This is a genomic window from Pseudomonas sp. SBB6 (genome assembly GCF_024213215.1).
GTDB classification, from domain to species: Bacteria; Pseudomonadota; Gammaproteobacteria; order Pseudomonadales; family Pseudomonadaceae; genus Aquipseudomonas; species Aquipseudomonas donghuensis.
Genome location: NZ_JANAVH010000011.1, coordinates 112,774 through 168,421, shown reverse-complemented (window position 1 = coordinate 168,421; position 55,648 = coordinate 112,774). Strand labels below are relative to the sequence as shown.

50 protein-coding genes and 2 tRNA genes (2 of these 52 running past the window's edge) are annotated in these 55,648 nt (G+C 63.6%); 22 read left to right on the top strand and 30 right to left on the bottom strand.

All coding sequences use genetic code 11. The features are described from left to right. Both NLX68_RS20640 and rdgC read right to left on the bottom strand, forming a co-directional pair. Positions 1–844, bottom strand: partial view of a bile acid:sodium symporter family protein gene (locus NLX68_RS20640; protein WP_254285590.1) — the 5' portion only. 116 nt of this gene lie to the left of the window's left edge; only the first 844 of its 960 coding nucleotides appear in the window; the start codon lies at positions 842–844; its stop codon lies off the left edge, out of view. Between the two features lie 180 nt (positions 845–1,024). Then, positions 1,025–1,945, bottom strand: coding sequence for a recombination-associated protein RdgC (rdgC, locus tag NLX68_RS20635; RefSeq protein ID WP_010224252.1), 921 nt, complete (start codon positions 1,943–1,945; stop codon positions 1,025–1,027). Positions 1,946–2,104: 159 nt separating this feature from the next. Here rdgC and NLX68_RS20630 point away from each other — a divergent pair. The 3 genes from NLX68_RS20630 (at position 2,105) to NLX68_RS20620 (ending at position 4,123) form a co-directional block, all read left to right on the top strand. Then, positions 2,105–2,180 (top strand) — tRNA-Val (locus tag NLX68_RS20630). A 16-nt stretch (positions 2,181–2,196) separates the two neighbouring features. Further along, positions 2,197–2,273, top strand: a tRNA-Asp gene (locus NLX68_RS20625). Positions 2,274–2,431: 158 nt separating this feature from the next. Continuing rightward, the gene (locus NLX68_RS20620) at positions 2,432–4,123 is read left to right on the top strand and encodes a molecular chaperone HscC (RefSeq protein ID WP_254285589.1); all 1,692 of its coding nucleotides are present in this window, start codon (positions 2,432–2,434) and stop codon (positions 4,121–4,123) included. Here NLX68_RS20620 and NLX68_RS20615 read toward each other — a convergent pair. From NLX68_RS20615 to map, 3 genes are all read right to left on the bottom strand, one after another. Beyond that, positions 4,117–6,807, bottom strand: coding sequence for a DUF805 domain-containing protein (locus tag NLX68_RS20615; protein WP_254285588.1), 2,691 nt, complete (start codon positions 6,805–6,807; stop codon positions 4,117–4,119). The two genes, NLX68_RS20620 and NLX68_RS20615, sit on opposite strands and share 7 nt — an antisense overlap. Next, positions 6,804–7,502 (bottom strand): DUF1266 domain-containing protein, encoded by a 699-nt coding sequence (locus NLX68_RS20610; protein WP_254285587.1) that lies wholly within the window; start codon positions 7,500–7,502, stop codon positions 6,804–6,806. Before NLX68_RS20610 ends, NLX68_RS20615 begins: the two co-directional genes overlap by 4 nt. A gap of 99 nt (positions 7,503–7,601) precedes the next feature. Next, on the bottom strand, positions 7,602–8,390 hold the full coding sequence (map, locus tag NLX68_RS20605) for a type I methionyl aminopeptidase (protein WP_254285586.1): 789 nt from the start codon (positions 8,388–8,390) through the stop codon (positions 7,602–7,604). A gap of 296 nt (positions 8,391–8,686) precedes the next feature. Here map and NLX68_RS20600 point away from each other — a divergent pair, with 296 nt between their 5' ends. From NLX68_RS20600 to pcaQ, 4 genes are all read left to right on the top strand, one after another. Then, a complete protein-coding gene (locus NLX68_RS20600; protein WP_254285585.1) occupies positions 8,687–12,472 on the top strand; it encodes a bifunctional nitrate reductase/sulfite reductase flavoprotein subunit alpha in 3,786 nt (1,261 codons plus the stop codon). A gap of 275 nt (positions 12,473–12,747) precedes the next feature. After that, complete coding sequence (gene nirB / locus NLX68_RS20595; protein ID WP_254285584.1) at positions 12,748–15,306, top strand: nitrite reductase large subunit NirB; 2,559 nt, start codon at positions 12,748–12,750, stop codon at positions 15,304–15,306. Next, positions 15,306–15,671 carry a nitrite reductase small subunit NirD gene (gene nirD / locus NLX68_RS20590; RefSeq protein ID WP_254285583.1) on the top strand — a complete coding sequence of 122 codons (366 nt, stop codon included), beginning with the start codon at positions 15,306–15,308 and terminating at the stop codon, positions 15,669–15,671. Before nirB ends, nirD begins: the two co-directional genes overlap by 1 nt. Positions 15,672–15,797: 126 nt before the next feature. Then, positions 15,798–16,730 carry a pca operon transcription factor PcaQ gene (pcaQ, locus tag NLX68_RS20585; RefSeq protein WP_254285582.1) on the top strand — a complete coding sequence of 311 codons (933 nt, stop codon included), beginning with the start codon at positions 15,798–15,800 and terminating at the stop codon, positions 16,728–16,730. On the opposite strand, the gene NLX68_RS20580 is transcribed toward pcaQ, so the two are convergent. From NLX68_RS20580 to NLX68_RS20565, 4 genes are read right to left on the bottom strand one after another with little or no spacing between them, the layout of a single operon-like run. After that, a complete protein-coding gene (locus NLX68_RS20580; protein ID WP_254285581.1) occupies positions 16,721–18,070 on the bottom strand; it encodes a TolC family outer membrane protein in 1,350 nt (449 codons plus the stop codon). The genes pcaQ and NLX68_RS20580 overlap by 10 nt on opposite strands. 2 nt (positions 18,071–18,072) lie before the next feature. Next, positions 18,073–19,587, bottom strand: a complete 1,515-nt coding sequence (locus NLX68_RS20575; protein ID WP_254285580.1) for a DHA2 family efflux MFS transporter permease subunit — start codon at positions 19,585–19,587, stop codon at positions 18,073–18,075. Then, positions 19,584–20,645, bottom strand: a complete 1,062-nt coding sequence (locus tag NLX68_RS20570; RefSeq protein ID WP_254285579.1) for an HlyD family secretion protein — start codon at positions 20,643–20,645, stop codon at positions 19,584–19,586. The genes NLX68_RS20575 and NLX68_RS20570 overlap by 4 nt, the downstream gene beginning before the upstream one ends. Before the next feature lie 51 nt (positions 20,646–20,696). Next, complete coding sequence (locus NLX68_RS20565; protein WP_254285578.1) at positions 20,697–21,422, bottom strand: helix-turn-helix domain-containing protein; 726 nt, start codon at positions 21,420–21,422, stop codon at positions 20,697–20,699. A gap of 275 nt (positions 21,423–21,697) precedes the next feature. Between NLX68_RS20565 and NLX68_RS20560 the strand changes: the two genes are divergently transcribed. The 4 genes from NLX68_RS20560 to NLX68_RS20545 all read left to right on the top strand — a co-directional run bounded on the left by NLX68_RS20560 (position 21,698) and on the right by NLX68_RS20545 (position 23,955). Further along, positions 21,698–22,429, top strand: a complete 732-nt coding sequence (locus tag NLX68_RS20560) for an FKBP-type peptidyl-prolyl cis-trans isomerase (protein WP_254285577.1) — start codon at positions 21,698–21,700, stop codon at positions 22,427–22,429. Positions 22,430–22,709: 280 nt separating this feature from the next. Then, a complete protein-coding gene (locus NLX68_RS20555; protein WP_010224215.1) occupies positions 22,710–23,150 on the top strand; it encodes a YkvA family protein in 441 nt (146 codons plus the stop codon). 98 nt (positions 23,151–23,248) lie between these two features. Then, positions 23,249–23,587, top strand: a complete 339-nt coding sequence (locus NLX68_RS20550; protein WP_254285576.1) for a helix-turn-helix transcriptional regulator — start codon at positions 23,249–23,251, stop codon at positions 23,585–23,587. Then, positions 23,584–23,955, top strand: coding sequence for a hypothetical protein (locus tag NLX68_RS20545; protein ID WP_010224211.1), 372 nt, complete (start codon positions 23,584–23,586; stop codon positions 23,953–23,955). Before NLX68_RS20550 ends, NLX68_RS20545 begins: the two co-directional genes overlap by 4 nt. Here the strand turns inward: NLX68_RS20545 and NLX68_RS20540 are convergent. Together NLX68_RS20540 and NLX68_RS20535 are read right to left on the bottom strand one after the other, a co-directional pair. Beyond that, the gene (locus tag NLX68_RS20540) at positions 23,931–25,709 is read right to left on the bottom strand and encodes a bifunctional diguanylate cyclase/phosphodiesterase (protein WP_254285575.1); all 1,779 of its coding nucleotides are present in this window, start codon (positions 25,707–25,709) and stop codon (positions 23,931–23,933) included. The two genes, NLX68_RS20545 and NLX68_RS20540, sit on opposite strands and share 25 nt — an antisense overlap. 125 nt (positions 25,710–25,834) lie before the next feature. Then, on the bottom strand, positions 25,835–27,922 hold the full coding sequence (locus NLX68_RS20535) for a carboxy terminal-processing peptidase (RefSeq protein ID WP_254285574.1): 2,088 nt from the start codon (positions 27,920–27,922) through the stop codon (positions 25,835–25,837). Positions 27,923–28,062: 140 nt separating this feature from the next. Between NLX68_RS20535 and NLX68_RS20530 the strand changes: the two genes are divergently transcribed. Then, entirely contained in the window at positions 28,063–29,025 is a 963-nt protein-coding gene (locus NLX68_RS20530; protein ID WP_254285573.1) for a zinc-binding dehydrogenase, read from the top strand. 65 nt (positions 29,026–29,090) lie between these two features. Here the strand turns inward: NLX68_RS20530 and NLX68_RS20525 are convergent, their stop codons facing one another. From NLX68_RS20525 to NLX68_RS20500, 6 genes are all read right to left on the bottom strand, one after another. After that, positions 29,091–29,744 carry an HAD family phosphatase gene (locus NLX68_RS20525; protein ID WP_254285572.1) on the bottom strand — a complete coding sequence of 218 codons (654 nt, stop codon included), beginning with the start codon at positions 29,742–29,744 and terminating at the stop codon, positions 29,091–29,093. 25 nt (positions 29,745–29,769) lie between these two features. Further along, positions 29,770–30,759: an ABC transporter ATP-binding protein gene (locus tag NLX68_RS20520; RefSeq protein WP_254285571.1), complete on the bottom strand. Its 990-nt coding sequence runs from the start codon at positions 30,757–30,759 to the stop codon at positions 29,770–29,772. A gap of 1 nt (position 30,760) precedes the next feature. Then, complete coding sequence (locus NLX68_RS20515; RefSeq protein WP_038993990.1) at positions 30,761–31,558, bottom strand: ABC transporter permease; 798 nt, start codon at positions 31,556–31,558, stop codon at positions 30,761–30,763. After that, positions 31,545–32,387: an ABC transporter permease subunit gene (locus tag NLX68_RS20510; protein ID WP_254285570.1), complete on the bottom strand. Its 843-nt coding sequence runs from the start codon at positions 32,385–32,387 to the stop codon at positions 31,545–31,547. Before NLX68_RS20510 ends, NLX68_RS20515 begins: the two co-directional genes overlap by 14 nt. Then, positions 32,384–33,190: an alkaline phosphatase family protein gene (locus NLX68_RS20505; protein WP_010224202.1), complete on the bottom strand. Its 807-nt coding sequence runs from the start codon at positions 33,188–33,190 to the stop codon at positions 32,384–32,386. The genes NLX68_RS20510 and NLX68_RS20505 overlap by 4 nt, the downstream gene beginning before the upstream one ends. Positions 33,191–33,322: 132 nt before the next feature. Next, complete coding sequence (locus tag NLX68_RS20500) at positions 33,323–34,387, bottom strand: ABC transporter substrate-binding protein (protein WP_254285569.1); 1,065 nt, start codon at positions 34,385–34,387, stop codon at positions 33,323–33,325. 293 nt (positions 34,388–34,680) lie between these two features. Here NLX68_RS20500 and phnR point away from each other — a divergent pair, with 293 nt between their 5' ends. Beyond that, the gene (gene phnR, locus NLX68_RS20495) at positions 34,681–35,394 is read left to right on the top strand and encodes a phosphonate utilization transcriptional regulator PhnR (RefSeq protein WP_010224200.1); all 714 of its coding nucleotides are present in this window, start codon (positions 34,681–34,683) and stop codon (positions 35,392–35,394) included. On the opposite strand, the gene NLX68_RS20490 is transcribed toward phnR, so the two are convergent. The 7 genes from NLX68_RS20490 to minC all read right to left on the bottom strand — a co-directional run bounded on the left by NLX68_RS20490 (position 35,391) and on the right by minC (position 42,020). Further along, a complete protein-coding gene (locus NLX68_RS20490) occupies positions 35,391–37,550 on the bottom strand; it encodes a mechanosensitive ion channel domain-containing protein (protein ID WP_254285568.1) in 2,160 nt (719 codons plus the stop codon). The two genes, phnR and NLX68_RS20490, sit on opposite strands and share 4 nt — an antisense overlap. A 48-nt stretch (positions 37,551–37,598) precedes the next feature. After that, the gene (locus NLX68_RS20485; protein WP_010224196.1) at positions 37,599–37,763 is read right to left on the bottom strand and encodes a hypothetical protein; all 165 of its coding nucleotides are present in this window, start codon (positions 37,761–37,763) and stop codon (positions 37,599–37,601) included. A gap of 169 nt (positions 37,764–37,932) precedes the next feature. Then, the gene (locus tag NLX68_RS20480; protein WP_254285567.1) at positions 37,933–39,222 is read right to left on the bottom strand and encodes a M18 family aminopeptidase; all 1,290 of its coding nucleotides are present in this window, start codon (positions 39,220–39,222) and stop codon (positions 37,933–37,935) included. 137 nt (positions 39,223–39,359) lie between these two features. Then, a complete protein-coding gene (locus NLX68_RS20475) occupies positions 39,360–39,995 on the bottom strand; it encodes an RluA family pseudouridine synthase (protein WP_254285566.1) in 636 nt (211 codons plus the stop codon). A gap of 108 nt (positions 39,996–40,103) precedes the next feature. Beyond that, positions 40,104–40,358: a cell division topological specificity factor MinE gene (minE, locus tag NLX68_RS20470; RefSeq protein ID WP_010224188.1), complete on the bottom strand. Its 255-nt coding sequence runs from the start codon at positions 40,356–40,358 to the stop codon at positions 40,104–40,106. Between the two features lie 3 nt (positions 40,359–40,361). Then, on the bottom strand, positions 40,362–41,174 hold the full coding sequence (gene minD / locus NLX68_RS20465; protein ID WP_010224187.1) for a septum site-determining protein MinD: 813 nt from the start codon (positions 41,172–41,174) through the stop codon (positions 40,362–40,364). 96 nt (positions 41,175–41,270) lie between these two features. After that, positions 41,271–42,020 (bottom strand): septum site-determining protein MinC, encoded by a 750-nt coding sequence (gene minC / locus NLX68_RS20460; RefSeq protein WP_010224186.1) that lies wholly within the window; start codon positions 42,018–42,020, stop codon positions 41,271–41,273. A gap of 121 nt (positions 42,021–42,141) precedes the next feature. On the opposite strand from minC, the gene NLX68_RS20455 reads away from it, so the two are divergent. Next, positions 42,142–43,074: a lipid A biosynthesis lauroyl acyltransferase gene (locus tag NLX68_RS20455; protein WP_254285565.1), complete on the top strand. Its 933-nt coding sequence runs from the start codon at positions 42,142–42,144 to the stop codon at positions 43,072–43,074. A gap of 103 nt (positions 43,075–43,177) precedes the next feature. Then, complete coding sequence (locus NLX68_RS20450; RefSeq protein WP_254285564.1) at positions 43,178–44,338, top strand: patatin-like phospholipase family protein; 1,161 nt, start codon at positions 43,178–43,180, stop codon at positions 44,336–44,338. Between the two features lie 6 nt (positions 44,339–44,344). Here the strand turns inward: NLX68_RS20450 and NLX68_RS20445 are convergent, their stop codons facing one another. Next, complete coding sequence (locus NLX68_RS20445; RefSeq protein ID WP_254285563.1) at positions 44,345–45,148, bottom strand: VacJ family lipoprotein; 804 nt, start codon at positions 45,146–45,148, stop codon at positions 44,345–44,347. Continuing rightward, positions 45,141–46,439, bottom strand: a complete 1,299-nt coding sequence (locus NLX68_RS20440; protein ID WP_254285562.1) for a serine/threonine protein kinase — start codon at positions 46,437–46,439, stop codon at positions 45,141–45,143. The genes NLX68_RS20445 and NLX68_RS20440 overlap by 8 nt, the downstream gene beginning before the upstream one ends. A 241-nt stretch (positions 46,440–46,680) precedes the next feature. On the opposite strand from NLX68_RS20440, the gene NLX68_RS20435 reads away from it, so the two are divergent. Further along, positions 46,681–47,037 (top strand): hypothetical protein, encoded by a 357-nt coding sequence (locus NLX68_RS20435; protein WP_254285561.1) that lies wholly within the window; start codon positions 46,681–46,683, stop codon positions 47,035–47,037. Positions 47,038–47,103: 66 nt separating this feature from the next. Here NLX68_RS20435 and NLX68_RS20430 read toward each other — a convergent pair whose 3' ends face one another. Then, positions 47,104–48,660 carry a beta (1-6) glucans synthase gene (locus NLX68_RS20430; protein ID WP_254285560.1) on the bottom strand — a complete coding sequence of 519 codons (1,557 nt, stop codon included), beginning with the start codon at positions 48,658–48,660 and terminating at the stop codon, positions 47,104–47,106. A 224-nt stretch (positions 48,661–48,884) separates the two neighbouring features. On the opposite strand from NLX68_RS20430, the gene NLX68_RS20425 reads away from it, so the two are divergent. From NLX68_RS20425 to NLX68_RS20415, 3 genes are all read left to right on the top strand, one after another. After that, positions 48,885–49,733 (top strand): glycine betaine ABC transporter substrate-binding protein, encoded by an 849-nt coding sequence (locus NLX68_RS20425; RefSeq protein WP_010224175.1) that lies wholly within the window; start codon positions 48,885–48,887, stop codon positions 49,731–49,733. A gap of 192 nt (positions 49,734–49,925) precedes the next feature. After that, on the top strand, positions 49,926–50,237 hold the full coding sequence (locus NLX68_RS20420) for a DUF485 domain-containing protein (protein ID WP_010224173.1): 312 nt from the start codon (positions 49,926–49,928) through the stop codon (positions 50,235–50,237). Then, positions 50,234–51,892 (top strand): cation acetate symporter, encoded by a 1,659-nt coding sequence (locus NLX68_RS20415; protein WP_254285559.1) that lies wholly within the window; start codon positions 50,234–50,236, stop codon positions 51,890–51,892. Before NLX68_RS20420 ends, NLX68_RS20415 begins: the two co-directional genes overlap by 4 nt. A gap of 114 nt (positions 51,893–52,006) precedes the next feature. Here NLX68_RS20415 and NLX68_RS20410 read toward each other — a convergent pair whose 3' ends face one another. After that, entirely contained in the window at positions 52,007–52,159 is a 153-nt protein-coding gene (locus tag NLX68_RS20410; protein ID WP_116548768.1) for a DUF3309 family protein, read from the bottom strand. Positions 52,160–52,401: 242 nt separating this feature from the next. On the opposite strand from NLX68_RS20410, the gene NLX68_RS20405 reads away from it, so the two are divergent. The 3 genes from NLX68_RS20405 to csrA all read left to right on the top strand — a co-directional run bounded on the left by NLX68_RS20405 (position 52,402) and on the right by csrA (position 53,927). Next, positions 52,402–53,217, top strand: a complete 816-nt coding sequence (locus NLX68_RS20405; RefSeq protein WP_254285558.1) for an SDR family oxidoreductase — start codon at positions 52,402–52,404, stop codon at positions 53,215–53,217. Positions 53,218–53,270: 53 nt separating this feature from the next. Continuing rightward, positions 53,271–53,603, top strand: a complete 333-nt coding sequence (locus NLX68_RS20400) for a YnfA family protein (RefSeq protein WP_254285557.1) — start codon at positions 53,271–53,273, stop codon at positions 53,601–53,603. Positions 53,604–53,738: 135 nt separating this feature from the next. Further along, entirely contained in the window at positions 53,739–53,927 is a 189-nt protein-coding gene (gene csrA, locus NLX68_RS20395; RefSeq protein ID WP_010224165.1) for a carbon storage regulator CsrA, read from the top strand. 1 nt (position 53,928) lies between these two features. Here csrA and NLX68_RS20390 read toward each other — a convergent pair whose 3' ends face one another. Together NLX68_RS20390 and mnmC are read right to left on the bottom strand one after the other, a co-directional pair. Next, the gene (locus NLX68_RS20390) at positions 53,929–54,156 is read right to left on the bottom strand and encodes a YheU family protein (RefSeq protein WP_010224164.1); all 228 of its coding nucleotides are present in this window, start codon (positions 54,154–54,156) and stop codon (positions 53,929–53,931) included. Between the two features lie 131 nt (positions 54,157–54,287). Then, positions 54,288–55,648, bottom strand: the 3' portion of a protein-coding gene (mnmC, locus tag NLX68_RS20385; protein WP_254285556.1) for a bifunctional tRNA (5-methylaminomethyl-2-thiouridine)(34)-methyltransferase MnmD/FAD-dependent 5-carboxymethylaminomethyl-2-thiouridine(34) oxidoreductase MnmC. Its footprint extends 655 nt past the window's final position; only the last 1,361 of its 2,016 coding nucleotides appear in the window; its start codon lies beyond the right edge, outside the window — the gene reads right to left on this strand; the stop codon is at positions 54,288–54,290.

Below are 55,648 nucleotides of genomic sequence, written 5' to 3'. Positions count from 1 at the left end.
CCGCCAATGGCGAAAAGTGTGCACTGGCCAGGGCCGCGCCCAGCCCGGAATTCTGCATGCCGACTTCCAGCGCCAGCGACTTGCGCTGTGCCAACGGCAGCTTGAACAGCTTGCCGGTGATATAGCCAAGCATGAAGCCAAAGCCGTTGTGCAGCATGACCACCGCCATGATCAGTACGCCGGATTCGGCGATCTTCGCCTGGCTGGCGGCCACCACGGCGCAGACGATCATCACGATGCTGACCACCGACACCAGCGGTAGCACCTGCACCGCCAGTTGTACCCGCGCGCCCAATAGGCGTTGAGCCAGCACGCCAAGCACGATCGGCAGCATCACCAGTTGCAGGATCGACCAGAACATGTCGAGGAAAGACACTGGCAGCCAGGCCGAGGCCAGCAGCCAGATCAGCGCCGGGGTCAGCAGCGGGGCGAGCAGGGTGGTGACGGCGGCAATCGCCACGGCCAGGGCCAGGTCGCCCTTGGCCAGCCAGGCCATGACGTTGGATGAAGTGCCGCTGGGGCAGCAGCCCACCAGGATCACGCCCACGGCGATTTCCGCCGGCAGCTGGAACAACTGGCACAACAGCCAGGCCACGCCGGGCATGATCATGAAATGCGCGACCACGCCCAGGGCCACGCGCCAGGGCTGGCGGGCGACGGCGGCGAAGTCATCAAGTTTGAGGGTCAGGCCCATGCCGAACATGACCAGGCCGAGAAGCGGCACGATGGCGCTTTTAAGGCCGATGAACCACTGCGGTTGCAAGAAGGCCAGGATGGCGAACAACAGCACCCACCAGGCGAAGGTATTGCCGACGAAGCGGCTGAGGGCAGCGAGGGCACGCATGGCGCAGGTCCTTCTTATTATGTACAAATACTGTGGGAGCCAGCACGTCAAGTGTCGTCTGGAACACGACCGCTGCGCGCTCGATCGCTGGCAAAGCCAGCTCCCACCGGTTCGGCGTACACAGATCCATTGTGGGAGCCGGCCTTGCCGGCGATGAGGCCGGCAAGGTCGCTACACTACTCAGATCCCCTGTGGGATTTCTTCCCCACCCAACGCTTCGAACAGCGCCGGCAGGAACTCGCCAAAGGTCAGCATCATCAGGGTGAAGCTGGCATCGAGCTGGCCCAGGGCCTCGTCGCCGCCGTCTTCTTCGGCCTGGTCCTGCAGCAGCTCTTCAAAGCGCAGGCGCTTGATGACCATCTTGTCGTCGAGCACGAACGACAGTTTGTCCTGCCAGGCCAGCGACAGTTGCGTCACGACCTTGCCGGTGCCCAGGTGCAACTGGATCTCGTCACTGGTCAGGTCCTGGCGCTTGCAACGGACGATGCCGCCGTCTTCGTGGGTGTCGCGCAGCTCGCACTCGTCCAGCACGTAGAAGTCAGGCGCCGCTTGCTGGGTCTTGACCCAGTCGGTCATGGTCGCGCTCGGGGCGATCTTCACGGTCACCGGGCGCACCGGCAGCGAGCCGATGACTTCACGCAGGGTCGACAGCAGGTCTTCGGCACGCTTGGCGCTGGCCGAGTTGACCAGGATCAGGCCTTGCTTGGGGGCGATGGCGGCGAAGATCATCGAGCGACGAATAAAGGCGCGCGGCAGGAAGGCCTGGATGATCTCGTCCTTGATCTGGTCGCGCTCCTTCTTATAGACCTTGCGCATCTGCTCGGCTTCGATCTCGTCGATCTTCTCCTTGACCGCATCGCGCACCACGCTGCCCGGCAGAATACGTTCTTCTTTACGTGCGGCGATCAGCAGGAAGTCACCGCTGACATGCACCAGCGGTGCGTCTTCACCTTTACCGAACGGGGCGATGAAGCCATAAGTGGTCAACTCCTGGCTGGCGCATGGGCGAGCCGGCTTGCTGGCCAGAGCGGTTTCCAGTGCCTCGGGGTCGAACGGGATGTCCTGGGTCAGGCGGTAGGTCAGCAGGTTTTTGAACCACATGGGGTGAATCTCTCCTCAACACATAAGGAGGGCATTATTCTCCGAGCAGGCGCTTCAGGCCAAGTCCGCTAAGTCTTTGGAACGCCTGAAAATTTTTTTTAAAAAAGTGCTTGCCAGAGTGTGCGGTGCTCCGTAGAATGCGCGCCACACCGAGACGAAGGGTGATTAGCTCAGCCGGGAGAGCATCTGCCTTACAAGCAGAGGGTCGGCGGTTCGATCCCGTCATCACCCACCACTTCTCAGTGTATCGCGCAGCGGTAGTTCAGTCGGTTAGAATACCGGCCTGTCACGCCGGGGGTCGCGGGTTCGAGTCCCGTCCGCTGCGCCATATTTAGCTTCCAGGGCCCACTGAACACCCGGAAGCCACAAAGAAAGCGACCCTAGGGTCGCTTTTTTTGTTTCTGGAATTCGTCCAGAATCCACCAGTACGCTGGGACGCTACTGTTTTTCTCCGTGCCAGCCCCACTTCTGAGCAAGAGATCGAACATGCAGGATGCAAGCACTTCCCCGGCGCCAATGCTGGGTATCGACCTGGGTACCACCAACAGCCTGGTGGCGGTCTGGCAAGATGGCCGGGCACAACTGATTCCCAATGCCCTTGGCGACGTGCTCACCCCTTCGGTGGTCAGCCTCGACGAAGATGGCAGCATCCTGGTCGGCAAGGCTGCGCGCTCGCGCCTGACCACTCATCCGCAACGCACCGCAGCCGCCTTCAAACGCTTCATGGGCAGCGAAAAAAAGATCAATCTCGGTGACCAGACCTTCAGCCCCGAAGAACTGTCGGCGCTGGTGCTCGGTTCCCTCAAGGCCGATGCCGAAGCTTTTCTCGGCTGCCCGATCAGCGAAGCGGTGATTTCCGTGCCGGCTTACTTCAGCGACGAGCAGCGCAAGCGCACCAGCTTTGCCGCCGAGCTTGCCGGGCTGAAAGTCCAGCGCCTGATCAACGAACCGACGGCCGCGGCCATGGCTTACGGCCTGCACGAGCAGAAGTTCGAGCGCACGCTGATCTTCGATCTTGGCGGCGGCACGTTTGACGTCACGGTGCTGGAGTACGCACTACCGCTGATCGAGGTACACGCCTCGACCGGCGACAACTTCCTCGGCGGCGAAGACTTTACCGCCGCCTTGCTGCAGGCCTGCTTGCAGGACTGGCAACTCAAGCCTGCGATGCTTGCGCCCCAGGCCCTGGCCAGCCTTGCCGATGCCATCGAGCAGCTCAAGTGCAAACTGGGCGAGGGCGAGCAGCAATTGAGCTGGAACGGTGACGGCGTCAGCCGCCAGTGGTCGCTGGATGACACCCGTGCGCAGAAGATCTGGGCGCCTTTGCTGGCGCGGATTCGTGCGCCGATCGAGCAGGCCCTGCGCGATGCGCGCCTGCGCGCCAGCGACCTCGACAGCCTGGTGCTGGTCGGCGGTGCCACGCGCATGCCGGTGATCCAGCAGATGGTCTCGACCCTGTTCGGCCGCCTGCCTTACCGTCACCTCGACCCGGACACCATCGTTGCCCTCGGCGCCGCCACCCAGGCGGCGTGCAAGGCGCGCGATTCGGCGATCGAAGAGCTGATCCTCACTGATGTCTGCCCCTACACCCTGGGTATCGCCGCGGTGGATGGTGAATACCAGAGCGAGATCTTTGCGCCGATCATCGACCGCAATACCGTGATTCCGACTTCACGGATCAAGCCGTTCTATAGCACCCACATTGAACAGAAAATGATCAGCATCCGGGTCTATCAGGGCGAGCGACCGAGGGTCGAAGACAACATCTTTGTCGATTCCTTCAAGGTCCCGCTGACGCCAAACGGCAAGCTCCAGCGCCTGGACGTGCGTTTTAGCTACGACATCAACGGCCTGCTGGAAGTCGATGTCACCTTGCCGGGTACTGGTGAGCAGTTCAGCCACGTGATCGATCGCAGCCCTACCGGGCTGGATGAAGAAGCGCGCCAAGCCAGCCATGCGCGCCTTGCCGGGCTGAAGATCCACCCGCGCGACGCATTGCCCAACCGGACCTTGCTGGCCCGCCTGGAGCGCGCCTGGGCGCAGACCCTGGGCAATGACCGCGACCTGATCGGTGACTGGCTCAACGAGTTCAGCTCAGTACTGGCCGGCCAGCAATCGACAGAGATCGCCAACGCTCGCCAGCGCCTCATCGAGGCGCTGGACGAACTGCGTTACTGACCGTTGAGCCGCCGCAGGGCGGCTTGCAGGCCACTGTGCAGGCTGTCCTGTGGCTGATGGACGGGCGGTACACCGTAGCGGTTGGGCAGCGGTTCGCCTGGCAGTATCAGCAGCACCAACGGCAAGAAGTGCAGGAACGGGAGCAGCATCGCGAAGATGATCATCGTCGGGATGCCCCGGCCAATATCGTGCAGACGGCGCAAGGTGGCACTGCCGAGCAGGCCGAAGAACAGCAGGCCGAAGAAGGCCTGCCCGAGCGAGGTGCTGGCCGTCAGGGTGAGGATCGGCCCGAGCAAGACGCTGCCGACCACCTGTACGCCATAGCCCTTGCGACCCAGGCGGCTGCCCAGTTTCCATAGGTGCGAGGCCGGTACCGGCTGGCTGCCGGTGTTGGCCAGCAGCAGGCGCTCAGACCACGACAGCAATGCCGTCAGTGCTGCGCGGATGCCGGCGTCCATGCCCGGGTAATCCTTGCCGCGCTGCAGCTCCTTGAGCACCTTGGCCCGCGGTACCCCGGCGCTGCCGTAGCGTGCCAGGTTCTTGAGGGCGTCGAGCATGCTGTAGAACAGCGTGCTGTTGATCAGCTCGTCTTCTTCCAGCACCTTGCGTGGCGGGCGCACCGGTTCGCCCTTGATCAGGCCGCTGCGAAACGGTTCGAACCAGGCATCCGGGCAGGTCAGGGTGGAGATGCGCCGCAGCAGGCTGCCATGCTGTTCGGCGCTCAGGCTCGGGTCGTGATAGAGGATGCCGCACAGCACCATCATGCCCAGCACGTCATCGTCAAACGCGTGCGGGTCGTGCTCCAGGCAGGCATACAGTTGCAGGTTGCTGGGCAGCTTGGCGCTGTCCAGGGCTTGTTGCACGGTGAGCAGGCGCTGGCTGATAAAGTGCTGCAGCGGATCGTTGTCGTCCAGCCAGCCCAGCAGGCCATTGACGTTGCCTTGCTGGCTCTGCAGGCGTAGCAGCAACTGCTGCAACCCGGCGAACGGATGGCCAGGCGCATACGGTAGGCTTGCCAGCAGTTGCGTCGGCACCATCGCCAGCCAACGCTCGGGTTCATCGATCAGGGCGAGCATGAACAGGTTCTGCCGGTGCCAGGTCCACAGGCCGTCGTCGGCAGGCGGGCGCGGCAGCTCGATACCGGCCTCGGCCAGTTCCGCAAGCAGCTGTACGCCATAGGGCTCGGGCATCAGGTTGCCCGGCTTGATCAGCTCGGTGAGCTTGGGCAGGGTTGCGGCCGGGTAGCTGCGTACCCGCCGCAGCCAGTCGCGGGCCACCGACAGGCCGCTGCCTTCGCACAGCACCTCGGGCAGTTGCGGGTGCGCCGAAGGGCTGTTGATGAAGGCGGTCAGGGCCAGGGCCAGCGGCGACTGGTTGAGCCAGCGCAACTGTTGCTCGGCCTGGTACTTGAAGCCTTCGAGGATCAGGATCTCCAGCGGATCATCGCCCAGCGGTTCGTCCAGGATCTGCCGCAGCAGGCCGCTGTCACCGCGGGTCAGGGCCCAGGCGTGGCGGTACAGGCGCTGCAACTGACGGTCCGGTTGATCGTCGAGCAGCCAGGCCAGCAGCGGCAGTTCATCTTCGCCGTCCAGGTACCATTTGACGAAAATCCCGGCGATACCTTCGTACTCGTTACGCGCGGCTTCGACCAAGCGCGTCACGGTTTCCGGGCGCTGCGACGGGCTGCCCCAGATCTGCCCAGGGTCGTTCAGGTCTTGCGGCCATTCGTATACCGGATCCAGGCGATCCATGGCCTGGATCAGCAGCGGCAGGCGCTGCGGTTGGTGCTTGGCGCACAGGTTCAGCAACCAGCGGGCGGCTTCCGGGTACTGGTGTTCGCGCCACAGGCGGGTCCAGCACTGGCGGGCCAGCTCTACCTGGCCGGTGTCGCTGGCCTGGCAAGCGAGCATATACAGCAGGTCGATATCGTCCGGCGCCTGGCGTTGTTGCTCGGCGATCAAGGCAAACAAGCAGGTGTTGCCGATGCCGGCCTGGCACAGCTGCGCCAGCAGGCGCTGGATATAGGCCTGGTCATCCGGGAACGGCATGCAGGTGTACAGGGTGGCGAAGCTCTCGAATTCGAACAGCGGCCGGTTATGGTAGAAGTAATCCAGGTTCCTGGCGAACCACAGGGCTTCGACCTGCGCTTCGGCCGACCAGTGTTTCATTACGCGGGTGTCGAACGGGTCTGGCTCGCTGATACTTTCGAGGAATTCGTCGGCCTGACGCGGATCCTCCAGACGCAGCACTTCGTTTTCCCAGCCCAGGTGAGTGGCCATCAGCTGCACGCAGGCGTGCGACAACGGGCCGGCCTCCATCAGGTTGTACAGAAGGTGCCAACTGATCTGTTCCTGGTCACCCAGGGTCAAGCTGCTGAAACCATCGATGAAGGCCTGCCAGGCCGGCGGATCGAAGCGCCGGGTCGGGTCGGCGAGCAGCTTGGCGAAGTCCGCCATGGTCTGTTCGATCAGTGTATTGCGCGCAGGCACCGGATCGTCGTGCTCAAGGTCCTCATCCTGCTCGTCGCGGGCCAGGCGCAGGGCGTGCTCATAGGCTTCGCGCAGGGCCTGGAAACCTTGCGGGTCGGTTTCCGGGTGGTGCTGCGGCAACAGTGCGCGGTAAGCGCCGCGGATGACATCGGGATCGTTGGTTGGCTCGATGCCCAGGCGAATCCAGCAGCTCATGACCAGCAATCCTTCGGCAGGGTGTCAGGGCGTTCAGGCAGGTTCAGTGGCAGGTCCCAGGGGATGTTGGCGAAAAAGCCCAGGGCGTTTTGGCTCAGGTTCATCATGATGCAACGGTTCCTGTGTTCGCTGCCCTGGCGTTCCAGGCTCCGGGCCAGTTCCTCGTCGCTGCTGCTGGAGCAGTTCCACAGCGCCCTGCCACACAGGTAACCGGCCAGGTAGCGGTCCCAGTCGTTGTAGTAGTGGCGTGCACGCAGGGCCAGGCGGCCGTGCAGCCAGAGGCTTTCATCGAGGCTGACGTAGCCCCTGCGCAGGCCGGCGCGCAGCAGGTAGCTCATGCGCCCGATGTCCCAGGCGCGTACGCCGCCCTGGCCGCAATCGGCGAGGGTACGCAGGGCGAACTGGTACTCGATGCGTTGGCGTGGGCTCAACAGCTCAAGCACCCGCTGCCATTCGCTGGGCAGGCAGCGCGCGGCTTGCCAGTAGGCGTCCTTGACCCGATGGGCGTGGCCGGTGTCGGCCATGCTGAGCATGTCCAGCAGCTCCTGGCGATTGGTGATGCTCCACCACTTTTTCAGGTCGGCCCCGTCCTCCTCGTCGAGTTCGAAGTAAGTCGCCGCGGTGTAGCTGGCGCCATTGAGGGCGACCATGGGCGCGGAAAGGGCGTACAGCCAGTGCTGCTCGATTTCTTCCATGAAAAAGCTCCGGGGCCGGTAGAGGAGTGTGCGGGTGCCGGCCGTAATGGCGCGGATTGTAGAGAGCCGCGCGATGCGCGGCAAACCGGATTCGCTGCGTTAAGCGCTGGCCAGCATGGCGCGCTCTTCTTCGCGCAGGGTCAGCACTTCAAAACCGTCGGCGGTGACGGCGATGGTGTGTTCCCATTGCGCCGACAGGCTGCGGTCGCGGGTGATCACCGTCCAGCCGTCCTTGAGGGTGCGCACGCCACGTCCGCCCTGGTTGATCATCGGCTCGATGGTGAACACCATGCCGGGCTTGAGCTGCAGGCCGCTGCCCGGGTGGCCGTAGTGCAACACTTCGGGCGCCTCGTGCATCTGCCGGTCGATGCCGTGGCCGCAGTACTCACGCACCACGTTGTAGCCAGCGGCTTCGGCGTGGCGCTGGATGGCGTGGCCGATATCGCCCAGGGTCGCGCCGGGGCGCACTTGGCGAATGCCTTGCCAGAGCGCGGCATAGGTGGTGTCGACCAGTCGCCGGGCGGCGGCATCGATCTGCTCCAGGCAGTACATCTTCGACGAGTCGGCAATGTAGCCGCCTTGCTCCAGGGTGATATCGACGTTGACGATGGAGCCGGCCTTGAGCACCTCATCGGCGTGCGGCACGCCGTGGCACACCACGTGGTCGACCGAGGTGTTCAGCGAATAGGCAAAGCCGTACTGGCCCTTGCTCGCCGGGCGCGCCTTGAGCACATCGACGATGAACGCCTCGGCCCGGTCGTTGATCTGCAGGGTGCTGACCCCGGGGGCGATGAAACTGTCGAGGTGGGCGAACACCTGGCTCAGCAACTGGCCGGCAGTGCGCATCAGGGCCAGCTGTTCGGCGTTTTTCAGGACCACTTGGCTCATGGGGGAAGGTATTTCGTCTCTTTGAATGTACGCCAATGATACGGCCACGCCTGCTGGCTGTGCCATCCGATGGTGCAAGCGGGCCCAATGCGGTGCAGCCTGGCAGCCGCCGGTGAGCGCCCGAGCCCCACACAGCAAGGCCTTGCCGATTCTGGCGCGGCCCTTGCTATAGCTTGAGCATCCGGCAATCAACGCAGATTGCCCCGTTCACGACAAAGGCGCCGTGTTGCCCCGCTTGTTCATTCAAGCCGGGGCAGCAGGGCGCCTTTTTGTTTGCGCAATCAGGAGGTAGGCCGATGAGCAGCACCAGCGTGCGCAGCGTGTGCCCGTATTGTGGCGTCGGTTGTGGCATCGTCATGACCGTGGAAGGCGGGCGGGTGACCAAGGTCAGTGGCGACAAACAGCACCCCAGCAACTTTGGCCGCCTGTGCACCAAGGGCCTGACCGCCCATCAACCGTTGCGCGAGTCCGGGCGCATGGAGCACGCCTACTTGCGTGACCAGCGTCAGCGCGACCCGGTGCAGCGCGGCATTGAGACCGCCATCGAACAGGCCGCGCAGCGCCTGCGGGCGATTATTGATGAGCATGGGCCCGACGCCCTGGGGTTCTATGTCTCCGGGCAGATGTCGTTGGAGGCCCAGTACCTGATCAACAAACTGGCCAAGGGCTTTGTCCGCAGCCGGCATATCGAGTCCAACTCGCGCCTGTGCATGGCCAGTGCCAGCAGCGGCTACAAACTGTCGCTGGGCGCCGATGGGCCGCCGGGCAGCTACCAGGATTTTGATCGCGCCGAGGTGTTTTTCGTGATTGGCGCGAACATGGCCGATTGTCACCCGATCCTGTTCTTGCGCCTGCTCGACCGGCTCAAGGCCGGCGCGCGGCTGATCGTCGTCGACCCCAGGCACAGCGCCACCGCCGCCAAGGCCGACCTGTTCCTGCAGATCAAGCCAGGCACCGACCTGGCGCTGCTCAATGGCCTGCTTTATCTGTTGCGGCAGAACGGCCAGTGCGACGCCGAGTTCATCCAGCGCTACACCGAAGGCTGGGAGGCGATGCCAGCCTTTCTCGAGGACTACACACCCGCGCGGGTCGCCGCCATCACCGGGCTGCGCGAAGCCGATATCCGCCAAGCTGCAGCGTGGATCGGCCAGGCTCCGGAGTGGATGAGTTGCTGGACCATGGGCCTGAACCAGAGCATCCATGGCACCTGGCAGACCAATGCCCTGTGCAACCTGCACCTGGCCACCGGCGCCATTTGCCGGCCGGGCAGCGGGCCGTTTTCTCTGACCGGCCAGCCCAATGCCATGGGCGGGCGCGAAATGGGCTACATGGGCCCCGGCCTGCCAGGGCAGCGTTCGGCGCTGGTCGCGGCAGATCGTGCCTTCGTCGAGCACCTCTGGCAGATCCCTGCCGGCAGCCTGCGCAGCGAAGCCGGTGACGGCACGGTGGCGCTGTTCGAAAGCCTGGCGGCCGGGCAAATCAAGGCCTGTTGGATCATCTGCAGCAACCCGGTGGCCAGCGTCGCCAACCGCCAGCAGGTGATCGAAGGCTTGCAGGCGGCGCAACTGGTGATCACCCAGGATGCCTTCCTCGACACCGAGACCAATCGCTACGCCGATATCCTCCTGCCCGCCGCCTTGTGGGCCGAGGGCGAGGGGGTGATGGTCAACTCCGAGCGCAACCTGACCCTGATGAACCAGGCCGTCGAGGCGCCGGGCGCGAGCTTGCCCGACTGGCAGATCATTGCCCGTATCGCCTGCGCCATGGGCTATGCCGAGGCGTTCAGCTACGCCAATGCTGAAGCGGTGTTCAACGAGTTGCGCCAGGCCTGGAACCCGGCCACCGGCTACGATGTGCGCGGCGTCAGCTATGCCGGCTTGCGTGAGGCAGCGCAGCAGTGGCCGTGTGAACCCGGGCGCGAGCATGATCGCAGCCCGCTGCGCTATCGCAACGACGGTGTCAGCCAGGTCCTGCTGCGTGATGCGCAAGGCCAGGTGCCTGCCATTGCCTTCCCCACCCCCAGCGGCAAGGCACGCTTCTTTGCCCGGCCTTGCCTGCCCAGCGCCGAGCGGCCGGACGCTGACTTTCCGCTGGTGCTCAACACCGGCCGGGTCCAGCACCAGTGGCACACCCTGACCAAGACCGGCAAGGTGGCGGCGCTGAACAAGCTCGACCCCGGGCCGTTCGTGGAGATTCACCCGGACGATGCCGAGCGCCTGGGCATCGCTGAAAAGGATCAGGTGCAGATCCGTTCACGACGCGGGCAGGCGCTGCTGCCGGCACGGATCACCACCCGGGTACTGCCGGGCAACTGCTTTGCGCCGTTTCACTGGAACGACGTCTACGGCGACAACCTGGCGATCAATGCGCTGACCAGCGACGCGGTCGATCCGCTGTCGCTGCAGCCAGCCTTCAAGTACTGCGCGGTGGCCCTGAGCCGGGTCGCTGGCGAACGTATCGAGGCCGTCCAGGTCGATCAGCAGCACGCCTCGGTGCAGGACAAACACTTGCTGCTCTGGGCCTCGCAAACCGGCAACGGTCAGGCCCTGGCCGAACAGTGCGCCGAGCGCTTGCGCCAGGTCGGCTTGCCGGTGCAGTTGCGCTGCATGGAAGACGTGGCTGTGGAGCAATTGGACAATCCCGCCAGCTTGCTGCTGATCGCCAGCACCTTTGGCGACGGTGACGCGCCGGACAGCGGCGCGGCGTTCTGGCGCGGCCTGCATGGCGAGCACTCCCAACGCTGCGCCGGTGTGCCCTATGCGGTGCTGGCCCTGGGGGATTCCAGCTATGAACAGTTCTGCGGGTTTGGTCGCAAGCTCGATCAGCGCCTGGCCGAGTTGGGCGCCGAGCGCTTGCTGGAGCGGGTCGACTGCGAGGGCGATTTCAATGAGCCGGCGGGGCAATGGCTGCAGGCACTGCTGGGTAAACTGGGGCACGGCGAGCTGCTCCTCGGTGCGCCGGTGGCGGCGCCTGCGGCAAGCGCTTTCAGTAAAACCCGGCCATTGGCAACAACCCTGGTTGGCAACCGTCTGCTCAACAGCCCGGGGGCGATCAAGGAAACCCGCCAGTTGGTGTTCGACCTGGGCAACAGCGGTTTCAGCTATCAGGCCGGTGACGCCCTGGGGGTGTGGCCGCGCAACTGTCCGGCGCTGGTCGACGAGCTGCTGACTGCGACCCGCTTCGATGGCAGCCGCTGCGTCAGCCTCAAGGGCCAGGCCGACATGCCGTTGGCCGAGGCGCTGCTGGAGCACCTGGAGATCGCCCGCATCACGCCGCCGTTGCTTGAGGCCTTCGCGGTTGGCAATGCGCAGCTGCGCGAGTTGCTTGCACCGCACAACAAGGCTGCGCTAAAGGACTGGCTGTGGGGCAAACAGTTGATCGACCTGGTGCACGCGTGCAAACCCGAGCTGAGCCTGGATAGCTGGTTGAGCCTGCTCAAACCCTTGCAGCCGCGGCTGTACTCGATCAGCTCAAGCCAGAAGCTGCATCCGCATCAGGTGCACCTGACGGTTTCCACCGTCCGTTACGGCCAGCGCAAGGGCGTGTGCTCGACCTACCTGGCCGACCGCAGCGAGCCCGGCCGGGTCGAAATCTTCAGCCAGCCGACCGCGCACTTTCGCCTGCCCAGTGATAGCTCGGCGCCGGTGATCATGGTTGGCCCCGGCACCGGTGTGGCGCCGTTCCGGGCGTTTCTTCAGGAGCGTCAGGCCGAGGGTGCCACAGGCCGCAACTGGCTGCTGTTCGGTGAGCAGCAAGCGGCCACGGACTTCTACTACCGCGACGAGCTGCTGGCCTGGCAGCGGGACGGCCACCTGAGCCGCCTGGACACCGCGTTCTCCCGCGATCAGGCGCAGAAGATCTATGTCCAGCAGCGCATGCTCGAACACGGCGCCGAACTCTGGCGCTGGCTGGAGGAGGGCGGGCACTTCTATGTCTGTGGTGACGCCGAGCGCATGGCCAGGGACGTCGATGCGGCGCTCAAGCAGGTGGTGCATCAGCACGGTTGCATGAGTGTGGAGCGGGCCGAGGCCTATGTCAGCGAACTGAGCCGCGCCAAGCGCTACCTGCGCGACGTCTACTGAATGCCCCATAAGGGGGAGGGCTGCACCAGCCTGGGTCGATAACGGCCCGGACGGATAGCGTAGAACCCCCGGTTTCAAAGGCTTTGGCAGTTGGCACGCTACCTGCTTTTGCTTGCTTACAACGTCCTCGCGGGTCAATGGCGATTCGCAACCGGGACTACATAAAACAACCAGGCAAAGGCGCCTGGAGCTTCGGCTCCAGGCGCCTTTTTTGTTTTTCGGGGTTGGCCCCCAGCAGCAAAGCCACCGTGAATGGCCTTGAGTGAGGATCGGGTATGAATGGGTTTACCAGCATCGAAGCGCGGCAACAGCTGATCATCGTCGGCAACGGCATGGTCGGTCATCACTGCATCGAGCAACTGATCGAACGCGGTGCCCTGGGCCGCTTCCAGGTGCGGGTGTTCGGCGAAGAGCGCCAGCGCGCCTACGACCGTGTGCACCTGTCGGAATACTTCAGTGGCAGTGATGCCGAGACCCTGGCGCTGGGCGAGGCGGGTTTGTATGCCGGGCACGGCATCCACCTGCACCTGGGTGAGCCGGTCCTGGAGATCGACCGCGAACGCTGCGAAGTGGTCACCCGCGCCGGGCGCTACCCTTATGATCAACTGGTCCTGGCCACCGGCTCCTATCCGTTCGTGCCGCCGATCGAAGGCTCGCACGGGGCGGCGCGCCTGGTCTATCGCACCCTCGATGATCTCGATGCCATCCGCGCCGCCGCCAGCGGTGCCCGCCGTGGCGTGGTGGTCGGTGGTGGCCTGCTCGGCCTTGAGGCGGCCAATGCCTTGAAGTCCCTGGGCCTGGAGGCCCACGTGGTGGAGTTCGCCCCGCGCTTGATGCCGGTGCAACTGGATGTCGAAGGCGGCGCGGCCTTGCGTGCGCAGATCGAAGCCCTGGGGGTTGGCGTGCACCTGTCGCGGGCGACCCAGGCCATCGTTGCCGGTGCAGACTATCGCTACCGGATGAACTTCGACGGCGGCGAGTTTCTTGAAACCGACCTGATCGTGTTCTCCGCCGGTATCCGCCCACAGGACGCCCTGGGTCGCAGCAGCGGCCTGGACATCGCGCCGCGCGGCGGGGTGGTGATCGACAGCGCGTGTCGCAGCAGCGACCCACGGATCTTCGCCATTGGCGAATGCGCCTCATGGAACGGCAGCGTATTCGGCCTGGTCGCGCCGGGCTACAGCATGGCGCGCAATGTCGCGGCGGCCCTGGCCGGTGAAGACGCTGGCAATTTTACCGGCGCCGACATGTCGACCAAGCTCAAACTGCTCGGCGTCGATGTCGGCTCCATCGGCGACGCTCACGGCACCACGCCGGGCGCACGCAGCTATCGCTTTATCGACGAAGCCGCATCGGCCTATCGCCGGCTGGTGGTCGATGCCAGCGGCAAACAGGTGATCGGCGCGGTGCTGGTCGGCGACAACAGCTACTACGACACCCTGCTGCAATACGTGCAGAACGGCATTGCCCTGCCAGCCGACCCGGCCGGCCTGATCCTGCCGCAGTCGGCCGGCGCGCCGGCACTGGGCGTCGATGCCTTGCCCGCCAGCGCGACCCTCTGCTCCTGCCACAACGTCAGCAAGGGCGCGGTCTGCGCGGCTATCGACAACGGTTGCGGCGACCTCGGCGAGCTCAAGCAGCAGACCAAGGCCTGCACCGGTTGCGGTGGTTGTGCGGCGTTGCTCAAGCAGGTGTTCGAGCATGAACTGATCGCCCGTGGGGTCAGCGTCGACAAGAGCCTCTGCGAGCACTTCGCCTACACCCGCCAGGAGCTGTACGCGCTGGTGCGGGTCGAGGGCATCCTCAGTTTTGACGAGATGCTCGCCAGACATGGTCGCGGCCATGTCGGCTGCGATATCTGCAAACCCACGATCGGCTCGATTCTCGCCTCGTGCTGGAACCAACCGATCATGGACCCGTCGCTGGTACCACTGCAGGACACCAACGACACCTTCATGGCCAACATGCAGAAGAACGGCACCTACTCGGTGGTGCCGCGGATTCCCGGCGGCGAGATCACCCCCGAGAAGTTGATCGTCATCGGCGAAGTGGCGAAAAAATACGACCTCTATACCAAGATCACCGGCGGCCAGCGCATCGACCTGTTCGGCGCCCAGTTGCATGAGCTGCCGGAGATCTGGGCCGAGCTGATCGCCGCAGGCTTCGAGACCGGCCACGCCTACGGCAAGTCGACGCGCACAGTGAAGTCCTGCGTGGGCAGCACCTGGTGCCGCTACGGCGTACAGGACAGCGTGCAGATGGCCCTGACCCTGGAAGACCGCTACAAGGGCCTGCGCTCGCCGCACAAGCTCAAGTTCGCGGTGTCCGGCTGCACCCGCGAATGCGCCGAGGCGCAGAGCAAGGACATCGGCGTGATCGCCACCGAGAAAGGCTGGAACCTGTACATCTGCGGCAACGGCGGCATGCGTCCGCGGCATGCCGAACTGTTCGCCACCGACCTGGACGACGCCAGCCTGATCCTCATCATCGACCGCGTGCTGATGTTCTACATCCGTACCGCCGACAAGCTGCAGCGCACCTCGGTGTGGCGCGAAGGCCTGGAGGGCGGGCTGGACTACCTCAAGCAGGTGATCCTCGACGACAGCCTGGGCCTGGGCGCCGAGCTGGAAGCGCAGATGCAACTGGTGGTAGACCGCTACGAGTGCGAGTGGGCCAATGCCCTCAAAGACCCGGAGAAACTCAAGCGCTTCCGCACCTTCGTCAACGACCAGCGCCCGGACCCAGGTGTGCACTTTGTCCGCGAGCGCGGCCAGCGTCGCCCGATTGGCGCTGGCGAACTTCACTTGATCCCGACCACCGAGGAGGTGCTCTGATGAGCCAGACCAACGCTGCGATAACTGTTCAGGCGCAACACTGGCAGGCGGTCTGCAGCCGTGCCGACCTGATCGCCCAGTCCGGGGTGGTGGTGTGGTTCGACGGCCGCCAGGTGGCGCTGTTCTACCTGCCCGGGCAGGCCACGCCACTGTTTGCCGTGGACAACCACGACCCCAGGTCCGGTGCCAATGTGATCGGCCGCGGGCTGCTGGGCGAGTTCAAGGGCGAGCTGGTGGTGGCGGCGCCGTTGTACAAGCAGCATTTCTGTTTGCGTGACGGGCGTTGCCTGGAGGATCCGCAGCAGGCCTTGCAGGTGTGGCCGGTGCGCATCAGTGGCGAGCAGGTAGAGCTGGGTCGCTATTGATGGCCTCATCGCTGGCAAGCCAGCTCCCACAGAGTCTGGGGTATGCAGTACCTGTGGGAGCCGGTCTTGCCGGCGATCGACCGCAAAGCGGTCGCAGTCTTGTCGGAGCCCCGATAAACTCCCGGGATGAACCTCGACACCCGGATCAAATTCCGCCACTTGCTGTGCTTTCTCGAAATCGCCCGCCAGGGCAGTTTCGCCAAGGCTGCCGACGCCATGGCGATCAGTCAGCCGGCTATCTCCAAGACCCTCAAGGAGCTTGAAGAGCTGCTTGAGACGCGGCTGTTCGAGCGCAGCAAGCAGGGCGTCGAGCTGACCCCGGCCGGGGTGCGTTTCATGCGCTACGCCGGTCCCAGCGTGCAGGCCCTGCGTGAAGGGGTGAGCACCCTGCGCGGTGAAGAGCATGCGCCGCCCCAGGTGCGTGTCGGCGTGCTGTCGACCGTCGAAAGCCTGCTGATGCCCGAAGTGCTCTGCCGCCTGTACCAGCGCCATGACGCCCTGGTGGTCAGCGTCGCCACCGGCCCCAGCGCCCACCTGCTCGGGCAGTTGCACGTGGGCGAGCTGGACCTGGTGATCGGACGCATGACCGACAGCCCGCAGATCCAGGGGCTGATGTTCGAGCACCTGTACAGCGAGTCGATGTCGCTGGTGGTGCGCCCAGGTCACCCTTTGCTGGGTCGCCAGCCGCTCGAGCGCAGCCAGGTCGGTCGCTACCCGCTGGTGTTGCCGCTGGCCGGAACGACCATCCGCAAGCACGCCGACAGCCTGTTCGTGCAGTGCGCCATCGAGCAACCCGCGCAGCGCCTGGAAACCCTGTCGCCGGCCCTTAGCCGGCGTTATGTGCAGGGCAGCGATGCAGTCTGGGTTGCCCCCCGGGATGCGGTGCGCGTCGACCTCAGTCGCGGTGAACTGTGCGAGCTGGACCTGGGCGTCAGCGAGCCCGGCGGCTCGGTCGGCATCTGCAGCAACGCCGCCTTGCCCCTGGCGTTGCCGGCACAGTGGCTGTGCGAGGTTTTACGCGAAGTCGCGGCGCAGTACCGCGACGGCCACTACCCTTGAGCGCCCGCTGAGAGCAGGGCATTGATCTCCTGCAGACCGGCATCGCCCAGGCTGCCGCTGGCGGCCAGCAGCTTGAGCTGGGCCAGGACGATCGCATAACGCTGCTCGGCCAGTTGCTGTTCGGTCTGGGTCACCTGCTGTTCGGCGTCCAGCACATCGGAACTGATCCGCGCGCCGGCCTCGAAGGCGTGGGTGGTCGAGGTCAGGTTGGTCTGGCTGGAACGCAGCGCCTGCTGCAGCGCCGCGTACTGGCTGATGCCGCTGGTCAGGGTCAGGTAGGCCTGGCGCGCCATCAGGCCGGCCTCGCGGCGTGCGTCCTCGACTTCGTCCAGGGCCACGCCATGCAGGGCGCGGGCTTCGCGGGTGCGGCTGGAGGTGCCGCCACCGGCATACAACGGCAGGCTGACCTGCACACCGACCACCGTCTGGGTGTACTTTTCTTCGGGCAGGGTGACGTCGTACAGGCTGCCGCCCACCGAGGCGAAGCGCCCGTGAGCGGCCACCAGGTCGACCGTGGGCAAATGCCCGGCCTGTTGCTTGTCGATTTCCTTTTCTGCCACCAGACGTTTGATCTGCGCCACCTGGACCTTGAGATTGTGCTGTTGCGCCTGCTCGGCCCAGGTGCCGATCAGCGCCGGCTGCGGCCCCTGGAAGCGCACCTGCGGGTCCAGTCGGGCCAGGGACGCAGGTACGCTGCCGGTCAACTGCGCCAGGGTTTCCTGGTGCAATTGCACAGCATTGTGCGCGGCCATCTGCCGGGCATAGGCCAGGTCGTAGCGGGCCTGGATGCGTTGCACCTCGCTTTCGGTACCGGATCCAGCCTGGTAGAAGCGCTCAGCCTTGCTGCGCTGCCCCTGCAGGGTACGCACCTGCTGGCGGCTGGTGGTGAGCAGGTCTTCGGCCAACAACAGGTCGAAGTAGGCGTCAGCGACCCGCAGCATCAGGTCCTGGCGAGCGGCCTGCAGGTTGATTTCTCCGGCCAGCACCTGGGCTTTGCTCTGGTCATGGCCGATCACGTTCTGCCAGCTCAGCAGCGGCTGGATCAGCACCAGTGCGTAGGCATTGGAGTTGTCGCGATTGCGTGTCGCCGCACCGCTGTCGTCGCGGTCGACCCAGGCGGCGCCCCCTTCAAGCGACAGGTTGGGCAGCAGCAGGGCACGGCCCTGGGGTTCTTTTTCGTTGCTGGCACGTTGCTGTTCGATGGCCGCAGCGTATTTCATGTCATGGGCCAGGGCTTTCTGATAGAGCTGGTAGAGGTCATCAGCCCGGGCCTGCTGGCTGCTGGCGAGCAGTGCCAGGGCCATCAGGCCTGCGCGGATTCGCAAACGTTGTTCGAGCACGGTTAGCCTTCCTGTTCGGGGGGTACGATGGGTTTGCGGTTGCGCATCAGCAGCACCATCGGCACGCCGACCAGCATCACCGCGCCGAGCAGGCCGAACAGCTGGCTGAAGCCGAGCATCTGCGCCTGGTTCTGGGTTTCGCGGAGCGCCAGCAGCAGGGGATCGAAGCGGGGGTTGGCGCTATCGAGCGGTGGCGATTGCCAGGCACTGTTGCCCAGCGTGGCTTCGCTGACCTGTTCGGACAGTTGCCGATAACGCGCCCAGGCCCCACGCTCGAGCAGGCTGACGGCAACGGCGATCCCGACGCTGCCGCCCAGCTGGCGCATCAGGTTGAGGACGCCTGAGCCCACCGCGACCAGCGCCGGCGGCAGTTGGCGCATGGCCAGGTTGGTCAGTGGCACGAAGATCATGCCCAGGCCCAGGCCGCGGATGATCAACGGCCAGTACAAGGTGTCGGGGCTGCTCTGCAGAGTGAATTGGGTGTGCAGGTACATCGCGTAGGCGTAAATCACGATGCCGATGCTGACGAACACCCGCTCGTCGATCTTGTTTTCCTGTGACAGCTTGCCGATCACCAGGGTGCTCACGGCGCTGGCCAGGGCCCCGGGAAAGATCACCATGCCAGCTTGGTAGGCGCTTTGCGCAAGCAGCGTCTGCAACAGCAACGGCACCATGAACAGGGTGCTGTACAAGCCGAAGCCGACGCAGAAGGCGCACACCGAGCCCATGAAGAATTCACGGTTGCGAAACAGGGCCAGGTCGACGATGGGGGTGGCGGCCCGCCGCTCCCAGTAGCAGAAACCCGCCAGGCCAAGGCTTGCCAGCAGCAAGCAGAGCAGGGTCAGGTCCGACTCCAGCCAGTCCCAGTGTTCGCCGCGCTCGAGCAGTACCTGCAGGCTGCCAACGCCCAGGGCGAGCAGGGCAAAACCCAGGTAGTCGATGTGTTGCGGGCGCCGTTCGTTGGCCGAGTCGTGCACGCACAGCCAGCACAGGAGGATGGCGAATGCGCCGATTGGCAGGTTGATCAGGAAAATCCAGTGCCAGGAATACGTGTCGATCAGGTAGCCGCCCACCGACGGCCCCAGGGTCGGCCCCATCATCACCCCGACGCCATAGAGAGCCAGGCCGGTGCTGACCTTATCCTTGGCAAACACGTCGTAGATGATTGCCTGGGATATCCCCAGCAAGCCGCCACCGGCCAGGCCCTGGACAATCCTGCAGGCCACCAGTTGCCAGAGCTCGGTGGCCAGTGCGCAGCCTAGCGAGGCGGCCACGAACACTAGCGAAGAGCCCAGGTAATAGCGGCGCCGGCCAAACCAGGCCGACAGCCAGCCGCTGGCCGGGAGGATCACCACGTTGGCGACGATATAGCCGGTCGAGACCCACGAGATCTCATCCACCGAGGCGCCGAAACTGCCCATCAGGCTGGGAATGGCGACGTTGACGATGGTGACGTCGAGCAGCTCCATCATCGAGATCAGGGTCACGCTGAAGGCGACCAGCCAGGGCGACTTCATAGCCTGTGCTCATCGCGCGTATCGACTTCGACCAGTGCGCTCATGCCCTGGCTCATGGCGGCCCGGTAAGGCTGTGCAGCCTGCTCGAATTCAATCCGCACCTGCAGGCGCTGGACCACCTTGGTGAAGTTGCCGCTGGCGTTTTCCTGCGGCAGTAACGAGAAGCGCGAATCGGTGGCTGGCACCAGGCTCTGCACGCGGCCGCGGAACACCGTATCGGGAAACGCGTCGAGGGTGATGCGTGCCTGCTGGCCGACCCTTACGCGGTTGATCTGGGTCTCCTTGAAGTTGGCCACCACCCACAGGTGCTCGGTGGCCACCAGGCTCAACAACTTTTGCCCGGCGACCACGAACTGCCCGGGTTCGACGTGTTTGTCGGCGATGATGCCGGCGAGCGGCGCGCGGTGACGGGTGTCCTGCAGGCGTATCCGCGACAGCTCCAGGTCGGCCTGGGCGGCTTCGATTCGATAGCTTTCCAGGTTCAGCGCCGCCTGCTGCGCCAGGCTGCCCTGCGTCGCGGCCTGGGCGCTGTTACGGGCGCCTTGCAACTGATGGCCGAGGGCATCGAAATGGGCCTTGGCGGCTTCCAGGTCCTGGTTACTGAGCACGCCTTGCGCGGCCAGGCGCCGGGCGCGCTGAAAGTCGCCGCGGGCCTGGTCAAGGCGGGCGCTGAGCTGGCCGATGGTCGCGGCGGCGGCCTGGCTGTTGGCGGCGGCGCTGCGTGCCTGGCTATCCAGCAGCCCAGGCGCGCCTTGGCTGCCGGTGGCTGCCCGCAGCCCGTTCAAGGCGGCCAGGGCCTTGTCTTGCTGGCGTTGGTATTCGTCATCGCGCAATTGCAGCAACAGGTCGCCGCTGGCCACCTGGCTGTTGTGGCGCACCGGCACCTGCACGACGATGCCCGACAGCCTGGCGCGGATCGGCACGATGATGCCTTCGACTTCGGCATTATCCGTGCTGACGTATTGCCTTGCGTACTGCCAGCGCTGCCAACCGAGCAGCGCCAGGCTGCCGATCACTGCCGTGCAGACAACCAGTTTCAGGTAGTTAGGCTTGCCCATGAACTGTGCCCCGAATCATCAAGAGGGGCCGAGCATGGCGTTTGCAGCGTGTCAGGTATTGAACGAATCGCTCGTACGCGTCAGCACGGCTGCCGCCTCGGCGGGAGACAGACCGAGCATGCGTCGCATCATTCGGCTCAGGTGCGCCTGGTCGGCAAAGCCGCCGTCCAGAGCCGCGTCACTGAGGCTGCAGCCAGCGGCCAGGGCGTGCCCGGCGCGCTCCAGTTTGCGCCAGATGATCCACTGCGACAGCGGCACGCCCATGTCGCGCGTGGCCACATGGCGCAGGCGCGGGCTGGACAAGCCGACGGCCTCGGCCGCGCGGCCGACGGCGCCGCTGCCGCTGCAATCTTCACGCAGCAGTGACAACGCGCAGGCCAGGCGCGGGTCGAAGCCGGCAGCGCTGCCGAGGGTGCGGTTCAGCGCCGCCACGGTCTGTTCGATGCAGCGCTCATGGGCAAAACAGTCGACGATGGCCTGGCTGGCCATGGCGCTGCCATTGAGTGGCAGTTGGGCGTTGAGCGCACGCCCCAGGGGCGACTCCGGGTAGATGAACAGGAACGCCAGCGGTTGTGGCTGCTGCACCGAGCGGTGTTTGACGAAGGGGCCAATGATGACGCCGGCGCCTTCCAGGCTGTGCTGTTCAAAATCCACCCGCACCGGGCCGTGAATACCGATGCACAGCTGAATGGCGACATGGCTGTGGGCCGAGGAATCCTCACTGTGGCCCACGTAGCCGAACCAGTAGTCGCTGAAGGTAACCCTGCCGTCCCACATTGCTGCTGTCCTTGCCGCTGCTTCGCTGCCCTGGATGATAACCGCCACCTGCGTTGCATCGATACAAACTGCTACAAAACCTCACCTGCGGATTTGCCCAACCGTCCGCTCCCGTCAATACTGGCCACTGGCTGCAGCCGAGGATGAAGAAGGTTTAATCTGGCTGAACTTATCCGGCGTTTCTCGCTCTCATGCCGGTAGCCATTGGTCGTGGCCGCCTGATAAGCTCGCGGCTTTACTCGATTGCCCTATTGGCGCATGAACAAGGAAATAGCATGAAACAGCATCGGTTGGCGGCTGCGGTTGCCCTGGTTAGCCTGGTACTGGCGGGTTGCGATTCGCAGACCAGCGTCGAGCTGAAGACCCCGGCACAGAAAGCCTCCTACGGTATTGGCCTGAACATGGGCAAAAGCCTGGCTCAGGAAGGCATGGACGACCTTGATTCGAAAGCTGTCGCTCAAGGTATCGAAGATGCCATCGGCAAGAAAGAACAGAAGATCAAGGACGAAGAGCTGGTTGAAGCCTTCGCCGCCTTGCAAAAGCGCGCTGAAGAGCGCCTGGTCAAGATGAGCGAAGAGTCGGCTGCCGCCGGCAAGAAGTTCCTTGAAGAAAACGGCAAGAAGGCTGGCGTGGTCACCACCGCTTCGGGCCTGCAGTACGAAGTGATCAAGAAGGCCGACGGCGCCCAGCCCAAGCCGACTGACGTGGTCACCGTTCACTACGAAGGCAAGCTGATCGATGGCAAGGTGTTCGACAGCTCCGTCGAGCGCGGCAGCCCGATCGACCTGCCGGTCGGCGGCGTGATCCCGGGTTGGGTCGAAGGCCTGCAACTGATGCACGTGGGCGAGAAGTACAAGCTGTACATCCCGTCGGACCTGGCTTACGGTGCCCAGAGCCCGAGCCCGATGATCCCGGCCAACTCGGTACTGGTGTTCGAGCTGGAATTGCTGGGCATCAAGGACCAGGCCAAGGCTGATGCCGAGCCTGCCGATCCAGCTGCCGAGTAAGGCCAGCTGATACCTGCAACGCCCCGTCTCGACGGGGCGTTGTCGTTTCTGGGTTTTACCGAACCCTCGGGGCCGTGCAGGGTCTTAAGCGCTGCACCTGTTGATGGATCAGCGCGCGGCGGGCAAAACGTTTGCGTGATTGAAACAGGTGTGTAAAAAACGCCCGATTTAACCCGGACCCTTGCCGGGCGGGCGCCTTGAGCCTGAAACTGAGCTCTGTTCACAAGGTTATCCACAATTATTGTGGATAACCTTCCTTGGCACTGGCCCTGGAGGCCGTATGAAAGCACCGTGGAACTTCGCCCGATTTCTGCCCCTGGCCGAGCGTCTGCTCAGCCGCGGACGTTTGCCGGCGCTGATTTTTGCCGTGGCGCGCAAAGGCCCACGGCTGGGCAAACTGCGCGAGGACGTGCGCCTGATGCAGGCCCTGTGCCTAGCCTGGTGGCGCGGCGAGTACCGGGCGATCAGCCCCAAGGCGCTGATCACCGTGGTGGCCGGGCTGCTGTACTTTGTCAGCCCGCTGGATGCAATCCCCGACTGGTTGTTGGGCGTCGGCCTGCTCGATGACATCGCCGTACTGGCCTGGGTGATGAAAGCGGTGGCCGATGAACTGGCCGCCTTCAGCGCCTGGCGCAACCGTCAGGCACCGGAAAAACTGCGGGTGGTCGAACGCCTGCCCGACACCCCCGAAGCCCTGCGCCTGGAGCAAGAAAAAAGCTGATCACATCACGGCCCTGCACACCCTTGTTGGCTGGTAATATAATTGGCATAAGGATTATGCCTACCGATTACATATCGTAATCCTACAAGGGGGTTGTAATGGGTATTCAGGTCATCAGCCGAGACGGTCAACCCGAGTACGCGGTTGTTCCCTGGGAGCAGTACCAGGCGCTGCTTAAAGCCGCCGGGCAAGGCGAGCCGGGTGCCGCTGAAAGCACACCATCGAACATTACCGACAGCGCCAGCTTACCGAGTTTCAGTGAGCTGGCGCGTTTGCGTGAGGGCAAGGGCCTGGCGCCGGAGCAGTTGGCACGCAGCGTTGGCATCAGCCCGGTGTACCTGGCGCTGATCGAAAGCGGTGAGCGCCAGCCGGATGCCGCGATTCGCCGCAGCCTGGCTTGGGAACTGGGTGTGGCCGGCTGGAGCGAGCCGTCGTGAGCGTTCGGATCAGCCGCCAGCACTGGGAAGGCCTGCTCGGCGAGCTGGACGTTGCCCGCCGCCAACGCCACCTGCTGACTTACCGTGCCTTGCTTGAGCGCCTGCAATTGCCCAGCCCGGCCATGCAGACCCTGACCGCTGCCCTGGAGCACCTGGCGGCGCTTGATGCCCGCGCCGAGCAGCCACTGCGCAGCTCGCTGGTGATCAGCCAGGGCGCCAGCCGCTTGCCGCGTACCGGGTTTTTCGAGTGCGTCGAGCGCCTGGGGCGTTTCTCCGGCCCCTCCGATGGCATGGCTGCGGCCTCCTGGCATGCTTCGGAAGTGGTACGGGTGTTCGAGTACAGCTACCCCGAACACGAAGAAGCCTGAGCGGCGGGCGCGGTATCGATCAGGTACAGGCTGTGCCCCGGCACATCCTTGGCCTGATGCTTGGCCTGTGAGGCCAGCTCGGCCAGTTGCCCGGCATCGAGCCCGGCACAGGCCTGTGGGTGCAGTTGCACCACGCCGATCGACAGCGACAGCAAGGCGAATTCCTGGCGCCGGCCCTGACGGTCGGTGGCAATGAAGCACCCGGCTTGCAGGTGCTCGGCACGGTAGAAGCGCCGGCACTGTTTGTGAAAATCCTCCAGCAACAGCTGCAAACGCTGTTGCCAATCCTCTGAACCGAGCACCAGCATGAAATCGTCGCCTCCGATGTGGCCGACGAAGTCCCGGCTGGGGTCGACCCGTTCGTTCAGGCACTGAGCCAGGCACAGCAGCACTTCATCGCCGCGAGCGTAGCCGTAGATGTCGTTGAACGGCTTGAAGCTGTCGATATCGACGTAGCAGATCGCCGCAGTGCGCTGCTGTTGCAACAGGCGGGTCAGGCACTGCTGGATCGGCACATTGCCTGGCAGCAGGGTCAACGGGTTGGCGTAACGGGCCTGCTGGATCTTCTGCTCGGTGATCAGCTTGAGCACGTCGATCACCCGGCCCAGGCCCAGGTAACGGCCGTTGTGGGTGATGATGAAATCTTCTTCGATACGCTGACGGGCGCGGCTGGTGAGCAGGCGGCTGACCTGCTGCAGCGACTGGCCCAGATCCACGGCGAGAAAATCATCGCTCATCAACCGGCTGATCGGCTTGCGCGCGAACAAATCGGTGGCAAACGGCTTGAGCAGGGCATCGGAGAGCGAGTGGCGATGCACGATGCCACACGGCTGCCCATGCGCGTCGAGCACCGCCAGGGAATTGAGATTGGCCTGGTTGCGAAACAGTTCGAGCACCTGCGGCGTGGGCGCCTCGCGGTTCACCGCGGGCTGTTCGATCAGCAGCGCGGCGAGGTTGCCGCTGTCTTCATTAAGGCTCTGCAGCGCCTGCGTCGGCTGTCCGAGCATGTTCTGCACATCCCGCGCCGCCTGTTCCTGCGGGCGGCCCAGCAAGTAGCCCTGGACCAGGTCGACGCCCATCTCGGTCAGTACCTTGAGCTCTTCGGCCAGTTCGATACCTTCGGCAATCACCTGGGCGCGCGAGGCCCGGGCGATTTGCAGGATCGAGCCGACGAACTCGCGCTTGACCGCATCCAGGTGAATGCCGTCGATGAAATGGCGGTCGATCTTGACGTAGTCCGGGCGCAGCTCCGACCACAGGCGCAGGCTCGAGTAACCGGCGCCCAAGTCGTCGAGGGCAATTGAGAAGCCCATGTCGCGGTAATGGTGCAGGGCATTGAACAGCAGTTGGAAGTCGTCGGTGGGAGTCTGTTCGGTCAACTCGATCACCACCCGGCTGGGCGGCACGCCAAGCTCGTGAAGCATCTTCAGGGTGCGTCCGGACTGGTACTGCGGCTCGAGCAAGGATTCGGGCGAGACGTTGAGAAACAGCTTGCCCTCAAGGTTCTGCTGGCTGAAGCGCCGGCAGGCGTTTTCCCGGCAGGCCACTTCCAGTTCGGTCAGGCGTCCGGCCTGGCGGGCCACGGCAAACAGGTTGATCGGCGAGTGCAACGGGCTGTTGGATGGGCCGCGGCTGAGGGCTTCGTAGCCAAGGATGCGCCGTTCGGAAAGGCAGACAATGGGTTGGAACAGGCTGTGCAAGCCGCTTTGAGCGAGGATGGTGCTCAACGCGCTGAGCTGTTCGTTGACGGTCATTGTCAGGGCTACCTTGAAAAAAAGGGACTGGGCACCTACGGCGCTCAGTCCCTTATTTCACGACAGTCTGATGACTATTTGATGACGCAATGACGCGCAGTCACATTATTTTGCCATCACCGCTTTCACGGATTGTTTTTCGCCACTGCCGAATTCAGACCCAGGTAATCCAGCAGGATTCGTCCGGATTCCGCCAGGTAGGCGTCGTCTTCCGGCTTGGTATCGTCCGGCTCGACCGGCAGGGCGTCTTCGTCTTCCTTCTTCAGTTCCTTGAGCGGTTCTTCGCCCTTGGCCTTGCGGCGGGTGTTTTCCAACGCCAGCTGCTTGCTTTCGATATCGGCGTGCTGCGCACGGCGTTCGGCTTCGTTGAGGCTGACGGTTTTCTCGTTCATCAGCTTCTGGGTCAACGCCAGGCGGTCGCGGATGTAGACGAACTCCGGATCCTTGGCCGTACGGGTGTCGTGACGGGCCTTGAGCTGGGCCAGGAACGGCTTGAACGGGTCGAGCGCAGGCTTGATCGCCGGGCGGATGGTGTCCCATGGCATGGCTTCGGGCAGGGCGCTTTCGCCGATTTCCTTGGTGTCGATGATCGACGGGTAATCGATGTCCGGCAGCACGCCCTGGTGCTGGGTGCTTTGCCCGGACACCCGGTAGAACTTGGCCAGGGTCAGCTTCAGCTCGCCATGGTTGAGCGGCTGGATGGTTTGCACGGTACCTTTGCCGAAGGTCTGCCCGCCGAGGATCAGCGCGCGGTGGTAGTCCTGCATGGCGCCGGCGAAAATCTCCGATGCCGAGGCTGACAGGCGGTTGACCACCAGTGCCAGCGGGCCTTTGTAGAAGGCGCCGCTGTTTTCGTCTTCGAGCACGTCGACGCGGCCGTCGCTGTTGCGCACCAGCACCGTCGGGCCCTTGTCGATGAACAGGCTGGTCAGCTCGGTGGCTTCCTGCAGCGAGCCGCCGCCGTTGTTGCGCAGGTCGATGACCACGCCGTCGACTTTTTCCTTCTGCAGTTCAGTCAGCAGTTTCTTCACATCGCGAGTGGTGCTCTTGTACTCGGGATCGCCAGCACGGAAGGCCTTAAAGTCCAGGTAGAAGGCCGGGATCTCGATGATGCCGAGCTTGTAGTCGCGCCCGTCCTGCTTGAGCTTGAGCACCGATTTTTTCGCCGCCTGCTCTTCGAGTTTCACCGCTTCACGGGTGATCGGCACGATCTTGGTGGTCTGGTCGTTCGGCGCATTGCTGGCCGGGATGATCTCCAGGCGCACCACCGAGCCTTTCGGCCCGCGGATCAGCTTGACCACTTCATCCAGGCGCCAGCCGATCACATCGACCATTTCCTTGTTGCCCTGGGCCACGCCGATGATCTTGTCGGCCGGTGCCACCTGTTTGGTCTTGGCAGCAGGGCCGGCCGGTACCAGGCGCACGATCTTGACCTGGTCGTTATCGCTTTGCAGCACGGCACCGATACCTTCGAGCGACAGGCTCATGTTGATATCGAAGTTTTCCGCGTTGTCGGGCGACAGGTAATTGGTGTGCGGGTCGTAGGACTGGGCGAAGGTGTTGATGTAGGCCTGGAAGATGTCTTCGGCACGGGTCTGGTCCAGACGCGTGAGCTGGTTCTTGTAGCGCTTGGTCAGCAACTCCTGGATCGCCTTGGGCTCTTTGCCGGCGATTTTCAGGCGCAGCACTTCATCCTTGACGCGTTTGCGCCAGAGGTCGTCGAGCTCGGCCTGGTTCTTCATCCACGGCGCGTCCTTGCGGTCGATCAGCAAGGTCTCTTTGGTGGTGAAATCGAAGTTGTCGACGCCCTTGCTCAGCTCGGCCAGGGCGAAGTCCAGGCGCGATTTGACCCGGTCCAGGTAGCGCTTGTAGATGGTGAAGCCGGGGTCGAGATTACCGCTCTTGAGGAAATCGTCGAATTGGGTCTTCCACTTGTCGAACTCGGCGATGTCGCTGGCGGTGAAGTAGCTGCGCGCAGGATCGAGGAGTTTGAGGTAGCTGTCGTAGATGATTACCGAGCGCGCATCGTTGAGCGGCGGCTTGCTGTAGTGGTGGCGCTTGAGCAGCTCGACCACGTTGAGGCTGGCGACCACTTCATCGCGGTCGGGCTGGAGCTTATCCCAGCTGTTGGCGGCCCATGCACTGTCTGCCAATGGCAGACTGCCCAGACCGATCAACAGGGCGAGGGTGGTGCTCGGCAGAAAATGCTTCATGCTGATTCGACGTAGGGACAATTGATCACGCATATTAGGCCGTCTTTGAATTCGCCGGTTCCATGAAAACCGGACGCATAATGCAAAAAGCCCGGGGCTACAGCACCCGGGCTCAGTCATGACTCAACTATGGAGGCACTGTGAAGGCATTGCAAGGCGTTGACGGACATGTGGAGTGGGTTGCGACGACAAGTCCAGCTTGCGATATCGGTCAAGTACGAATTCGCGTGGCCGCAGCCGGCCTCAATCGCGCCGACCTGCTCCAGCGTGCCGGGCTCTACCCGCCACCGCCGGGGGCCAGCGAGTTTCTCGGCCTGGAATGCTCGGGGGTGATCAGCGAAGTGGGCGCCGGCTCGTCCTGGCAGGTCGGCGATCGGGTCTGTGCCTTGCTCGCCGGTGGCGGCATGGCCGAGGAAGTGGTGGTCGATGGCCGTCACGTGCTGCCGGTACCCGAAGGCCTGAGCCTGCAGGAAGCGGCGGCGATCCCCGAGGTGTACGCCACCGCCTGGCTCAATGTGTTTCAGCTGGCCGGGCTCGCGCCGGGCGAGAAGGTCTTGCTGCATGCCGGTGCCAGTGGTGTCGGTTCGGCGGCGATCCAGTTGTGCAAGGCCTTTGGCAGCCCGTGCTGGGTCAGCGTCGGCTCGGCCGAGCGCCTGGCGTATTGCCAAGGGCTGGGTGCCAGCGGCGGCGTGGTGCGCGGTGAAGACCTAAACGCGCTGAACGATTTTGCCCCGTTCAACGTGATCCTCGACCCGGTCGGCGCCAACTATGCCGAGCTCAACCTCAAGCTGCTGGCACGGGACGGACGCTGGGTGATCATCGGCTTGATGGGCGGGCGCAAGGCCGAGCTGGACCTGGCGCAGTTGCTGGGCAAGCGCGTGCAGGTAATGGGTTCGACCCTGCGTACCCGGGACGATCAGTTCAAGGCTGACCTGCTCAGCGACCTCGGCCAGCAGGTGTGGCCGCTGTTCGGTGAAGGCCGGCTCAAGCCGCAACTGGCCAAGGCCTTCCCGATCCAGGATACAGAAGCGGCGTTTGCCGAGCTTGCCAGCAATCAGGTGTCGGGCAAGCTGGTGCTGGTGATCGACGAGAGCCTGGTGTAAACCGCCAATCACGGGTCAAGCCCGCTCCCACATGTAGGAGCGGGCTTGCCCCGCGATGGCTTCAATCATTTCCAGCTATGAATCGGCCAGCCATGAGTCTCGGCCTGCTCACGCAACACCGGGTCCGGATTGACCACATGCGGGAAATCCACCTTCAGCAGCAACGGCAGATCGTTGCGTGAATCCGAGTAGAAGCTCGCGCCCTCCAGGTTCTCTTCCTGCTCATCCAGCCAGTCCAGCAAGCGGGTGATCTTGCCTTCGCGGTAGGTCAGCACGCCGGTGGTCTTGCCGGTATAAACGCCGCGCTCAACCTCCAGCTCAATGCCGAGAATCTCATCGATGCCCAGGCGTTCGGCAATCGGCTTGACCAGGTGGGTGCCGGAGGCGGAGATCACCAGAATCCGGTCACCGGCCTTGCGGTGGGCGGCAATGGTTTTGGTGGCGTCACTGAAGATGATCGGTTCGATGAAATCTTCCACCCAGGGTTCGACCAGGTGCTCGACCTCTTCCGGGGGGCGGCCAATCAATGGCTCGAGGCTGAAGGCCATGTAGTCCTCCATGGCCAGGTGACCCTTGCCATAGGCGTCCATCAGTGCCTTGTCACGGCGCAAAAAGGATTCGCCATCGACCCAGCCAAGGCGGACCATCTGCTCGCTCCACAGCGACGCGCAGTCACCGTGGATCAGGGTTTCGTCCAGATCGAAAATCGCTAGTGCCATATTCAGAGCAACTCCTGTGCAACCCTCAGGCGACTTCGCAGAGGGCGGTGGGATCGATCGACAAGGCTACCCGCTGGCCGTCCGGATGCAGGTCGGCGGACGAGCGGTTGAGCACATCGACCAGCAATTCTACCCCGCGCGCTTCGACCCGGTAGCGGATCACGTTGCCAAGCAGGCTATGGCTGCGCACCCGCCCCTCCAGCTCGCCTTCCAGGCCCAGGGCGATGGCCTCCGGGCGGATCGCCAGGCGGCTGCTCACCGGGCGCTGCAGCAGGCGGCTGGCGCTGTCGGCGTCGAGCAGGTTGTAGTTGCCGATGAAGCCGGCGGCAAACACGTCCACCGGTGCGGTATAGAGGGTTTCGGCATCGCCGCTCTGGACGATGCGGCCCTGGTTCATGAGGAAGATGCGGTCGGACAGGGTCAACGCTTCTTCCTGGTCATGGGTGACGAAGATGGTGGTCAGGCCCAGCTCGCGCTGGATGGCGCGGATCTGCTCGCGCAGGTGTTTGCGAATGCGCGCGTCCAGCGCCGACAGCGGCTCGTCGAGCAGCAGCAGGCGCGGGCGGGTGACCAGCGAGCGGGCCAGGGCCACGCGCTGGCACTGGCCGCCGGACAGCTGGTGCGGGTAGCGGCGGGCAAAATCCTGCAGCTCGACCAGGTGCAGCACTTCGCGGACCCGCGCCTGGCTGTCGTCGCTGTTGACCTTCTGCATGCGCAGGCCGAAGGCGACGTTCTGCTCGACGGTCATGTTGGGGAACAGCGCGTAGCTCTGGAACACCATGCCGATCCCGCGCTTTTGCGGGCTTAGCGGCACCAGGTCGTTGCCATCGAGCAAGATCCGCCCGCTGTCCACGGCGGTCAGCCCGGCGATGCAGCGCAACAGGGTGGATTTGCCGCAACCGGAAGGGCCGAGCAGGGTGACGAATTCGCCGCGTTCGATCTGGCAGTTGATGTCGTTGAACACCGGGCTGCCGGCATAGCTTTTTTGCAGGTTCTGTACGCTGACAAAGCTCATATCAGGACTTGTCCTTGTTCAGGCGGTTGGCTGCCCAGGTCAGCACCAGCACAAAGAGGAAATAGGAAACCACCAGGGCACTGTTGAAGTGGCCGCTGCTGTTGCGCATGTTGTTGAGGTACACCTGCAGGGTCTCGTAGCGGGTGCCGACCAGCAGGTTGGCGAACACGAACTCACCGAACAGGAACGAGAACGACAGCAGCAAGGCCACCATCAGGCCCTTGCGCAGGTTCGGCAACACCACCAGGAAGGCGGCCTGGAAGGTGCTGGCACCCAGCAGCTGGGCGGCGTCCATCAGGTCGCGCAGGTTGATCGCCTGCAGGTTGTTGGTGATCGCCCGGTACATGAACGGCAGGGCCACGGTGAAGTAGCAGCCGATCAGGATCCACGGCGTGCCGACCATGGCCATCGGCCCCGAGCCGTAGAGCTGCAGCAGGCCCACCGACGACACCACCGGCGGCACCGCGAAGGGCAGCAGGATGAGGATGTTCATCAGCGCATCGAGCCGCGGGAAGTGGTAATGGACCACGAACAACAACGGCAGTATCAGCAGCACCGACAGCAGCAGGGCGCCGACACAGACCAGCAGCGACTGGCCGAAGGCGGCGAGAAAACGCGGGTCGCTCCACAGCGCCAGGTACCACTTGAAGGTCAGGCCGCTGGGCAACAGGCTGGCCGACCAGCTGGTGGCCAGCGAGTAGAGCAGGGTGCCGGCCAGTGGCAGTAGGAGGATGATGAACAGCAGGTAGACCACCAGGCGGTGGTACAGCGACGAGGTGCCCGGTTCAGCGCGCGACATGGTAGCTCCGCTTCAACAGCCATTGATGGACGAAGGTCACCAGGGTCATCAGCCCGACCAGGATGACCGCCAGGGCGCTGGCCAGGTTCGGGTCCAGCGAGATATCGCCGGCCACCAGCGCGGCGATGCGGATCGGCAGCACGTTGAAGTTGCCGGTGGTCAGCGCATAGACCGTGGCGTAGGCGCCCAGGGCGTTGGCCAGGAGGATCACGAAGGTGCCCAGCAGGGCCGGTGTGAGCACCGGCAGGCCGATGTGCCGCCAGTATTGCCAGGCGCCGGCACCGAGCAGCTCGGCCGATTCACGCCAGTCCTCGCGCAGGGCGTCGAAAGCCGGGTAGAGCAGCAGCACGCCAAGGGGGATCTGGAAGTAGGTGTAGAGGATGATCAACCCGCTCTTGGAATAGAGGTTGAAGTCTTCGATGATCCCGGCCTGCTTGAGCAGCATGGTCAGCGCGCCGTTGAAGCCGAGCAGGATGATGAAGGCAAAGGCCAGCGGCACGCCGGCGAAGTTGCTGGTCATGTTGGCAAAGGCGTTGACGAAGTCGCGCAGGCGCGAATCGACCCGGCGCAACGAGTAGCTGCCGAGGATGGCGATGAGGATGCCGAACAGGCTCGACCAGAAGCTGATTTCCAGGCTGTGCTGGATCGCTTGGCGATAGAACTTCGAGCTGAACACCTTGCTGAAGTTATCCAGGCCCCAGTTCGATTCCACCTGCACGCTGTGGAGCATTACCCAGGCCAGCGGGGCGATCTGGAAAATGATGAAAAACACTGTGAAAGGCAGCAGGCAGAGCAGGGCCAGCCATTTGCCGCGCGTGATCGAATTCACTTGAGCAGCTCCCGGCACACCGGTTTGTCGTGGGGCACGCCGAGCAGTTCGCAGAGGGTGCCGCACAGCTCGGTCTGCAGGGGCTTGGCGACCGGGTCGAGGCTGAACGCCTCGCCGAAGACGAACAGCGGTACTTCGCGTTCCTCGGCCAGCAGGCCGTTATGCGAGCGGTCGTTGTTCATGCCGTGGTCGGCGGTGACCAGTACCTGGTAACCCTCTTCGAGCCAGGTGCGCAGGTAGTCGGCCAGGAGGATGTCGGCGCTGCGTGCGCTGTTGCGGTACTGGCTGCTGTCCAGGCCGTGGCGATGCCCGGCGTCGTCGATGTTCATCGGGTGCACCAGGAGGAAGTTCGGTGCATGACGGCGGCGCAGGTATTCGGCGTCGGCGAACAGGTGCGAATCAGGGTAGTGATCGGCGTAGTAGAACAGCCCGTGCTGGATCGGCAGCTTGGGCGCGTGGGTATGGCGGTCGCGCAGCGGGTCGAAGGGCGAGCGGTTGTACAGCTCGCTCATCCAGTGATAGGCCGCGGCTGCCGTGCCCAGGCCGGCTTCGCGGGCGTAGTGGAACACGCTGCGCTGGTTGGACAGGCGGTTGACGTTGTTGTGGACGATGCCGCTGTCGATGGGCGCGACACCGGTGAGGATGCATTCGTACAGCGGCCGCGACAACGACGGCAGCTCGCATTCGACCCGGTATAGCGCGGCGCGGTCGGCTTCGACATAAGCATGCAGATGGCCCATGGCGTGGTGCGCGACCTGATGGTTGAGGCCATCGAGCAGGACCAGGATGACGTTGTGGTTCATAGGGACTCCGCAATTGTGGCTGACCTCATCGCAGGCAAGCCAGCTCCCACAGGTACTGCATACACCGGACCTTGTGGGAGCTGGCTTGCCAGCGATCGGGGCGGCAGGGGCTGCCTGACACCCCCCAAAGGTTCACTCCATCTCGATGATCACTTGCTCCTGCCACTTCTGCGGCAGGGCCTTGGAGGTCGCTTCCCACGCCGCCGCATCCTTGATCGGCTGTACGGCGCGGTACTGCTCGTTAGGCAGCAGCTTGGCCTGAACCTCGGCCGGCAACTTCAGGTGCTCGGCACGGATCGGCCGGGCGTGGCCTTCAGCCAGGTTGATCTGCCCGGCATCGCTGAAGATGTACTCGCGGGTCAGCTTGGCGGCGTTGGGGTTTTTCGCGTACTTGTTGATGATCGTGGTGTAGCCGGAGATCACCGAGCCGTCAGACGGGATCAGCACCTCGAAGCGTTTCGGGTCGATCTGCTGGCGGTAGCTCAGGCCGTTGAAGTCCCAGACCACACCGACTTCGATCTCGCCCTTTTCCAGGGTCTGGATGGTCGGGTTGGCCAGCGACAGGCGCTTTTGCTGGGCCAGCTTGGTGAACAGCTGCAGGCCCGGTTCGATGTTTTTCTCGTCGCCCTTGTAGGCAATGGCGGCGGCCAGTACGCCGTTGGCGGCCTGGGCGGCGGTACCGACGTCACCGATGGCGACTTTGTACTTGCCTTTTTCCAGGTCATGCCAGGTTTTCGGCATGTCTTGTTCCTTCACCAACTGCTTGTTGATGATGAAGGCGATGGTGCCGGTGTAGGCCAGGGCCCAGTGGCCGTCTTTATCCTTGGCCCAATCCGGGATCTGCGCCCAGGTGCTTGGCTTGTACGGCTGGGTCACGCCCTTGGCCACGGCGATCGGGCCGAAGGCGGCGCCGACGTCACCGATGTCGGCACTGGCGTTGTCTTTTTCAGCCTCGAACTTGGCCACTTCCTGGGCCGAGCTCATGTCGGTGTCGATGTGCTTGAGGCCGTATTTTTTCGCCAGGTCGTCCCAGGTGCCTTTCCAGTTGGCCCAGGCATCGGGCATGCCCACGCTATTGACCACGCCTTCCTTGCGGGCAGCCTCCTCGAGGGCCTTGAGGTCGGTGTCGGCGGCCATGGCCGTGGTGCACAGAGCAATGCTCGAGCCTAACAGTGACGCCAGAAAAAACTGTTTCATCCGAAGCTCCTTGATGGGGTGCCTTGCAAAACGCGAATGGTGTTGTTGGACGTTGTTGCGGTTCGGTTGGTCTAGGTCAGCAATACCTGAGCCAAGGTAGGCCTGTTGCATGACAATTTGATGTCCAGGCGTGCTGCCGGCCAGGGCTTGCGCCCCTGAAAATCAAGCGTAGACCACCCTGGCTGTCATCTGGCATTCATCTGCAGTGCCTAGGCTTGCACTATTCTCATAGCCCTGAAGGCGCCAAAAGTGGGCGCTGCCGGTGCTGGACTAGTCCAGATAGGTAACCTTTGATGCAGCCACTGCCACCGCGAGCAGTAACAGCCATCTGTCATGCCCTGCAGGAGCAGATCGAGCATGGCCTCCTGTCGCCCGGCTGCAAGCTGCCGGCCGAACGCAAGCTCAGCGAGGTGTTCGACACCACGCGCATCACCCTGCGTGAAGCGCTGGTGCAACTGGAGGCGCGCGGCTTGATTTACCGCGAGGAGCGGCGCGGCTGGTTCGTCGCGCCCGAGCGGCTGACCTACGACCTGATCGAGCGCAGCCATTTTCACGCCATGGTCCGCGACCAGGGCCGCGAAGCGCGCACCGAGCTGTTGTCGGCGCGCCTGCAGCCGGCGGCGGCAGCGGTGTGCGCACGGTTGCAGCTGGCGCCGCTGTCGAGCGTGATTCAGATCTGCCGGTTACGCCGGATAGATGGCCGTGCGGTGCTGTATGCCGAGCACTACCTGAACCCCGACTACTTCCCGGGGATTCTTGAACACGACCTGAGCCAGTCGCTGACCGAGCTTTATGCCCGTCGCTATGGCATCGAATACGGCCGGGTGCGTTTCGAGATTTTGCCCACCGCCTTGCCGGTGGCGGCGGCCACGGCGCTCAAGGTCTCGGCCGGCAGCCCCGGCCTGCACATCACCCGGGTCAACAGCGACCAGCACGGGCGGCTGATCGACTGTGACCTGGAGTACTGGCGCCATGACGCGATCCGCATCAAGGCCGAAGCCGGTTAGGCCTTGGTGGGGGTTTCGCTGAACGGGGTGCTGGCGTCGGCGCTGATCACCTGCACGCTCAAGCGCGGGGTGGCCAGGTCCAGGCCAGCTTCGTCGAGCTGACGCTTGAGCGCCAGGTTGAAGGCACGCGACACTTCCCACTGCTTGATCGGCGCGGTCTTGAAGCGGGCACGCAGGATTGCCGAACCCGACTCGAAGCTCTCCACGCCTTGCAGCTCCAGCGGCGACCAGATGTTGCGGCGCATCAGCGGATCGTTGCGCATCTTCTGCCCGACATCGCGGATCAGGGTAATGGCCTGGTCGATGTTCATGCTGTGCGGGATGGCCACACGGAAGATCGCGTAGCCGAACTCGCGGGAGTAGTTCTTGATGCTTTTGATTTCGCTGAACGGGATGGTGTGGACGATACCGTCGATGTCGCGCAGGCGCACGGTGCGGATGGTCAGGCCTTCGACCGTGCCCAGGTGGCCGCCGACATCGACATAGTCGTCGATGGCCAGGGAGTCTTCGATGATGATGAACAGCCCGGTGATCAGGTCGGCAACCAGCGATTGCGCACCAAAACCGATGGCCAGGCCGATGACACCGGCACCGGCCAGCAGCGGGGTGACGTTCATTCCCATGTTGGCCAGGGCGACGATCACCGCAATGATGAAAATCGCCACGAACAGCACGTTGCGGATCAGCGGCATCATGGTTTGTGCGCGGGCGTTGGCCAGGCCTTTGCGCGAGCGGGTCAGGGCGTGGTGAACGGCGGTGTCGGAGAGAATCCAGACCAGCCAGGCGGCGATCAAGGTGCCGGCCAGGCCGAGCAGGCGCACCGCCACTTCATGGCCTTCGCCTTCGGCAAAGCCGATCAGCGAGAAGCCCCAGACGCGCAGGCCGAGTTCGATGAACACCAGCCAGATGCTCAGGTGCACCAGGGTGTAGACGAAGCTTTTCAGGCGCTCCGAGTACACCGCCTGGCGGCGGTTGGCCCGTTGCGGCTTGAGAGCGTGGCGGCGGACCAGGCCGTTGATGACCATGCACAGGATCACCAGCACCGTGCACATCAGCGACTGACGCAGGGCGGTGCTGGTGTCGCCGGCGGAAATAAAGGTGGCGAACAGCGAAATCGCCACCAGCACCAGCGCTGGCAGGTACCAGAAGGTGCCGAGGATTTCGATGGTGTCGCTCAGCGCCCGGCGGGTCAGGCGCCGTGACAGCGGCTGGTTGCGGATCAGGTGGGCAATGGGCCGGCGAAAGCGCAGGATGAACAGCCCGGTGGACAACCCGGCGAGGATGTTGGCCAGGGTCGCCAGGGTGTGCGACAGGTGATCGCCCAGGGCACCGGCCATGCGCGGGTCGTTCATGGCCTCGCCGAAGGCGGCGAAGCTGCCAATCAGCCACAGCGGGCGGAAGGCCTGGTGGCGGAGGATGTGCAAGGCGCGGTGACGGTGCGGGCCGTCGAGCAGGGAGAAGGCGATGACGCAGATCGCCGAGAAGCAGGTGCCCACCACCAGCGCATAGGCCAGGACCATGGCCATCGACTTGCCCAGTGACGAGGGCAGGGCGAAGCTCAGGTACACGGTGATCACCAGCGCCACCAGCCAGGGCCCGAGCTTGCGCAGGGCAAAGCGCACCAGGTCCCAGGTGCGTGGATGTTGCGGCAGTTCTTCGGTGAGGCCAAAGCGCAGGCGCAGCTGGTGGCCGACCCAGTTCAGGGCGTAGGCCAGCAGGCTCCACAGGGCAATGATCGCGGCAAAGCCGAAGAGGATCGGCGGCCATTCGTGCCAGGGCACCAGGCGGGCGTCGAGCTCGATCTGCGCCAGCTCCAGTTCGCGGGTCCAGCGGTTGAACGGGCTGGCCTCGCCACTGAACTGTTTTTCCAGCTCGTTGAAGGTGCTGCCGATCAGGCCCAGCACGCCTTGCTCGGCACTGGGTTGCGCTTGCTTGGTGCTGTCGCGCAGTTTTTTCAGGTCGGCCAGCAGCTTGCTGCGTTGCTGGTCGTTCTCCAGGGTCTTGATCACTTCGTCCAGCGACTGGCCCAGGGGCTCCGTGGCTTCGGGCTGGGCCTTGCTGCCGCCGCCGAGCAGGCCCGGCAGGCCGGCGGCGTGCGCTGGCGCAACGAAGAGCAAAGGCAGGAGCAGGAGAACAACGCGGAAAAAGGCAGGCACCGGACAATCAACCTCAAAACGATCAATCGCCCGAGTGTAGTGTATTTGTCAGTTGAGTTTCTCGAGGATCTTCCAGCACATGATGCCGATCATGCCCAGGGTACCGATCCACATCATCAGCACGCCGATATTGCGGTCGCGCAGGTTGAAGCCCACGGTCAGCAGGATCAGGCCGGCGATGACCGGAAGGAACAGGGATTGGAAGGCTGACATGCGGCAAGGTCCTTGTGCTTGAAAGTTATGGCTCAAGCATAGCGGGAATCGCCGGGAAGGGGGTTGATCGGGGTCAGGCTGGTGGATCTCATCGCGGGGCAAGTCGAGCCGTCGCACCGCCGCTCCCACAGTGATCTCTGTGGGAGCGGCTTGCCCCGCGATGCTTCTATCAAGGCAAATCGCGACTGCGATAGAACGCCGTCAGCACCTTGACCAGATGCGCCAGGTCATGGCTGCCGCACAGTTCGCGGATCGAGTGCATGGCGAAGGTCGGCAGGCCGATGTCAACGGTGCGCACGCCCAGATGGCTGGCGGTGATCGGGCCGATGGTCGAGCCGCAACCCATGTCGCTGCGCACCACGAAGCTCTGCACCGGTACTTCCTCGGCCATGCACAGGTGGCGGAAGAAACCGGCGGTTTCGCTGTTGGTGGCGTAACGCTGGTTGTTGTTGACCTTGATCACCGGGCCGGCATTGAGCTTGGGTCCGTGGTTGCCATCGTGCTTCTCGGCGTAGTTGGGGTGCACGCCGTGGGCGTTATCGGCCGAGACCAGCAGCGAACGCTGGATCGTGCGGACAAAATCGTCGCCGTCGGGCAGCAGGCGGCGCAGGGTCTGTTCGAGCATCGGGCCGTCGGCGCCACAGGCCGAGCAAGAGCCCACCTCTTCGTGGTCGTTGCATACCAGCACGCAGGTTTCATCGCTGTCGGCAGTGAGCAGCGCCTGCAGGCCGGCATAGCAGGACAGCAGATTGTCCAGGCGGGCACCGGCGATGAACTCGCCGTGCAGGCCGACCAGGGCGGCGTTCTGGGTGTCGTAGAAACTCAGTTCGTAGTCCAGCACCACATCGGCGTTCAGGCCGTGCTCGCGGGCCAGTTGGTCGGTGAGCAGGGCGCGAAAATCCACGCGCTCGTCACCGGCGACCTGGGCCAGGATCGGCGGCAGTTCGGTCTGCGGGTTGATTGCCCAGCCTTCGTTGGCGGTGCGGTTGAGGTGGATCGCCAGGTTCGGGATCACCGCGATCGGCAGCTTGAAGTCGACCAGCTGGCTTTCGACCTTGCCATCACGGCGGAAGGTCACCCGCCCGGCCAGCGACAGGTCGCGGTCGAACCACGGCGCGAGCAGGGCGCCGCCATAGACTTCCACGCCCAGTTGCCAGAAGCCCTGGCGTTGCAGCTCGGGCTGCGGCTTGACCCGCAGGCACGGGCTGTCGGTGTGGGCGCCGACCAGGCGGATACCGTCGAGCAGCGGCGAGTGACGGCCGAGCTTGAAGGCGATGATCGAGGAATCGTTGCGGGTAACGTAGTAGCGACCGCCGGCCACGGTGGCCCAGCTGTCGCGCTCGTCCAGGCGCTGGTAACCGGCGGCATCGAGGCGCTGGGCCAGGGCGGCGGTGGCATGGAACGGCGTAGGGGAGGCCTTGAGGAAGTCGATCAGGCCTTGGTTCAGTGCATCGCGCATAGGTCACTCCAGACAGCAGTGGCGCGAGTTTAGCGTACTTGGCTGGGGATTTGTGCGGACCCCATCGCCGGCAAGGCCGGCTCCCACACAGGTCCTGTGGGAGCCGGCCTTGCCGGCGATTGGAGCGCTGCGGTCGATCAGAACGGCGCCGGACACTCGAAGCGCAGCCGCTCCCCGGAGACCGGGTGGGTAAAGCTCAGCATGCTCGCATGCAGGCACAGCCGCTCATGGGCCGCCAGCGCCTCGGGGCAGGCATACAGGCGATCGCCCAGCAGCGGGTGACCGATCGACAGCATGTGCACGCGCAACTGGTGCGAGCGCCCGGTGATCGGCGTCAGCTCGACCCGGCAATGATCGCCACAGCGCTCGACGATACGCCAGAACGTCAGGGCATGCTTGCCTTGCTCATGGTCGACCACGTGGCGCGGCTTGGTCGGCGGGTCGTAGCGCAGCGGCAGGTCGATGCTGCCGCTGTCCAGCTCCGGTTGGCCCCAGCACAAGGCGGTATAGGCTTTTTCGGTTTCACGGTCGTGAAACTGGCGGGACAGTTCGCGGTGACTGTTGGCGTCGCGGGCCAGCAGGATGATCCCCGAGGTTTCCCAGTCCAGGCGATGGACGATCAGGGCATCGGGGTAGCCGTTTTCCTGCAGGCGGGTGATCAGGCAATCCTTGTTGTCTTCGGCCCGGCCCGGCACGGACAGCAGCAGGGTCGGCTTGTTGACCACCAGGATGGCGTCATCTTCATGCAGGATGTGAACGTTGGACAGCGGCATTGCGTGTTCCAAAATAGTTGTGGGAGCGGGCTTGCCCCGCGATGCGATATGACTGACAGATCGCTATCGCGGGGCAAGCCCGCTCCCACAGGGTGCCCGAAAACGCTATCAGCGATCGGGCAGGGTGATGTTGAGTTCCAGGATCGAGCAGCTGCCCTGGTTTTCCAGAGCGACCTGCACATCATCGGAGCCGATGTTGACGTACTTGCGGATTACTTCCACCAGTTCCTTCTGCAGGGCTGGCAGGTAGTCCGGAGTACTGCGCTGACCGCGCTCGTGCGCCACGATGATCTGTAGACGCTCTTTCGCGACCGAGGCGGTGCTTACTTTTTTGCTGGCACGAAAGAAGTCAAAAAGGTTCATTGGTTAGTTGCCTCCAAACAGGCGCTCGAAGAATCCCTTCTTCTTCACATCAAGGAACCGATGTTCCACGTTTTTGCCCAGCAGGCGGTCAACGGTATCGCTATAGGCCTGGCCAGCATCGCTCTGGTCGTCAAGGATCACCGGCACGCCCTGGTTGGATGCCTTGAGCACCGCCTGGGATTCCGGAATCACGCCCAGCAGGGTCACCGAAAGGATTTCCTTGACGTCTTCGACGCCGAGCATTTCGCCCTGGCTGACGCGCTCCGGGTGGTAGCGGGTGATCAGCAGGTGTTCCCTGATCGGGTCTTCGTTGCGTTCGGCGCGGCGCGATTTGCTCGCCAGCAGGCCCAGCATACGGTCCGAGTCACGTACCGAGGAGACTTCCGGGTTGGTCACGACGATCGCTTCGTCAGCGAAGTACATGGCCAGGTGGGCGCCTTTCTCGATACCGGCCGGCGAGTCGCAGACCACGTATTCGAAGTCCTCTTTGAGCTGCATCAGGACTTTTTCCACGCCTTCCTGGGTCAGCGCGTCCTTGTCGCGGGTCTGGCTTGCGGCCAGCACGTAGAGGTTTTCAAGGCGCTTGTCCTTGATCAGTGCTTGCTGCAGGTTGGCTTCGCCGTTGACCACGTTGACGAAGTCGTACACCACGCGGCGTTCGCAGCCCATGATCAGGTCGAGGTTACGCAGGCCGACGTCGAAGTCGACAATGACAGTCTTGTGGCCGCGCAATGCGAGGCCGGTACCAATAGCGGCGCTGGTGGTGGTCTTACCCACACCACCCTTGCCGGATGTAACCACGAGAATCTTGGCCAAGGTGTTTCACCCCTAAAGAAAAGGACGTCGAGTCCCAAAAAATACAAAAACGGCAACATCGAAAAAAGTTGCGCAGAAAATGGCGGCAAGTATCCGTTAAAGACGGGTGATGTTCAACACGTCACCGGACAGGCTGACCTGCACCCCTGCCCCCCACAGCGGATCGCGGCGCAGGTCTTCGGAGACCTTGTATTGCCCGGCGATCGAGACCATCTCGGCGGTCAGCTGCTGGCAGAAGATCCGCGCCCGGGTGTTGCCCTTGATCCCGGCCAGTGCCCGCCCACGCATTGCACCGTACACATGGATGTTGCCATCGGCGAGAAGTTCCGCCCCCGGGCTGACCGACGACACCACCACCAGGTCGCCGCCCTGGGCGTAGATCTGCTGGCCGCCGCGTACCGGCGTGGTGATGATCTTGGTCGGGCGGATGCTCGGTTCCGGCGGTGGCGGCGGGGCCGGGGCCGGCTCGGGCTTCTTCACTTCCGGCTCCGGCTCCAACGGCCGCTCACGGGCACCGGACGGTGGCAGCACCGGCAGGTCGATGGCGATCGCTGCGGCGATGTCTTCGATTCGGCTGGCACGGATGGCCAGGGTGCGCAGGCCGTGATGGCGGCAGACGCGCATCAGCCCGGGCAGGTCGACTGCGCCTTCGCCGGCCGGGAGCTTGTCCAGGGCCAGCACCAGCGGGGTGTTGCTGAAGAAATTCGGCGCCTGGGCCACCTTGGCCGCCAACTGCCGGTCGAGGCCTTCGAGGTTGTTCCGGGCAAGCTCGAGCACGGTAATGGCGAGCATGCTGCCCTTGAGCTGGAACACGGGGTCTTGGTCTGGCGTTTGGGTTTGGCTCATGGTCTGCATTAGGGCGGCTTGTTACGAAAAAGTGCCCAGACTTATAACGAGAACACCGGTTGCCCGCAACCTGTGCCGAACCGTTGTAGAATGCCCGGCCCTTGTCTTTCCGGAATCTTTAATGGATCGCCCGCGTTTTCGTCGTTACTTTCTGCACCCGCGCTTCTGGCCGCTGTGGCTGGGCCTGGGCCTGCTGTGGCTGATCGTGCAGCTGCCATACCGGGTATTGCTGGTGATCGGCCGTGCCCTGGGGGCGCTGATGTACCGGGTGGCCGGCGAGCGCCGCTACATTGCGGCGCGTAATCTGGAGCTGTGTTTCCCCGAGCTACCGTCCGTCGAACGGCAGCGTCTGCTCAAGGAAAATTTCGCTTCCACCGGCATCGCCTTCTTCGAAATGGCCATGAGCTGGTGGTGGCCAAAGGCCCGGTTGGCGCGCCTGGCGCACATCGAGGGGCTTGAGCACCTGCAGGCCGCCCAGCGTGATGGCCAGGGTGCCATCCTCATGGCCCTGCACTTCACCACCCTGGAGATCGGCGCTGCACTACTGGGCCAGGAGCACACCATCGACGGCATGTACCGCGAACACGGCAACCCGGTGTTCGATTTCATCCAGCGCCGTGGCCGCGAGCGGCACAACCTCGATTCGCTGGCGGTGGAGCGTGAGGACGTGCGCGGCATGCTCAAGCTGCTGCGCGCCGGGCGCGCCATCTGGTACGCACCGGACCAGGACTACGGCGCCAAGCAGAGCCTGTTCGTGCCGCTGTTCGGCATCGAGGCGGCGACCGTCACCGCGACGACCAAGTTTGCCCGGCTGGGCAAGGCGCGGGTGATTCCCTTCACCCAGCAGCGCCTGGCCGATGGCAGCGGTTACAAGCTGGTGATCCATCCGCCGCTTACGGACTTCCCTGGCGAGACCGAAGAGGCCGATTGCCTGCGCATCAATCAATGGATCGAAGCGGCCCTGCGCGAATGCCCGGAGCAGTACCTGTGGGCGCACCGGCGCTTCAAGTCGCGCCCGCCAGGGGCGCCGAAGCTCTACGAAAAACGGCGTTGAGGCTATCCCTGGCAAGCCAGCTCCCACAGGGGCGAGCCAGCCCTGAACCTGTGGGAGCCGGCCTTGCCGGCGATAGGGGCGACACAATTGGCGGGAGGAACCCATGGCAGCAAAACCGATCACCGGCTTGATCCTCTCCGGCGGCGGCGCCCGCGCCGCCTACCAGGTCGGTGTGCTGGCCGGCATCGCCGACCTGTTGCCACCGGGTGCGGCCAATCCCTTTCCGGTGATCGTCGGCACCTCGGCCGGCGCCATCAATGCCGTGACCCTGGCCAGCGGCGCGATCCACTTTGCCGACGCCATCCGCCGCCTGACCAGCTTCTGGCAGGGCTTTCGCAGCCATCAGGTGCTGCGCAGCGACTGGCCCGGAGTGATCCGCCAGGCCAGCCGTTTCGTTTGCCACAACCTGCTCGGCCTCGGCGCGCCAGTGCCGGTGGCGCTGCTCGACAGCTCACCCTTGCGCAAGCTGCTCAACCAGCACCTGGACATGAACGGCATCGACCAGGCCATCGAGCGCCAGCACCTGCATGCGGTGGCGGTAACCGCCTTCGGTTATGAATCCGGTCAGGCGGTGACCTTCTACCAGGGCAGGGGCGCTATCGATCCCTGGTTGCGCCACCGGCGGATCGGCCTGCCGACCCGCCTGAGCGTCGAACACCTGCTGGCAAGTTCGGCGATCCCGTTGCTGTTCGCGCCGATCAAGCTTGGCGAGGAGTTCTTCGGCGATGGCGCGGTGCGCCAATCGGCGCCGATCAGCCCGGCGCTGCACCTGGGCGCCAGCCGGGTGCTGGTGGTCGGGGTCAGCGGCAACCCGCAGCGGCCCACGGCAGGCGACCTGCAACCGCGCATCTTCAGTGGCCAGCAACCGAGCCTGGCACAGATTGGCGGGCACATGCTCAACAGTACATTCATTGACAGCCTGGAAGACGATATCGAGTTGCTGCAGCGGCTCAATCACCTCAGCCACCTGATGCCGGAACACCTGGAGCGCCGGCGTTTGGGCCTGGCGCCGGTCGAGGTACTGGTGGTCGCGCCCAGCCAGCCCCTGGATGAGATCGCCGCCCGCCACCGGCGTGAATTGCCTGCCGCCTTGCGCCTGTTCCTGCGTGGTCCGGGGGCGACCAAAACCAGCGGGGCGGGGGTACTCAGCTACCTGCTGTTCGAAGCCGGCTACTGCAGCGAACTGATCGAACTCGGGCGCCGCGACGCCCTGGCCAAGCGCCGCGAACTGTGCGCGTTTCTTGGCCTGCCGCCGCTCAGCTGAAGCCGCTTACTCGGCGATCTGCAACTTGCGCGCCTCGGTGTAGACGTAGCGCACCTTCTCGTACTCGAACGGCGAGTTCAGCTGGCCATAACGGAAACTGGTGGTGTAGCGCTTGTCGACGGCGCGCAAGGCCAAGACTTCCGGGTGGTTGCTGCTGACCTCGGCGACATTGAGGAAGTTGATCCAGTTCTCGGCGCTGTAGTCCACCACCAGGCCACCGGTATCGCGCAGGTTCGAGGGGCCGAGGATTGGCAGCATCAGGTATGGGCCGTCTGGCACACCGTAGAAGCCCAGGGTCTGGCCGAAGTCCTCGCTCTGGTGCGGCAGGCCCATCTTGCTGGCCGGGTCCCACAGGCCGGCGACGCCGATGGTGGTGTTGAGCAGCAACCGCGCGGTGATTTCCATCGAGCGCTTGCCCTTGAACTGCAGCAGACTGTTGAACAGGTTCGGCACATCGCCAACGTTGCTGAAGAAGTTGCTTACGCCACTGCGCACGAAATGCGGGGTGATGTAGCGGTAGCCATTGACCACCGGCAGAAATACCCATTGGTCGAAGCGGTAGTTGAAGTGATAGATGCGCCGGTTCATCGATTCCAGCGGGTCGTAGACGTTCAGCGCCGCCAGGGTCGAGCGTTCGAATTCGCGCTGGTCCAGGCCCGGGTTGAATTTCAGTGCCTTGAGCGGCTCGGTGAAACCATCGCTATCGACGTTATTGGCTTCGATGACGCTGGCGCGCGGCGCGGTTTCTTCAACCGCCTCGGCCATGCCACAGGCCAGCAGCGCGCTAATGATCAATAGGCGTTTAACCACGGAAGAACTCCAGCATGTCGTCGCTGTTGACGCGGTAATTGAGGTTGCCGCAATGGCCGCCATGAGGGTACAGGGTCAAGCGCTCGCCAAAGGCGCTACGCAGGAAACCCAGGTCGCCAGGGCCGAGGATGACGTCGTCGGCGTTATGCATCACGGCGATTTTCGGGCTTTGCTGCAGGTAATCCTTGAGTGCGTAGAGGCTGACCTGGTCGACCAGTTGCAGCAGGCTGCCGCCGTCGGTGCGGGCGCGCCACATGGGGATCACCTGCTCGGTCAGGTAGCAGTCGAAGTCGCATTGCAGGGCCCGCTTGAAGAACGGCGTGAGGCTGCTGCCTTCGGTGATCGGGTACTTGGGCGGGATGATCAGGCCGCGGCGGTTGATCAGGTCGGAGGTAAAGGCGATATCGGCCGCCGAGAAGCGGAACGAGGTACCGATGACCATCGCCATCTGCTCATTGGACAGGTGCTGGCGTGACTGCTGGAAGTCGTAGAGCAGGGCATCGTTGAGGTCGATGTAGCCCTTCTGCTGGAAATAGCGGGTCAGCTTGTTGAGCACCAGCTCATAGAACGTCGTGCTGTTGTTGACCCCCTTGACCTCGGTCTGCACCAGCTTGTCGAGGTTGCTGATCGAGGTGTAGAGGTTGACCGGCGGGTTTAACAGCAGCACGCGCTTGAAGTTGAAGCTGCGCCGGGTCTCGTCCAGGTGGCTGACGAATGCGGCGTCCAGGGCGCCGAGGCTGTAACCGCTGAGGTAGTACTCGCTGACCGGCAGGCGCGGGTGCTGGGCGCGCACGCCCTGCATCACCCGGTACAGGTCTTCGGCATCCTCCTTGGTCACCCCGGGGGTGGCATAGCGCGAGGCGGCGGTGATGAAGTCGAAGCTGGTCGGCGACGACAGCTGCACCACGTGATAGCCGGCTTTGTAATAGAGCTTCTTCAGGTATTCGTTGATGCTGCTGGAGTAGGGCGCGCCGGTGCCGGCGATCAGAAACATCAGCGGCGCTTCGTGGTCCTGGCGGGCCAGGCGGTACTTGAGCTTTTTGACCGGCCAGAAGTTGTCCGGCAGGGTGAAGGCCCGCTCCGGACGCAGGTTCAGGCTGTAGTCGGACTGGGTGATGTCGTCGTCGCTGGGCAGTTCCGGGCGTAGCTCCGGAGGCGTCGTGGCAATGGTCGCCTCGAACGGGTTGGTCAACGGGTAGCCGTAGCTGGCGGCGTCGATGGTTTGTGCCCAAGCGCACGCACTCGAGATAAAGCCGCCCAACAGGGCAGCGAGGCGCAGAGAACGAAGCATGACGGATCCCCAAAAATACAGCGGCAAAGTGCGTTACGCAGGCTAGGACCATGATGGCCCCGGCAAAGTTGCCTGGCGCTCCGGCATTTATCGTCCCAGATGTTGCCGATGCCCATTGAGGATACGCAACATTTGGTTCCACTTATCTACAGGACAAAGTAGTTGAGGCTGGCGCTTTTGCCTTGCATAGACGCCTCGGACGATTATGCTGGGCGCCGATTTCACGTTTCTGGAGTGTCGCATGTCCCGTCGTTTACCGCTGATCGCTTTGCTGGTGTTCCTGCCTTTGTGGCTGGCGGCAAGCTATGGGCTGCGCTATGTGCTGATGGAGGACGCCCACTGGCTCGCCACCTGCGCCGATCAGGCACAACTGTGGGGCTGCCAGGCGCGCTCGGTCATGGGCTTGATGATTCACTTCAGGCTGCTGGCCTGGTCGGCCCTGGGCCTGGCGCTGCTGGCCACGCTGGTGCCGGGGCGCGCAGGTTGGCGCCTGGCGGTGGCGGCGCTGGTGTGCGGGATTCCGGCGCTGGTGTTGTATACCGCGAGCATTGCGGTGTTTGCAGTGGTGCTGGCGGGGTTGAGGCTGGTGCGGCGTTAGTTGCCTTATTCGCGGGGCAAGCCCGCTCCCACAAACAGTGTAGGAGCGGGCTTGCCCCGCGATGGCTCACTGCTGAACCCGAACCCTCAAGCTGCGCCACAACGCCGCCACCATCAGCACGCTCACCCCGGCCCAGACCAGCGCTTGCTGGTTGCTCAGCCCTTCAAGGAACAACTGCGGGGCAATGCCGCCGCCAACGATCAACGCCAGCAAGGCTGCTTCGGCCCGGCGTGCCGGTACCGGCCGCAACAGGTACACGACCGCTGGCAACAACAGTGCCGGGCTCGGGAAACTGCGATAGCGCGGGTCGAACACCAGCGCCAGCATACTCACCGCCGCGGCAAAACCTGCCGCCAGCAACCACCCTCCGGCACGTGCTTCAAGCCAGGCGAAGGCGCGCCCACGCCAACCCTGACGCTGCGACAACGCCAGCGCGCCATGGGCCAGTACCAGCAGGTTGAGGCCCGCCAGCAAGACGGCCCAGATCCACTCTCCGGCAAATCGGCTATTGATTCGCACCATTTCGCCCCATAGGCCCAGGCTGGCGGCGCCCAGTGCCGCCAGCAACGGCACCAGCAAGGCCGCGCGGGTACCGCGCACACGCCCGGCCAGCAGCAGGGTAGTGGCGAACAGCGCAACACCGACGCCCAGCCACTGCGGCCAGAACGCCAGGTTGCTCACCGGCCCTTCAAGGATGCCCTTGTCCTGGCGATCGGCGTCATACAGGCCCCAATAACCGCCTACGGCGCCTTCGCTGGCACGTTTCCACGGTTGGTCGAAGGCTTCGATCAGGTTGTACTTCCAGCCCTGCTGTTCGGCCATGGCCACGAAGCCACGGATGAAACGCGCTTCGTTGACCCGGCTGGGCAGGGCGGTTTCGCGCTGGCGGCCTTCGCTCGGCCAGCCGGTTTCGCCAATGACGATGTCCTTGGGCGCGAAGCGGTTGCCGAACACCTGGCGAATCTCGCCAACGTGCACCAGGGCATCGTCGATGCTCTTGGGATCATCTTCCCAGTAGGGCAGCAGGTGGATGGTCAGGAAGTCCACCGCCGGGGCGATCTCGGGGTGTTGCAGCCAGAACTCCCAGACATCGGCGTAGGTCACCGGCACGCTGACCTGGCTTTTTACCTGGTTGATCAGCGCCAACAGTTGCGGGCCGGTGACTTCCTTGCGCAGCAGGGTTTCGTTGCCGACGATCACCGCCTTGACCACATCCGGGTTGGCATTGGCCGAGGCGATCAGGGCCTTGACCTCCTTTTGCGAATCCACCGGGTTGGCGTTGATCCAGGCGCCGAGCATCACCTTCAGGCCATGCTTGCGGGCCAGGTCCGGGATCGCCTCAAGCCCGGTCATCGAATAGGTACGGATGCACTCGAAGCGCTGCGCCAGCAAGGCCAGGTCCGCGTCCATGCGCGCCGGGCGCAGCTGGAACGGTTGGTCGAAGGGTGATTGGTCCTTGTCGAATGGCGTGTAGGAGGCGCACTGCAGCTTGTGTGAAGCGCTGGCTGCATCCGGCAGTACCACCGGTTTGCCCAGGCCGTACCACAGGCCTCCCAGGGCAAACAGGCCCAGTAGGCAGGCGAACAGGTAGGGTAAAAGCGGGAAGCGCGCAGTCGAGGACATGGATCGGACCGTCTGGGAACAAAGCCGGCAATAGTACCTGCAAATGGCTCAGGCCAAAGCCTTGGGCGGCAAAGTTAGCCGTGGTGGATGTTGCTTGATGTCACGATCCACGTTGCTGGCGATGTGATGTCGTTTCTCGTTGCCTTGAGGTCGTTACCAGAGCAGGTCAGCAACCATGCGCGGTTGATGATGCAGCTTCCGTGACGTGACGAGGGGATGCTTGGATGAAAATGCGACGACTCCTGGGGGTGGGCACCGCCCTGGTAATGGCCATTGGCGCGGGGCAAGCGCTGGCCAAGGAAGTGAGCATCGGCTATGTCGATGGCTGGTCCGACAGTGTGGCGACCACTAACGTCGCCGCCGAAGTCATCAGGCAGAAACTCGGCTATGACGTCAAACTGCAGGCCGTGGCCACCGGCATCATGTGGCAGGGGGTGGCCACCGGCAAGCTCGACGCCATGCTCTCGGCCTGGCTGCCGGTAACCCATGGTGAATACTGGACCAAGAACAAGGACAACGTGGTCGACTACGGCCCCAACTTCAAGGATGCCAAGATCGGCCTGATCGTCCCCGAGTACGTCAAGGCCAACTCCCTGGCCGACCTCAAGGCCGATGACAGCTTCAAGAAGAAAATCGTCGGCATCGACGCAGGTTCCGGCGTGATGCTCAAGACCGACCAGGCGATCAAGGACTATGACCTGAGCGGCTACAAACTCCAGGCCAGCTCCGGCGCGGCGATGACCGCAGAGCTGGGCCGCGCCTATGCCAAGCAGCAATCGATCGCGGTGACCGGCTGGGTACCGCACTGGATGTTCGCCAAGTGGAAGCTCAAGTTCCTCGAAGACCCCAAAGGCGTGTATGGCGCCGCCGAAACCGTCAATAGCATCGGCAGCAAGGAACTGGACAAGAAAGCCCCGGAAGTGGCGGCATTCCTGAAAAACTTCCAGTGGCAGTCCAAGGATGAAATCGGCGAGGTCATGTTGGCCATTCAAGAGGGCGCTAAACCCGAGGCCGCAGCCAAGGACTGGGTAGCCAAGCACCCGGAGCGCGTAGCACAGTGGACCGGCAAATAATGGCCTAAGGCTTCTATCTGGCACCTTCCAGGGCCGCGGCAGCGAAAACGCTGTCGCGGCCCTTGTCGTTTCAGGCTGTTACCGATTCGGTAAAAGAGTTTTGCATCTAAGACTAAGGTCGTCTGGAGTGCGTCCGAAGGCAGCATAAAGTGGAGTGGGTTCTACCTAATCTGTGCTGCGAGGACAAAAACAATGAACGACAGCATTTACCTCTCGATACAAAACAGCCCGCGGTTCAAGGAGCTGGTTTCAAAACGCGAACGCTTCGCCTGGATTCTCTCGGCGATCATGCTCGGTCTCTATTCCGCCTTCATCCTGTTGATTGCCTATGGCCCGCATGTATTGGGTGCCAAGCTCAGCCCTGACTCGTCGATCACCTGGGGTATTCCCCTCGGTGTCGGTCTGATCGTCTCGGCCTTCATCCTCACGGCCATCTACGTGCGTCGCGCCAACGGCGAGTTCGACGAGATGAACAAGGCGATCCTCAAGGAGGCTCAGCAATGATCCGGCGTCTACTGGCAACCCTGGCCTTTGGCGTTTTTGCACCCGCCGTCTGGGCCGCTGACGCCCTCACCGGCGCGGTGCAGAAACAACCGTTGAACGTGTCGGCGATCGTCATGTTCGTCGCCTTCGTCGGTGCCACCCTGTGCATCACCTACTGGGCATCCAAACGTAACAAGTCCGCTTCCGACTACTACGCCGCCGGTGGACGCATCACCGGCTTTCAGAACGGTCTGGCGATTGCCGGCGACTACATGTCGGCAGCCTCTTTCCTGGGTATTTCCGCCCTGGTGTTCACCTCTGGCTACGATGGCCTGATCTACTCGATCGGCTTTCTGGTCGGCTGGCCGATCATCCTCTTCCTGATCGCCGAACGCCTGCGCAACCTGGGCAAGTACACCTTTGCCGACGTCGCTTCGTACCGTCTCGGGCAGAAGGAAATCCGCACCCTGTCGGCCTCCGGTTCGCTGGTGGTGGTGGCCTTCTACCTGATCGCGCAGATGGTTGGCGCCGGCAAGCTGATCCAGCTGTTGTTCGGCCTCGACTACCACGTTGCGGTGATTCTGGTCGGCATCCTGATGTGCATGTACGTGCTGTTCGGCGGCATGCTCGCGACTACCTGGGTGCAGATCATCAAGGCCGTGTTGCTGCTCTCCGGTGCCAGCTTCATGGCGCTGATGGTGATGAAGCACGTCAACTTCGACTTCAACGCACTGTTCTCCGAGGCGATCAAGGTTCACCCCAAAGGTGAAGCGATCATGAGCCCGGGCGGCTTGGTCAAGGATCCGATTTCGGCGTTCTCCCTCGGCCTGGCACTGATGTTCGGTACCGCCGGCCTGCCGCACATCCTGATGCGCTTCTTCACCGTCAGCGATGCCAAGGAAGCGCGCAAGAGCGTGCTGTACGCCACGGGTTTCATCGGCTACTTCTACATCCTGACCTTCATCATCGGCTTCGGCGCGATCCTGCTGGTCAGCACCAACCCGCAATTCAAGGACGTCGCTGGCGCCCTGATCGGCGGCAACAACATGGCAGCGGTACACCTGGCCAACGCGGTAGGTGGCAGCGTGTTCCTCGGCTTCATCTCGGCAGTGGCCTTCGCCACCATCCTGGCAGTGGTTGCCGGCCTGACCCTGGCCGGTGCTTCGGCGGTGTCCCACGACTTGTATGCCAGCGTGATCAAGAAGGGCAAGGCCAACGAGAAGGATGAAATCCGCGTCTCGAAGATCACCACCATCGCCCTCGCAGTGCTGGCGATCGGCCTGGGCATCCTGTTCGAAAGCCAGAACATTGCCTTCATGGTCGGCCTGGCATTCTCCATCGCCGCCAGCTGTAACTTCCCGGTACTGCTGCTGTCGATGTACTGGAAGAAACTGACCACCCGTGGCGCCATGATTGGTGGCTGGATGGGCCTGATCAGTGCCGTGGCGCTGATGATCCTCGGCCCGACCATCTGGGTGCAGATCCTCGGTCACGAGAAGGCGATCTACCCGTACGAGTACCCGGCGCTGTTCTCGATGCTCATTGCCTTTACCGGTATCTGGTTCTTCTCGATCACCGACAAGTCCAAGGCCGCCGATGATGAACGTGCGCTGTTCTTCCCGCAGTTCGTGCGCTCGCAGACTGGCCTGGGTGCCAGCGGTGCGGTGTCTCACTAAGTAGGCAAAAGGCAGCCTTTGGCTGCCTTTCCAGCTGCAAGCCACAAGCCGCAAGTTGAAGCCGTACGCGTACTGCTTTGACTTGCGGCTTGCCGCTTATGGCTTGCAGCTTTTCTATATCTTGCCAAGCAACAACAGGATCAACAGGATGATCAGCACGGTACCGATGATGCCGGACGGCCCATAGCCCCAACTTCTGGAGTGCGGAAAGACAGGTAAGCCACCGATCAACAGCAGAATCAGGATGATGATAAGTAGGGTGCCCATGGCAGTATCCTTGTTTGAGGTGAGAAGTAGGCGTTACGGTGCATTCCAGCGCTTCGGTCATGTGTTTCATGCCCGTCTGTTAATTCCGACTGCTGCCAGTGGCTAAAAGTTTTATCGCATCGCTACTCGCCACTTTCACCACTGTTTGCCCCGGCCATTCAGCATCCTGATACAGCGTGGTTGGCGGCCTTGCCTTCGCTACACTGGCCTGAACTTTCCAGAACAGTACAAGGCTGCCTGCTATGCAAAAGCGCATGATGATCACCGGTGCCGGCTCGGGGCTTGGGCGCGAAATTGCCTTGCGCTGGGCGCGCGAGGGTTGGCAATTGGCCCTGGCCGATGTCAACGAGGCCGGCCTCAAGGAAACCCTGGCGCTGGTACGCGAAACCGGCGCTGACGGCTTTGTGCAGCGCTGCGATGTGCGCGACTACTGTCAGTTGACCGCCCTGGCCCAGTCCTGTGAAGAAAAGCTCGGTGGCATCGATGTGATCGTCAACAACGCCGGGGTGGCCTCTGGCGGCTTTTTCGCCGAGCTGTCGCTGGAAGACTGGGACTGGCAGATCGCGATCAACCTGATGGGCGTGGTCAAGGGCTGCAAGGCCTTCCTGCCGCTGCTGGAGCGCAGCAAGGGCAAGATCATCAACATCGCTTCGATGGCAGCCTTGATGCAGGGCCCGGCGATGAGCAACTACAACGTCGCCAAGGCCGGGGTGCTGGCCCTGTCGGAAAGCCTGCTGATCGAGTTGCGCCAGCAGGAAGTGGCGGTGCACGTGGTGTGCCCGTCGTTCTTCCAGACCAACCTGCTCGACTCGTTCCGCGGCCCGACCCCGGCGATGAAGGCCCAGGTCGGCAAGCTGCTGGAAAGCTCGCCGATCAGCGCCGCCGATATCGCCGACTACATCCACCAGCGAGTGGCCGCCGGCGAGTTCCTGATTCTGCCCCATGAACAGGGCCGTGAAGCCTGGAAGCTCAAGCAGCGCACCCCGCAGCTGCTCTACGACGAAATGGCCAGCATGGCCGAGAAAATGCGCGCCAAGGCCCGACCGTCCCAGGCTTGAGCGTTGGCATCAGGTATTCTTGGCCATCCCTTGAACAGCCTTGAGTACCTGGTGTGATCAATTACCTGTGGTTTTTTCTCGCGGCGGTCTTCGAGATCGCCGGTTGTTATGCCATCTACCTGTGGCTGCGCCTGGGCAAGAGCGCTTGGTGGATTGCCCCGGCCCTGCTCAGCCTGTCCCTGTTCGCCCTGATCCTCACCCGGGTCGAGGCCGCTTACGCCGGGCGCGCCTATGCCGCCTATGGCGGTATCTACATTGTCACATCGTTGCTCTGGCTGGCGCTGGTCGAGCGAGCCCGGCCACTGGGCAGTGACTGGATCGGCGCGCTGCTGTGCGTGCTGGGTGCCAGCATCATCGTGCTCGGACCACGTCTGCAGACTGGCTGAAGGGTCGAAAACAACAAGAATCTGTAGGCAAAGTCGCCTACTTAGGTGGGATCTGTCTAATTAGTTGTCAGAGCATTGAAGGCGTCCGGCACCCCGTGCAGTCTCCGAACTTCCTGATTTGTGGAGGATCGGAGCATGTTGGTAATAGGCCGCGAAATAGGCGAAATCATCGCCATTGACGATCACATCAAGATCAAGGTGTTGTCGGTGGACGGCAACACGGTGCGCTTTGGCATCAGTGCCCCCCGGCACGTCGAGGTGCACCGGGCAGAGATCTACAAGCGCATTGTCGAGCAGTTGGCCAAGCAGGCGGTGGCCGGCTGAATCAGTCGAGCAGTTCCCTGGGCACGTCGTGCTTGGCCAGCAGCTGGCATTGCTGGCTGTCGAGATCAAACAGGATGAATGCCTGTTTTTTTGCCAGCGCCTGGCGTACCCGCAGCACGCGGGTTTCCAGCGGCGTGTCGTCACCGTTGTCGGTGCCGTCGCGGGTGACGAAATCCTCGATCAGGCGGGTGAGGGTTTCGGCTTCCAGTTGGTCGTAGGGAATCAGCATGAACAGGGCAGGTCTGGCGAAAAGGTATCGCCATGCTACGCGAAACCTGTCCTGGCTGTGTAGGCGCTAATGTTTGTTGCCGACCAGGCTGTCCAATCCGCACACAAGTCCTTAAGACAGAGCCGGGCCAGTCAGCTTTTAGCGTGTGGCTTGCCGCTGGCCGCTGCATTTTTACTTCTGACCAATTCACGCAACATGAAGCGATTCGGGTGGCACGCTTCGGCGACGGCGCGAGGCACTGGCAGCGGTGCGTTGTCGGCCCAGGCGGCGATCAATTCGCCAGAAAGTGGTGCGGTGATCAGCCCGCGCGAGCCATGGCCGCTGTTGATGAACAGGCCTTCGAGCCAGGGGCAGGGGCTGTCGGGGATCTGCCGGGCATCCTGGGCCAGCACGGCGTAAACCTCGTTGAACTGCGCCTGGTCGGCCAGCGGGCCGACAATCGGCAGGTAGTCGGGGCTGGTGCAGCGAAACGCGGCGCGGCCCTGCAACGTGTGCGGGTCGAGGTCATGGGCGCCCAGGCGCTGGGCCAGGTCGCTGGAGATCGCTTCGAGCAAGCCGAGGTTGCCGACATGCTCGCCAGTGGTGGGCGTCAGGTCGGTGCTGTGGAAATCGAAGCTGGCGCCGAGGGTGTGCTCGCCATTGCGCGGTGGTGCCACGTAGCCGTCGGCACAGACCACGGTGTTCAAGGCCTGGCTCTGTGCAGTAACCGGCAGGCGGGTGATCTGGCCACGAATCCGCTTGAGCGGCAGCCCGGCGCAAGGCTCGAAGCTGTGGATCTCGGCGGCGGTGGCGAGTACCACCAGCGGTGCGCAGGCCAGCAGCTTTTCACTTTCCCAGGCTTGCCACAGGCCATCGACCTTGCGCAGTTGCAGCACCTGATGATGGGGCAGCAGGGTGATGTTCGGGTGTTGCAACTGGGCCTGGCACAGCGCCGGCGGATGCACCCAGCCGCCTTCGGGGTAGAACAGCCCGCCACTGCCCAGGGCAACCCCGGCCAGCTGTTCGGCCTGCTCGCGGTCCAGGCGTTGCAGCAGTTGCGGGTTGAAGGCCTCGGCCAGTTGCTGCTGGCGTTGCTCTTCCTTGGCGTCGAACGCCAGTTGCAGCACCCCGCAGCCATCCCAATCCTGCCCGCGCTGCAGGCGTTCGAGCAGCCGCCTTGTGTAGCCGAAACCGCTGAGGATCAAGCGCGACAAGGCCGTGCCGTGAGCGGACAACTTCAGGTACAGCACCCCTTGCGGGTTGCCCGAGGCTTCCGCCGCCGGCGTCGCATGGCGCTCCAGCACCTTCACCTGCCAACCGCGGGCGGCAAGGCTGGCGGCGCTGGCGCAACCGGCCAGGCCGGCGCCGATCACCAGCGCCTGGCGCGGCCCTGGCAATGCCGGCGGGCGGGCAAACCACGGCGCGCTGGCGGGCGGCAGTGGCTGCTCGGCTGGCCGGCCGTTGAAGGTACCGCGCAGGATTTCCCATTTCTTGCCGATGCCGGGAATGCGCT

Excerpts from the sequence above, each read along its gene's own strand:
- rdgC (WP_010224252.1), bottom strand. The coding sequence starts at position 1,945 with ATGTGGTTCAAAAACCTGCTGACCTACCGCCTGACCCAGGACATCCCG.
- NLX68_RS20620 (WP_254285589.1), top strand. The coding sequence starts at position 2,432 with ATGCAGGATGCAAGCACTTCCCCGGCGCCAATGCTGGGTATCGACCTG.
- NLX68_RS20615 (WP_254285588.1), bottom strand. The coding sequence starts at position 6,807 with ATGAGCTGCTGGATTCGCCTGGGCATCGAGCCAACCAACGATCCCGAT.
- NLX68_RS20610 (WP_254285587.1), bottom strand. The coding sequence starts at position 7,502 with ATGGAAGAAATCGAGCAGCACTGGCTGTACGCCCTTTCCGCGCCCATG.
- map (WP_254285586.1), bottom strand. The coding sequence starts at position 8,390 with ATGAGCCAAGTGGTCCTGAAAAACGCCGAACAGCTGGCCCTGATGCGC.
- NLX68_RS20600 (WP_254285585.1), top strand. The coding sequence starts at position 8,687 with ATGAGCAGCACCAGCGTGCGCAGCGTGTGCCCGTATTGTGGCGTCGGT.
- nirB (WP_254285584.1), top strand. The coding sequence starts at position 12,748 with ATGAATGGGTTTACCAGCATCGAAGCGCGGCAACAGCTGATCATCGTC.
- nirD (WP_254285583.1), top strand. The coding sequence starts at position 15,306 with ATGAGCCAGACCAACGCTGCGATAACTGTTCAGGCGCAACACTGGCAG.
- pcaQ (WP_254285582.1), top strand. The coding sequence starts at position 15,798 with ATGAACCTCGACACCCGGATCAAATTCCGCCACTTGCTGTGCTTTCTC.
- NLX68_RS20575 (WP_254285580.1), bottom strand. The coding sequence starts at position 19,587 with ATGAAGTCGCCCTGGCTGGTCGCCTTCAGCGTGACCCTGATCTCGATG.
- NLX68_RS20570 (WP_254285579.1), bottom strand. The coding sequence starts at position 20,645 with ATGGGCAAGCCTAACTACCTGAAACTGGTTGTCTGCACGGCAGTGATC.
- NLX68_RS20565 (WP_254285578.1), bottom strand. The coding sequence starts at position 21,422 with ATGTGGGACGGCAGGGTTACCTTCAGCGACTACTGGTTCGGCTACGTG.
- NLX68_RS20560 (WP_254285577.1), top strand. The coding sequence starts at position 21,698 with ATGAAACAGCATCGGTTGGCGGCTGCGGTTGCCCTGGTTAGCCTGGTA.
- NLX68_RS20555 (WP_010224215.1), top strand. The coding sequence starts at position 22,710 with ATGAAAGCACCGTGGAACTTCGCCCGATTTCTGCCCCTGGCCGAGCGT.
- NLX68_RS20550 (WP_254285576.1), top strand. The coding sequence starts at position 23,249 with ATGGGTATTCAGGTCATCAGCCGAGACGGTCAACCCGAGTACGCGGTT.
- NLX68_RS20540 (WP_254285575.1), bottom strand. The coding sequence starts at position 25,709 with ATGACCGTCAACGAACAGCTCAGCGCGTTGAGCACCATCCTCGCTCAA.
- NLX68_RS20535 (WP_254285574.1), bottom strand. The coding sequence starts at position 27,922 with ATGAAGCATTTTCTGCCGAGCACCACCCTCGCCCTGTTGATCGGTCTG.
- NLX68_RS20525 (WP_254285572.1), bottom strand. The coding sequence starts at position 29,744 with ATGGCACTAGCGATTTTCGATCTGGACGAAACCCTGATCCACGGTGAC.
- NLX68_RS20520 (WP_254285571.1), bottom strand. The coding sequence starts at position 30,759 with ATGAGCTTTGTCAGCGTACAGAACCTGCAAAAAAGCTATGCCGGCAGC.
- NLX68_RS20515 (WP_038993990.1), bottom strand. The coding sequence starts at position 31,558 with ATGTCGCGCGCTGAACCGGGCACCTCGTCGCTGTACCACCGCCTGGTG.
- NLX68_RS20505 (WP_010224202.1), bottom strand. The coding sequence starts at position 33,190 with ATGAACCACAACGTCATCCTGGTCCTGCTCGATGGCCTCAACCATCAG.
- NLX68_RS20500 (WP_254285569.1), bottom strand. The coding sequence starts at position 34,387 with ATGAAACAGTTTTTTCTGGCGTCACTGTTAGGCTCGAGCATTGCTCTG.
- phnR (WP_010224200.1), top strand. The coding sequence starts at position 34,681 with ATGCAGCCACTGCCACCGCGAGCAGTAACAGCCATCTGTCATGCCCTG.
- NLX68_RS20485 (WP_010224196.1), bottom strand. The coding sequence starts at position 37,763 with ATGTCAGCCTTCCAATCCCTGTTCCTTCCGGTCATCGCCGGCCTGATC.
- NLX68_RS20480 (WP_254285567.1), bottom strand. The coding sequence starts at position 39,222 with ATGCGCGATGCACTGAACCAAGGCCTGATCGACTTCCTCAAGGCCTCC.
- NLX68_RS20475 (WP_254285566.1), bottom strand. The coding sequence starts at position 39,995 with ATGCCGCTGTCCAACGTTCACATCCTGCATGAAGATGACGCCATCCTG.
- minE (WP_010224188.1), bottom strand. The coding sequence starts at position 40,358 with ATGAACCTTTTTGACTTCTTTCGTGCCAGCAAAAAAGTAAGCACCGCC.
- minC (WP_010224186.1), bottom strand. The coding sequence starts at position 42,020 with ATGAGCCAAACCCAAACGCCAGACCAAGACCCCGTGTTCCAGCTCAAG.
- NLX68_RS20455 (WP_254285565.1), top strand. The coding sequence starts at position 42,142 with ATGGATCGCCCGCGTTTTCGTCGTTACTTTCTGCACCCGCGCTTCTGG.
- NLX68_RS20450 (WP_254285564.1), top strand. The coding sequence starts at position 43,178 with ATGGCAGCAAAACCGATCACCGGCTTGATCCTCTCCGGCGGCGGCGCC.
- NLX68_RS20440 (WP_254285562.1), bottom strand. The coding sequence starts at position 46,439 with ATGCTTCGTTCTCTGCGCCTCGCTGCCCTGTTGGGCGGCTTTATCTCG.
- NLX68_RS20435 (WP_254285561.1), top strand. The coding sequence starts at position 46,681 with ATGTCCCGTCGTTTACCGCTGATCGCTTTGCTGGTGTTCCTGCCTTTG.
- NLX68_RS20430 (WP_254285560.1), bottom strand. The coding sequence starts at position 48,660 with ATGTCCTCGACTGCGCGCTTCCCGCTTTTACCCTACCTGTTCGCCTGC.
- NLX68_RS20425 (WP_010224175.1), top strand. The coding sequence starts at position 48,885 with ATGAAAATGCGACGACTCCTGGGGGTGGGCACCGCCCTGGTAATGGCC.
- NLX68_RS20420 (WP_010224173.1), top strand. The coding sequence starts at position 49,926 with ATGAACGACAGCATTTACCTCTCGATACAAAACAGCCCGCGGTTCAAG.
- NLX68_RS20415 (WP_254285559.1), top strand. The coding sequence starts at position 50,234 with ATGATCCGGCGTCTACTGGCAACCCTGGCCTTTGGCGTTTTTGCACCC.
- NLX68_RS20410 (WP_116548768.1), bottom strand. The coding sequence starts at position 52,159 with ATGGGCACCCTACTTATCATCATCCTGATTCTGCTGTTGATCGGTGGC.
- NLX68_RS20405 (WP_254285558.1), top strand. The coding sequence starts at position 52,402 with ATGCAAAAGCGCATGATGATCACCGGTGCCGGCTCGGGGCTTGGGCGC.
- csrA (WP_010224165.1), top strand. The coding sequence starts at position 53,739 with ATGTTGGTAATAGGCCGCGAAATAGGCGAAATCATCGCCATTGACGAT.
- NLX68_RS20390 (WP_010224164.1), bottom strand. The coding sequence starts at position 54,156 with ATGCTGATTCCCTACGACCAACTGGAAGCCGAAACCCTCACCCGCCTG.